This is a genomic window from Gordonia liuliyuniae, assembly GCF_021739025.1.
GTDB classification, from domain to species: domain Bacteria; phylum Actinomycetota; class Actinomycetes; order Mycobacteriales; family Mycobacteriaceae; genus Gordonia; species Gordonia liuliyuniae.
In genome coordinates this window covers 115344-173014 of the sequence record NZ_JAKKOT010000005.1, presented here as the reverse complement: position 1 = coordinate 173014, position 57671 = coordinate 115344, and the positions used below count along the sequence as shown (strand labels likewise).

General features: G+C 66.9%; 50 protein-coding genes, 7 tRNA genes and 1 pseudogene (2 of these 58 cut by a window edge). 25 read left to right on the top strand and 33 right to left on the bottom strand.

Translation table 11 applies throughout. From position 1 onward, the window contains the following. Positions 1–2017: the 3' portion of a bifunctional acetate--CoA ligase family protein/GNAT family N-acetyltransferase gene (locus tag L5G28_RS11630; RefSeq protein WP_237001687.1), read on the top strand. 752 nt of this gene lie to the left of the window's left edge; the window shows 2017 of its 2769 coding nt (coding positions 753–2769); its start codon lies beyond the left edge, outside the window; it ends in the stop codon at positions 2015–2017. 48 nt (positions 2018–2065) lie between these two features. Here the strand turns inward: L5G28_RS11630 and L5G28_RS11625 are convergent, their stop codons facing one another. Both L5G28_RS11625 and L5G28_RS11620 read right to left on the bottom strand, forming a co-directional pair. Further along, positions 2066–3064, bottom strand: a complete 999-nt coding sequence (locus tag L5G28_RS11625) for a sigma-70 family RNA polymerase sigma factor (RefSeq protein ID WP_237001686.1) — start codon at positions 3062–3064, stop codon at positions 2066–2068. 50 nt (positions 3065–3114) lie between these two features. Next, positions 3115–3702, bottom strand: a complete 588-nt coding sequence (locus L5G28_RS11620; protein ID WP_237001685.1) for a TetR/AcrR family transcriptional regulator — start codon at positions 3700–3702, stop codon at positions 3115–3117. Positions 3703–3770: 68 nt separating this feature from the next. On the opposite strand from L5G28_RS11620, the gene zapE (L5G28_RS11615) reads away from it, so the two are divergent. Beyond that, positions 3771–4925 (top strand): AFG1/ZapE family ATPase, encoded by a 1155-nt coding sequence (gene zapE, locus L5G28_RS11615; RefSeq protein ID WP_237001684.1) that lies wholly within the window; start codon positions 3771–3773, stop codon positions 4923–4925. Positions 4926–4971: 46 nt separating this feature from the next. Here the strand turns inward: zapE (L5G28_RS11615) and map are convergent, their stop codons facing one another. Next, positions 4972–5748 carry a type I methionyl aminopeptidase gene (gene map, locus L5G28_RS11610; RefSeq protein WP_237001683.1) on the bottom strand — a complete coding sequence of 259 codons (777 nt, stop codon included), beginning with the start codon at positions 5746–5748 and terminating at the stop codon, positions 4972–4974. 114 nt (positions 5749–5862) lie between these two features. Between map and L5G28_RS11605 the strand changes: the two genes are divergently transcribed. Beyond that, on the top strand, positions 5863–6132 hold the full coding sequence (locus L5G28_RS11605; RefSeq protein WP_237001682.1) for a helix-turn-helix domain-containing protein: 270 nt from the start codon (positions 5863–5865) through the stop codon (positions 6130–6132). 37 nt (positions 6133–6169) lie between these two features. On the opposite strand, the gene L5G28_RS11600 is transcribed toward L5G28_RS11605, so the two are convergent. Continuing rightward, positions 6170–6661 (bottom strand): DUF3099 domain-containing protein, encoded by a 492-nt coding sequence (locus tag L5G28_RS11600; RefSeq protein ID WP_237001681.1) that lies wholly within the window; start codon positions 6659–6661, stop codon positions 6170–6172. Positions 6662–6696: 35 nt separating this feature from the next. Here L5G28_RS11600 and L5G28_RS11595 point away from each other — a divergent pair, with 35 nt between their 5' ends. Beyond that, positions 6697–6930 (top strand): DUF3039 domain-containing protein, encoded by a 234-nt coding sequence (locus L5G28_RS11595; protein WP_236997326.1) that lies wholly within the window; start codon positions 6697–6699, stop codon positions 6928–6930. Here the strand turns inward: L5G28_RS11595 and L5G28_RS11590 are convergent, their stop codons facing one another. Next, positions 6931–7923, bottom strand: coding sequence for a YihY/virulence factor BrkB family protein (locus L5G28_RS11590; protein ID WP_237001932.1), 993 nt, complete (start codon positions 7921–7923; stop codon positions 6931–6933). 259 nt (positions 7924–8182) lie between these two features. Here L5G28_RS11590 and L5G28_RS11585 point away from each other — a divergent pair, with 259 nt between their 5' ends. Further along, entirely contained in the window at positions 8183–9925 is a 1743-nt protein-coding gene (locus L5G28_RS11585) for a DEAD/DEAH box helicase (protein WP_237001680.1), read from the top strand. 103 nt (positions 9926–10028) lie between these two features. On the opposite strand, the gene L5G28_RS11580 is transcribed toward L5G28_RS11585, so the two are convergent. From L5G28_RS11580 to ppgK, 3 genes are all read right to left on the bottom strand, one after another. Further along, the gene (locus L5G28_RS11580; RefSeq protein ID WP_236997324.1) at positions 10029–10226 is read right to left on the bottom strand and encodes a DUF7455 domain-containing protein; all 198 of its coding nucleotides are present in this window, start codon (positions 10224–10226) and stop codon (positions 10029–10031) included. Between the two features lie 152 nt (positions 10227–10378). Continuing rightward, the gene (locus tag L5G28_RS11575) at positions 10379–11746 is read right to left on the bottom strand and encodes an RNA polymerase sigma factor (RefSeq protein ID WP_237001679.1); all 1368 of its coding nucleotides are present in this window, start codon (positions 11744–11746) and stop codon (positions 10379–10381) included. Positions 11747–11882: 136 nt separating this feature from the next. Next, complete coding sequence (gene ppgK, locus L5G28_RS11570) at positions 11883–12710, bottom strand: polyphosphate--glucose phosphotransferase (protein WP_237001678.1); 828 nt, start codon at positions 12708–12710, stop codon at positions 11883–11885. Positions 12711–12877: 167 nt separating this feature from the next. On the opposite strand from ppgK, the gene L5G28_RS11565 reads away from it, so the two are divergent. Beyond that, complete coding sequence (locus L5G28_RS11565) at positions 12878–13765, top strand: inositol monophosphatase family protein (RefSeq protein ID WP_237001677.1); 888 nt, start codon at positions 12878–12880, stop codon at positions 13763–13765. A 50-nt stretch (positions 13766–13815) separates the two neighbouring features. Here L5G28_RS11565 and cei read toward each other — a convergent pair whose 3' ends face one another. After that, positions 13816–14463 (bottom strand): envelope integrity protein Cei, encoded by a 648-nt coding sequence (gene cei / locus L5G28_RS11560; RefSeq protein WP_237001931.1) that lies wholly within the window; start codon positions 14461–14463, stop codon positions 13816–13818. A 334-nt stretch (positions 14464–14797) separates the two neighbouring features. Here cei and L5G28_RS11555 point away from each other — a divergent pair, with 334 nt between their 5' ends. Next, positions 14798–15097, top strand: coding sequence for a DUF4193 domain-containing protein (locus L5G28_RS11555; protein ID WP_183371164.1), 300 nt, complete (start codon positions 14798–14800; stop codon positions 15095–15097). A gap of 92 nt (positions 15098–15189) precedes the next feature. Here the strand turns inward: L5G28_RS11555 and L5G28_RS11550 are convergent, their stop codons facing one another. Continuing rightward, entirely contained in the window at positions 15190–15684 is a 495-nt protein-coding gene (locus tag L5G28_RS11550; RefSeq protein WP_237001676.1) for a DUF3093 domain-containing protein, read from the bottom strand. Positions 15685–15771: 87 nt separating this feature from the next. Between L5G28_RS11550 and dut the strand changes: the two genes are divergently transcribed. Then, positions 15772–16251 carry a dUTP diphosphatase gene (gene dut / locus L5G28_RS11545; RefSeq protein WP_237001930.1) on the top strand — a complete coding sequence of 160 codons (480 nt, stop codon included), beginning with the start codon at positions 15772–15774 and terminating at the stop codon, positions 16249–16251. 3 nt (positions 16252–16254) lie between these two features. Then, the gene (locus L5G28_RS11540) at positions 16255–17127 is read left to right on the top strand and encodes a DUF3710 domain-containing protein (RefSeq protein ID WP_237001675.1); all 873 of its coding nucleotides are present in this window, start codon (positions 16255–16257) and stop codon (positions 17125–17127) included. 64 nt (positions 17128–17191) lie between these two features. Here the strand turns inward: L5G28_RS11540 and L5G28_RS11535 are convergent, their stop codons facing one another. Beyond that, positions 17192–17890, bottom strand: coding sequence for an alpha/beta fold hydrolase (locus L5G28_RS11535; RefSeq protein WP_237001674.1), 699 nt, complete (start codon positions 17888–17890; stop codon positions 17192–17194). A gap of 71 nt (positions 17891–17961) precedes the next feature. Here L5G28_RS11535 and L5G28_RS11530 point away from each other — a divergent pair, with 71 nt between their 5' ends. After that, a complete protein-coding gene (locus L5G28_RS11530; RefSeq protein WP_236997315.1) occupies positions 17962–18354 on the top strand; it encodes an OB-fold nucleic acid binding domain-containing protein in 393 nt (130 codons plus the stop codon). 189 nt (positions 18355–18543) lie between these two features. On the opposite strand, the gene L5G28_RS11525 is transcribed toward L5G28_RS11530, so the two are convergent. The 4 genes from L5G28_RS11525 to L5G28_RS11510 form a co-directional block, all read right to left on the bottom strand. After that, complete coding sequence (locus tag L5G28_RS11525) at positions 18544–18981, bottom strand: hypothetical protein (protein ID WP_237001929.1); 438 nt, start codon at positions 18979–18981, stop codon at positions 18544–18546. 8 nt (positions 18982–18989) lie between these two features. Continuing rightward, complete coding sequence (locus tag L5G28_RS11520; RefSeq protein ID WP_237001673.1) at positions 18990–20150, bottom strand: globin domain-containing protein; 1161 nt, start codon at positions 20148–20150, stop codon at positions 18990–18992. Positions 20151–20351: 201 nt separating this feature from the next. Next, complete coding sequence (locus L5G28_RS11515) at positions 20352–21014, bottom strand: potassium channel family protein (RefSeq protein WP_236997313.1); 663 nt, start codon at positions 21012–21014, stop codon at positions 20352–20354. 7 nt (positions 21015–21021) lie between these two features. Continuing rightward, the gene (locus tag L5G28_RS11510; RefSeq protein WP_237001672.1) at positions 21022–21681 is read right to left on the bottom strand and encodes a potassium channel family protein; all 660 of its coding nucleotides are present in this window, start codon (positions 21679–21681) and stop codon (positions 21022–21024) included. A gap of 155 nt (positions 21682–21836) precedes the next feature. Here L5G28_RS11510 and L5G28_RS11505 point away from each other — a divergent pair, with 155 nt between their 5' ends. The 3 genes from L5G28_RS11505 to dxs are packed head-to-tail and all read left to right on the top strand — an operon-like array spanning position 21837 to position 27081. Next, positions 21837–23858: an APC family permease gene (locus L5G28_RS11505; protein ID WP_237001671.1), complete on the top strand. Its 2022-nt coding sequence runs from the start codon at positions 21837–21839 to the stop codon at positions 23856–23858. 4 nt (positions 23859–23862) lie between these two features. Beyond that, positions 23863–25125, top strand: a complete 1263-nt coding sequence (locus tag L5G28_RS11500) for a class I SAM-dependent RNA methyltransferase (RefSeq protein WP_237001670.1) — start codon at positions 23863–23865, stop codon at positions 25123–25125. 57 nt (positions 25126–25182) lie between these two features. Further along, complete coding sequence (gene dxs, locus L5G28_RS11495; RefSeq protein ID WP_237001669.1) at positions 25183–27081, top strand: 1-deoxy-D-xylulose-5-phosphate synthase; 1899 nt, start codon at positions 25183–25185, stop codon at positions 27079–27081. A 26-nt stretch (positions 27082–27107) separates the two neighbouring features. Here the strand turns inward: dxs and L5G28_RS11490 are convergent, their stop codons facing one another. Both L5G28_RS11490 and L5G28_RS11485 read right to left on the bottom strand, forming a co-directional pair. Continuing rightward, positions 27108–28352 carry an HRDC domain-containing protein gene (locus L5G28_RS11490; protein WP_372477224.1) on the bottom strand — a complete coding sequence of 415 codons (1245 nt, stop codon included), beginning with the start codon at positions 28350–28352 and terminating at the stop codon, positions 27108–27110. Continuing rightward, the gene (locus L5G28_RS11485; RefSeq protein WP_237001667.1) at positions 28349–28981 is read right to left on the bottom strand and encodes a DUF3000 domain-containing protein; all 633 of its coding nucleotides are present in this window, start codon (positions 28979–28981) and stop codon (positions 28349–28351) included. Before L5G28_RS11485 ends, L5G28_RS11490 begins: the two co-directional genes overlap by 4 nt. Positions 28982–29117: 136 nt before the next feature. On the opposite strand from L5G28_RS11485, the gene hemE reads away from it, so the two are divergent. Genes hemE through hemQ form a run of 3 tightly spaced genes read left to right on the top strand, consistent with a single transcriptional unit; the run spans position 29118 to position 32321 of the window. Further along, positions 29118–30143, top strand: a complete 1026-nt coding sequence (gene hemE / locus L5G28_RS11480; protein ID WP_237001928.1) for a uroporphyrinogen decarboxylase — start codon at positions 29118–29120, stop codon at positions 30141–30143. Next, on the top strand, positions 30140–31588 hold the full coding sequence (locus L5G28_RS11475; protein ID WP_237001666.1) for an FAD-dependent oxidoreductase: 1449 nt from the start codon (positions 30140–30142) through the stop codon (positions 31586–31588). The genes hemE and L5G28_RS11475 overlap by 4 nt, the downstream gene beginning before the upstream one ends. 37 nt (positions 31589–31625) lie before the next feature. Beyond that, a complete protein-coding gene (gene hemQ, locus L5G28_RS11470) occupies positions 31626–32321 on the top strand; it encodes a hydrogen peroxide-dependent heme synthase (protein ID WP_237001665.1) in 696 nt (231 codons plus the stop codon). A gap of 128 nt (positions 32322–32449) precedes the next feature. On the opposite strand, the gene msrB is transcribed toward hemQ, so the two are convergent. The 4 genes from msrB to L5G28_RS11450 are packed head-to-tail and all read right to left on the bottom strand — an operon-like array spanning position 32450 to position 36551. Further along, on the bottom strand, positions 32450–32914 hold the full coding sequence (gene msrB / locus L5G28_RS11465; RefSeq protein WP_237001664.1) for a peptide-methionine (R)-S-oxide reductase MsrB: 465 nt from the start codon (positions 32912–32914) through the stop codon (positions 32450–32452). A 19-nt stretch (positions 32915–32933) separates the two neighbouring features. Continuing rightward, positions 32934–34166, bottom strand: coding sequence for a glycosyltransferase family 87 protein (locus L5G28_RS11460; RefSeq protein WP_237001663.1), 1233 nt, complete (start codon positions 34164–34166; stop codon positions 32934–32936). Between the two features lie 35 nt (positions 34167–34201). Continuing rightward, the gene (locus tag L5G28_RS11455) at positions 34202–35764 is read right to left on the bottom strand and encodes an alpha/beta fold hydrolase (RefSeq protein WP_237001662.1); all 1563 of its coding nucleotides are present in this window, start codon (positions 35762–35764) and stop codon (positions 34202–34204) included. A gap of 10 nt (positions 35765–35774) precedes the next feature. Further along, entirely contained in the window at positions 35775–36551 is a 777-nt protein-coding gene (locus L5G28_RS11450; protein WP_237001661.1) for a dihydrofolate reductase family protein, read from the bottom strand. 20 nt (positions 36552–36571) lie between these two features. Between L5G28_RS11450 and zapE (L5G28_RS11445) the strand changes: the two genes are divergently transcribed. Next, positions 36572–37591, top strand: a complete 1020-nt coding sequence (gene zapE / locus L5G28_RS11445) for a cell division protein ZapE (protein ID WP_236997294.1) — start codon at positions 36572–36574, stop codon at positions 37589–37591. A 66-nt stretch (positions 37592–37657) separates the two neighbouring features. On the opposite strand, the gene L5G28_RS11440 is transcribed toward zapE (L5G28_RS11445), so the two are convergent. The 3 genes from L5G28_RS11440 to L5G28_RS11430 form a co-directional block, all read right to left on the bottom strand. Then, complete coding sequence (locus tag L5G28_RS11440; protein WP_237001660.1) at positions 37658–38239, bottom strand: GNAT family N-acetyltransferase; 582 nt, start codon at positions 38237–38239, stop codon at positions 37658–37660. A gap of 44 nt (positions 38240–38283) precedes the next feature. Further along, positions 38284–41661 carry a DUF499 family protein gene (locus tag L5G28_RS11435; protein ID WP_237001659.1) on the bottom strand — a complete coding sequence of 1126 codons (3378 nt, stop codon included), beginning with the start codon at positions 41659–41661 and terminating at the stop codon, positions 38284–38286. A 120-nt stretch (positions 41662–41781) separates the two neighbouring features. Continuing rightward, positions 41782–44541 carry a DUF1156 domain-containing protein gene (locus L5G28_RS11430; protein WP_237001658.1) on the bottom strand — a complete coding sequence of 920 codons (2760 nt, stop codon included), beginning with the start codon at positions 44539–44541 and terminating at the stop codon, positions 41782–41784. 159 nt (positions 44542–44700) lie between these two features. On the opposite strand from L5G28_RS11430, the gene L5G28_RS11425 reads away from it, so the two are divergent. Continuing rightward, complete coding sequence (locus L5G28_RS11425; RefSeq protein WP_237001657.1) at positions 44701–46266, top strand: DUF222 domain-containing protein; 1566 nt, start codon at positions 44701–44703, stop codon at positions 46264–46266. 6 nt (positions 46267–46272) lie between these two features. Here the strand turns inward: L5G28_RS11425 and L5G28_RS11420 are convergent, their stop codons facing one another. The 8 genes from L5G28_RS11420 to L5G28_RS11385 all read right to left on the bottom strand — a co-directional run bounded on the left by L5G28_RS11420 (position 46273) and on the right by L5G28_RS11385 (position 51705). Continuing rightward, complete coding sequence (locus L5G28_RS11420) at positions 46273–49758, bottom strand: helicase-related protein (RefSeq protein ID WP_237001656.1); 3486 nt, start codon at positions 49756–49758, stop codon at positions 46273–46275. A 65-nt stretch (positions 49759–49823) separates the two neighbouring features. Further along, positions 49824–50684: a DUF4261 domain-containing protein gene (locus L5G28_RS11415; protein ID WP_237001655.1), complete on the bottom strand. Its 861-nt coding sequence runs from the start codon at positions 50682–50684 to the stop codon at positions 49824–49826. A gap of 289 nt (positions 50685–50973) precedes the next feature. Further along, a tRNA-Val gene (locus L5G28_RS11410) sits at positions 50974–51048 on the bottom strand. A gap of 27 nt (positions 51049–51075) precedes the next feature. Next, positions 51076–51149: transfer RNA gene (locus tag L5G28_RS11405), tRNA-Cys, on the bottom strand. Between the two features lie 31 nt (positions 51150–51180). Then, positions 51181–51253 (bottom strand) — tRNA-Gly (locus tag L5G28_RS11400). A gap of 187 nt (positions 51254–51440) precedes the next feature. Continuing rightward, positions 51441–51512: transfer RNA gene (locus L5G28_RS11395), tRNA-Val, on the bottom strand. 15 nt (positions 51513–51527) lie between these two features. After that, a tRNA-Cys gene (locus tag L5G28_RS11390) sits at positions 51528–51601 on the bottom strand. Between the two features lie 31 nt (positions 51602–51632). After that, positions 51633–51705, bottom strand: a tRNA-Gly gene (locus L5G28_RS11385). Between the two features lie 277 nt (positions 51706–51982). On the opposite strand from L5G28_RS11385, the gene L5G28_RS11380 reads away from it, so the two are divergent. Both L5G28_RS11380 and L5G28_RS11375 read left to right on the top strand, forming a co-directional pair. Next, positions 51983–52054, top strand: a tRNA-Val gene (locus L5G28_RS11380). A 264-nt stretch (positions 52055–52318) separates the two neighbouring features. Further along, positions 52319–52516, top strand: a complete 198-nt coding sequence (locus L5G28_RS11375; RefSeq protein WP_237001654.1) for a DNA-binding protein — start codon at positions 52319–52321, stop codon at positions 52514–52516. Between the two features lie 257 nt (positions 52517–52773). Here L5G28_RS11375 and L5G28_RS11370 read toward each other — a convergent pair. Next, a pseudogene (locus tag L5G28_RS11370) lies at positions 52774–52893 on the bottom strand (ATP-binding protein); the annotation flags it as partial. Between the two features lie 149 nt (positions 52894–53042). On the opposite strand from L5G28_RS11370, the gene L5G28_RS11365 reads away from it, so the two are divergent. From L5G28_RS11365 to L5G28_RS11345, 5 genes are all read left to right on the top strand, one after another. Next, positions 53043–53186, top strand: coding sequence for a hypothetical protein (locus L5G28_RS11365; RefSeq protein ID WP_237001653.1), 144 nt, complete (start codon positions 53043–53045; stop codon positions 53184–53186). 81 nt (positions 53187–53267) lie between these two features. Further along, complete coding sequence (locus L5G28_RS11360; protein WP_237001652.1) at positions 53268–54011, top strand: hypothetical protein; 744 nt, start codon at positions 53268–53270, stop codon at positions 54009–54011. A gap of 308 nt (positions 54012–54319) precedes the next feature. Continuing rightward, entirely contained in the window at positions 54320–54907 is a 588-nt protein-coding gene (locus tag L5G28_RS11355) for a hypothetical protein (RefSeq protein WP_237001651.1), read from the top strand. Positions 54908–55492: 585 nt separating this feature from the next. Beyond that, positions 55493–56821, top strand: a complete 1329-nt coding sequence (locus tag L5G28_RS11350; RefSeq protein WP_237001650.1) for a glycosyltransferase 87 family protein — start codon at positions 55493–55495, stop codon at positions 56819–56821. Positions 56822–56905: 84 nt separating this feature from the next. Next, positions 56906–57671: the 5' portion of an acyl-CoA dehydrogenase family protein gene (locus tag L5G28_RS11345; RefSeq protein WP_237001649.1), read on the top strand. 467 nt of this gene lie beyond the right edge of the window; only the first 766 of its 1233 coding nucleotides appear in the window; it begins with the start codon at positions 56906–56908; the stop codon falls past the right edge of the window.

Sequence of the window (57671 nt, the reverse complement as noted above, 5' to 3'; positions counted from 1 at the left end):
GGTCGTGCCGCCGACGTCGTCGCACTTCGGTGCGCCGGTCCGTCGACCGGCCCGTGAACCCCGACCCGCGCCGCCGTCGGTGCGCGGCATCCGTGCCTATCCGACGGTCCGGGACATTCCCGACCCGGTCGACCTCGCGGTCGTCGCAGTCCCCGCAGCGGGTATGGACGCCGTCCTCAGCGACTGTCTCGCCAAAGGCGTACGCACCCTCGTCGTCGTGTCGTCCGGGTTCGGGGAGAGCGGCGAAGCGGGTCTGGAGAGCGAACGTCGGCTCACTGAGCGGGTGCGTGCGCACGGCATGCGTCTGGTGGGACCGAACGCTCTGGGCGTGGCGAACAACAGTGCGGACATCGCATTGAACGCGACGCTCGCGCCCCGCGTCCCGGGCGCCGGGCGAGTCGGCTTCTTCTGCCAGTCGGGCGCACTGGGCATCGCGATCCTCGACACGGCTGCGCACCGGCAGCTCGGTCTGTCGACGTTCGTGTCGGCGGGTAACCGGGCCGACGTCTCCGGAAACGACGTCCTCCAGTACTGGGACAGCGACGAGAGCACCGACGTCGTCCTGCTGTATCTGGAGAGTTTCGGCAACCCGCGCAAGTTCGGGCGCATCGCCCGCCGCGTCGCGTCGTCCAAACCGATCGTCGCCATCAAATCGGGTCGGGGCGCGATGACCCAGACCCGGGCCTCGCGAACGCGCAAGGCCGGCGGCGACGACGCGATCGCCCAGATGATCCTCGGCCAGGCAGGCGTCATCCAGGTGGAGACGATCACCGAATTGTTCGACTGCGGAACGATTCTGGCGTATCAGCCGCTGCCGGCGGGGCCGCGGACCGCGATCATCGGGAACTCGTCGGTCATCGCCGCGCTCGCCGCCGCCACCGCACGGTCGTCGGGTCTCGACGTCGTCGCGACCGTCGACCTCGGCCCGGCGGTGTCGCGCCCGGACCTGTCGGAAGCGGTCGCCGTGGCGATGGCCGACGACACCGTCGACGCCGTCATCGTCGTCTTCGTTCCACCGGTCGCGGTCGACGCCGACGACTACGCGCACGGACTGATGGAGGCGGTCCGGCCCGCGGACGGCGGATCCGTGCCGGACAAGCCGGTCGTGACGACGTTCCTCGCCGTCGAGGGCGTACCCGAGGGGCTCTCACGGCCCGGCCCGGACCGGATGCCGGTGCGCGGCTCCATCCCCTCCTATTCGACGCCGGAACGGGCGGCGAAAGCGCTCGCCCACGCGTGGAAGTACGCGGCGTGGAAGGCCCGCCCGGCCGCCGAGATCCCGACGATCGAAGGCACCGTCGCCGAGGACGCCCGATCGTTCGTCCGCGAGGCGATGGCCGACGGCGCGCGGGATCTGACCGCGGTCGAGTCAGCGCACCTGCTGCGGCACTACGGAATCGACGTCGTCGCGTTTCGTGAGGTACGGACCATGCAGGAGGCGTCGGCCGCCGCCCGTGAACTCGGGTTCCCCGTCGCAGTGAAGGCGACGTCGGAGAGCTGGATCGGCCGATTGGATCGGGAGGGCGCGCGCTTGGACCTGCCGGATGTGACAGCGGTGCTGTCCGCGTTCACCGAACTGCGGTCGTTGACCGGCGATGACGTGCTGCACGTGCAGAAGATGGCGCCGAAGGGTCTGGGGACGTCGATCGCGGTGAGCGACAACGAGTCGTTCGGTCCGCTGCTCAGCTTCGGCCTCTCCGGGCGGTTGTTCGACGCGCTCGGCGACCGCGGCTATCGGGCGGTCCCGTTGACCGAGGTCGACGCCCGCGAACTGATCGCCGAACCGCAGGCCGCGATGCTGTTGTCGGGTGGTCCGGTTGACGACCCGGTGGACACCGACCAGATCATCGATCTGATCCTGCGGATCTCCGCGCTCGTCGACGAGGTGCCCGAGGTCCGGGAAGTCCGTTGCGATCCGGTGCTCGCCTCGGCGGACGGCGTCGCACTTCTCGGCGCCCGGATACACGTGGGCCCGGTGCCCACTCTCGCGGACACCGGGCCTAGACGCTTGGGATAACGGGGACGCTTGGGATAATAGCGGGGACGCTCGGGGTAACGGGCGGGCTCAGCTGGCGTAGGAGCGCAGCTTCTCTGCGCGGTCGCCCTGGCGGAGCTTGCCCATCACATCGCGCTCGATCTGGCGGACGCGTTCGCGGGAGAGTCCGAATGCGCGCCCGATCTGGTCGAGGGTTCGCGGCTGGCCGTCGTCGAGCCCGTACCGCATGGTGATGACCGCCTGCTCACGCTCGTCGAGCGTGCCGAGCACCGAACGGATGTCCGAGTGCAGGAGGTTGGCGATCACCGTGGTCTCGGCGGATGTGGCCTCGGAGTCTTCGATGAAGTCGCCGAGCGGGGCCTCTTCGTCGTTGCCGACCGGCATGTCCAGGCTCACCGGATCACGGCTGTGGTCCATCAGATCGGCGATCTTGGCTGCCGGGATACCGGATTCGGCGGCCAGTTCGTCGTCGGTCGCCTCACGGCCGAGCTGCTGGTGCAGTTCGCGGCGGATTCGGGCGAGCTTGTTGACCTGTTCGACGAGGTGGACGGGGAGTCGGATGGTGCGGCTCTGGTCGGCCATGCCGCGGCTGATCGCCTGTCGAATCCACCAGGTCGCGTAGGTCGAGAACTTGAAGCCCTTCGCGTAATCGAACTTCTCGGCGGCGCGGATCAGGCCCAGGTTGCCTTCCTGGATGAGGTCGAGCAGCGGCATGCCGCGGCCGGTGTAGCGCTTGGCCAGCGACACCACCAGACGCAGGTTCGCTTCCAGGAGGTGCGCGCGAGCCGCTTCGCCTTCGCGGGCGATGATCTTCAGATCGCGCTTCTTGGCGGCGGTGAGGCGCTTCTTGGTCGCCAGCAGATGCTTGGCGTAGAGGCCGGCTTCGATCGCCTTGGCGATCTCCACTTCCTGCTCGGCGTTCAGGAGGGCGGTACGGCCGATGCCGTTCAGGTAGACGCGGACCAGGTCGGCAGACGGTGACTGTGCGTCGAGATCCTGTTCGGTGAGGGCCGGGCGAGTGCGGGCGGCAGGTGCTTCGGACGGGCGTGCAATCGTCGTGTGAGACATACGACCTCCTGGAGTGCGCTGTTCGAGTGCGTTCACCTGGTCTAACGCCGTCAGTTCCGAAAAGGTTCCCGCGGCCCACTGAGAAGTTGCTGAGACGTGAGAACGAAGCGTCGACGCACCGCCGCCGTCAACGCTGCCGCGCTTGGCGACGTTCCGCTGAACAGGTGGGACGCCGCGACGCCTTCGCAGAAGACGAGGAGGTCGTCCGCGTCGGACTCGGGGTCGGCGGCGTCCAACGCGGTGAACAGTGCGACCGCACCCGACCGGGAGAAGAGGCTGTCGCGCAGGGAGTCGGCGAGAGCGTGGTCGTGCGCGGCGTCGGGCGCGAGCGCGAACCGCGCGTGGACGTCTCGCCGGCGCGATGTGGTCAGAGTGTGCAGATAGCGGCCGATGAGCGCTGCCGGATCCGTGTCCGCCGGGCCTGGCCCGGCCGACGCTTCGAACGACGCGCCGGACGTCGCCGTGAGATGCGCCAGTGCCGCGTCCAGGAGGGCTCGGCGGGTGCGGAAGTAGTACGAGGTCGACCCCTTCGGGAGGTCGAGGAGACGGTCGACGGCGCTGTGAGTCACCGCGCGGTTGCCACCCTGCGCGGCGAGGTCGAGGGCGGCGTCGGCGATCTGGGCACGGCGATCAGACACATCCGGATATTCGGTGAGATCGGCCACGACTCCATCCAACCAGACTCTATAAACGTAGAGTTCGTTCTATGGGGTTCGCACCGGGACGAGCGTTCACGCGTCGCGAGGCCGCGCGCGTGTCCGTCGGGGACATCGCCGCTCTGGCTCTCGCCGACGGCATGACACTGACCCCCGAGCAGGAGAGAACAGCGTCCGTGCTCTCCGGCACAGGGAAACTCTCCGGCACAGGGAAACTCTCCGGCATGGGGAAGCCGACCGGAACAGGAAATCTGTACATCGTCGGGCCGCCCGGGACTGGGAAGACCGCCGTCGTGGACTGGTGGGTGCGCGCCTGCGCGGCCGCGGGCCGCCCGCGAGTACTGCGCAGGCATCTGCACGGCTTCTTCGCCGACCTGCACCGCCAGATCGATCAGTGCGGCGGATGGGAGGCTGGTCTCGACGCCGCGACCAGTCGGTCGGGGCGGCGGTACGACGTGGTGTGCCTCGACGAGTTCACCGTGCACGACCCGGCCGACGGGGTGTTCGTGGACCGGCTGCTGCGCACACTGGCCGCGCGTGCGACCACGATCGTGGTTACCTCCAATCGGCAGCCCGCCGAATTGATGCCGAACCCGTTGTTTCACACCGGGTTCGAGCCGACGATCGAACTCATCAGTGCGATGTTCTCGGTCGTCGTGGTCGGCGGTGACGATCTCCGCCCTGCCGCTGGGCGCACGCGCGGGTTCGGCTCGGGCACATGGAATACGGGCACCTGGAGTATGGGGGTGCGCGCCGACGGTGGTCCCGCCCGCGCCGTGCGACCGGGGTCCCAGGAGTTCCTCGTGCGTGAAGGCATGGACGGCTCGGTGCGGATCGACTTCGCCGATCTGTGCGGGCGTCCGACCAACACGGCCGACTACCTGTGGCTGGCTCGGACGTACACGGCTGTCACGGTGACCGGGATCGGCACGCAGTCGGACCTCGGCGAGGCGGCGCTGGCCCGCTGGGCGGTGCTGCTCGACGTGATGCACGACGCCGACGTCCGCGTCGACGTGTGGGCGACGTGTCGACGTTCGGAGATGGCGGCGGCACTCGTGGCGACCCTGCCCGACGCCGCCCGCGCGGTGAGTCGGATGGGGGCGTGGCGGGACGTCGACCCTGCTGACGGCGATACTGCTGTGAGGGATCGCTACTGTGAGGGATCTCTACTGACGGGGATCTCTGCTGACGGGGATCTCTACTGACGGGGACCCTATTGACGGGGATCTCTGCTGACAGGGTTCCCGGCGGTCAGTGCCCCCGTGCGGTGAGGACGCGCGGGCCGTCGTCGGTGACCGCGACCGTGTGCTCGGAGTGAGCGGTCATCGATCCGTCCGCGGAGCGAAGCGTCCACCCGTCGGGGTCACGGGCCAGCCGCTCGGTGCCGGCCGACCACCACGGTTCCAGCGCCAACGTCATGCCGGGCCGCAACAGCGGGCCGCGGCCCGCACGGCCGAGGTTCGGCACATGCGGATCCTCGTGCATGGTCCGACCGATGCCGTGACCGCCGTACTCCGTGTTGACGCGGTAGCCGTCGGCGCGGGCGACCTCGAAGATCGCTGCCGAGACGTCGCCCAGCCGGCCGCCGGGAGTCATCGCGGCGATCGCCGCGTCGAGTGCGCGTTCGGTCGAGTCGATCAGCCGGGTATCCGGATGAGTAGGGTCGTCCTCCCCGATGCGGACAGTGAGCGCGGAATCGGCGGACCAACCGTCGATCGTCACCGCGAAATCGAGCGTCAGCACGTCTCCGTCGGCCAGGACGTGGTCGTGGGGGAGTCCGTGCAGCACCCCGTCGTTGACCGACAGGCAGATCACGTTCCTGAACGGGCCGTCGCCGAACGACGGCGCGTAGTCCCAGTAGCAGCTCACGGCGCCGCGCTCGGCGATCATCGTGCGGGCGCGCTGCTCCAGGTCGAGCAGATTGACCCCGGGGCGGGCGCGGCCCGACAGGTCGGTCAGGACGTCGGCGACGAAGCGGCCGGTGACCGCCATCGCGTCGATCTCGGCTGGCGTCTTCAACTCCATCATGAAATCTCCATTCGTGGGTTACCGGCTCGACGCGTCAGCGACAAGCCCAGGCATTTCAAGCCCGGTATTTCAATACCGGGTATTAGAATACCAGTGATCCTGTAGGCTTGACACATGGTCCGTATACCGCTGAGTCCTGCGCAGATCGAAGCCGGACGTCGCCTCGGGGCGCTCGTGCGCGACGCGCGCGGCGACACCGAACTGACCGAGATCGCCGCTCGAGCGGGCATCTCGCCGGAGACGCTGCGCAAGATCGAGGCCGGTCGCATCCCCAGCCCGGGATTCGGCACCGTGGTCGGTCTGTGCGACGCACTCGGCATCTCGCTCGACGAGGCCGTCGGCGCATGGCGCGGGAGCGCGGACACCGCCCGGGCAGTCGGCTGACGGGCAGTCGGTTGACGGGCGGTGGGCTGACGGGCGGCTAGGGGCGTGTGTCGCCGGATTCCCCTGCGCCGGATTCCCCTGCGCCGGATTCCCCTGCGCCGGATTCCCCTGCGTCTGATTCCCCTGCGTCTGATTCCGTTGCGTCTGATTCCCCGTCGGGCGTGGCGTCGATCACCCGGTGGTCGTCGTCGAATCGATCGCGGGGCGCGGGCCGGTCGGACAGCTCCGGCGGTCCGACCGTGCGGTGGGGGCCGTAGTGGTAAGCGGGGACTTCGCCGCGACGACGCGGTTCCGTATCGTTGGCGCGGAGCACGGCGATCCACGGGATCGGAATCGACACGACGATGATCGCCAACGCGATCCATCCGTTCTGCGTCGTCGCGTACACGATGGATGCGATGATCAGCGCAGGTACGCGAATGCTCATCATGATCAGGTATCGGCGTTTGCGAGCGCGGAAGACTTCGTCCTGATCCTGCTCGGCGCCGGTGATCAGAAAAGCATTCGGGTCGGATTCGTCGTGCGCCATACCCACATGGTTCCACAGTGCGTCACAATGGCTTCATGGCAACGCAGACGATCGAACGCCCCGACATTGATGAGCGGACTGAGCAAGACGACGACACACCCAAGGTCTTTCACTATGTGAAGAAGGACAAGATCGCCGAGAGCGCCGTGATGGGCAGCCATGTGGTCGCTCTCTGCGGCGAAGTCTTCCCGGTCACCAAGCAGGCCAAGCCCGGCTCACCGGTGTGCGAGAAGTGCAAGAAGATCTACGAGAAGATGAAGAAGAAGTAGTCACTCGCGCGGGCTGCGCCGGGTGATGGCGCGGTTCCGCAGAGTGTCCGTCAGCTCGGTGGTCTGCGTCGTCACCCAATGGCGCATCACCGGGCTGTCCTGGCGGCTCGGCCAGAACTCCTGACACGCCGAGTTGAACTCGGCGCCCATCACGATCGCGAAGCCGAGGAAGTACGTGAACAGCAGGAACGCGATCGGTGTCGCGAGCGCGCCGTAGGTGTACCCGGTCTTGGCCAGCGTCGTCAGATACCAGCGCAAGACGAAGCTCGCCAACCAGAATCCCACGCCCGCGAGCACGGCTCCGGGGATCAGTCGCCGTCGCGGCGGGGGATAGGGGAGCGCAAAACGATACAGGGCCGACAGTGCGCCGATCAGCAGCACGCCGACGAACGGGAAGTACGCCCAGTCGATGAGGTCGTTGACCGCAGGCCCCCAGGACTGGGGCAGCACGTTCTGCAGATAGGTCGGACCGAGTGCGACCAGTGGTAGCACGAGGATCGCCATGATCAGGAAGAACAAGTAGATGATCAGGGCGAAGATCCGCTGCCACACCGGGTTTCGTACCTGGTGCTGGTCGTGCGCGTGGACGATGGACGAGACGAAGCACGACATCGCCGACGAGCCTGCCCACAAAGACAGCACGAAGCTCACCGACATCACGGTGACCCGGCCGCGACTGAGCACGTTGTCGACCGTCGGCTCGATGAGATCGGTCACCACCTGGTCGCTGAACGTCCGCTCGGCGAACGACATGATGCGCTGGGAGATGACGTCGATCGTGTCCGGGCCGAACCAGCCCGCGATGTAGCCGATACTGCCGAGGACACCGAGGATCAGCGGAGGCAGCGACAGCGCCTGCCAGAACGCGGCCTGCGCCGCCCACCCGATGATCGAGTCCTCGTAGCACTTGACCGTCGTCCGCCACGCCAGTCGCGGCAGGCTCCGGAAGATCGGCCGGCGTGGTTCGGGGTCGTCCCCGCCCACCCCCGGGATCGGCGACGTCGACGCGGCAGAGCCTTCGACGGGTGGCTCGGCGGCGTCGTCGTTGTAGGGCGTGCCGTGTGTGCTGATGAGTCAAGCATGGCCGATGACGGGTGCGTGGTCGATCACCGACCCGCCGATGGCGTGGCGAAGTCGTCGGTGCCAGGCGCTAGAATCAAAGCCGCATCCGTCCCCGACGCGAGCCGTGAAATCCGGCTGTCGGTCACGCATGCCAGGGGGAGAATTCACCAGTCGATCTGTCAGGAGCAAGGTGACCAGTACCGATGTCGACACCGACCGCCGAATCGCATCGGGGGCGCCGCTGCGCGCGTGGCAGCGGCGGGCGCTCACCAAATATCTGACGGCGAATCCGACGGACTACCTAGCCGTCGCGACGCCGGGCGCAGGCAAGACCACGTTCGGCCTCCGCGTCGCAGCCGAACTGCTCGCCGACCGCTCCATCGAACGCATCACCGTCGTCGCGCCCACCGAGCATCTCAAGCACCAGTGGGCGGCGTCCGCCGCACGCAACGGCATCGCGCTCGACCCGAACTTCTCCAACTCCACGGGGTCGACCAGTTCGGACTTCGACGGCGTCGTCCTCACCTACGCGCAGGTCGCCGCCCACCCGTTCCGGCACCGCGTCCGCACCGAGCAGTACCGGACCCTGGTGATCCTCGACGAGATCCACCACGGCGGCGACGCCAAGTCGTGGGGAGACGGCATCCGCGAGGCCTTCGGCGACGCCACCCGACGTCTCGCGCTCACCGGAACCCCCTTCCGGTCGGACGATTCGCCGATCCCGTTCGTCACCTACGACCCCGAACCGGGGGGCGGGCAGCGGTCACGTGCCGACAGCTCCTACGGCTACTCGGAGGCGCTCCGTGACGGCGTCGTTCGCCCCGTGGTGTTCCTGGCGTACTCCGGCGAGGCGAGTTGGCGTACCAGTGCGGGCGAGGAGTTCACCGCGCGCCTGGGAGAGCCGCTGTCGGCCGAACAGACGGCACGAGCGTGGCGTACCGCGCTCGACCCGCACGGCGACTGGATCTACGCGGTGTTCACCGCCGCGCACCGGCGGCTGATCCGACTGCGTGAGTCCGGTGTGCCCGACGCGGGCGGGCTCGTGATCGCGACCGATCAGCAGAACGCCCGCGACTACGCCGACCTGCTGCACTCGATCACCGGAACCAAGCCGACCGTCGTGCTGTCCGACGACCCGAAGTCGTCGGCGCGGATCGAAGAGTTCGCGAACTCCACCGACGAGTGGATGGTCGCCGTCCGCATGGTGTCCGAAGGCGTCGACGTGCCCCGGCTGTCGGTCGGCGTCTACGCGACCAACGCGTCGACGCCGCTGTACTTCGCGCAGGCGATCGGACGCTTCGTGCGGTCGCGTCGCCCCGGCGAGACGGCGAGCGTCTTCCTGCCGTCGGTCCCGGTGCTCTTGCAGCTCGCTAGCGAACTCGAAGCGGAACGTGACCACGTGCTCGGCAAGCCGCACCGAGAGTCCGACGGACTCGACGACGCGCTGGTCACCGACGCGAACAAGCGTAAAGACGAGCCGGGCGAAGAGGAGAAGTCGTTCCAATCACTGCACGCCGACGCCGAACTCGACCAGGTCATCTACGACGGGTCGTCGTTCGGCACGACGACGCTCGTCGGCTCCGACGAGGAGTCGGACTACCTCGGTCTGCCAGGGCTCCTCGACGCAGACCAGGTGCGCACGCTGCTCCAGCAGCGTCAGGCGCAGCAGGTCACCAATCGCAGCACAGCGCGGGTCCGGGAAGCCGATCAGGCCAGCGCGGCGCCGAACGCCGCCGAACGCGGCACCGGCGAGAACCTGATGGCGTTGCGTAAAGAACTCAACACGCTCGTGGCCCTGCACAATCAGCGCACCGGCAAACCCCACTCGGCAGTCCACAGCGAGTTGCGGACACGGCTCGGCGGGCCGCCGACCGCGATGGCGACGGCCGACCAGCTCAAGGAACGGATCAGTGCCTTGCGAACCTGGAGGTAGCGGGACCCTGGGAACAGCAGCACGCAGAAAGGGAGGCGAGCCGATGATCGGCTCGCCTCCCTTTTCTGATGTCGTCTGCGTGTGTCGTCCGCGCGGGGCGGCGTCAGTCTGAAATCGACACCACTGCGCCGAGCTCGACGAGGCGCGCCTCGTGGTCGTTGTAGTGGTGACGGCAGAAGAGGAGCTCTCCGCCCGTCGGGAGCTCGGCACGCACCTTGGCCGCGGCGCTGCAACGATCACAGCGATCGGCGGCAGTCAGACCGGTGGAGACGACAGTGTCGGGCGTTGCGATGTCAGGCATGGCTTCCTCCGTCCCTTCAGATGACAGATCCTTGTCGATCCATCATGGCTACACCTTGTCAGACGTACGGGGCAGAGCATTTGTTCCCGAGAATCCCGGGTGTGTCGTACCGCACGTCTGACTTGAGCGTCGATTGTCGAGCGTTGGGCGCGCTAGTCCAGATAGTCGCGCAAGACTTGCGAACGGCTGGGGTGGCGCAACTTACTCATGGTCTTCGACTCGATCTGACGGATGCGTTCACGGGTGACCCCGTACACCTGCCCGATCTCGTCGAGGGTGCGCGGCTGTCCGTCGGTGAGTCCGAATCGGAGGCGAACGACGCCCGCCTCGCGTTCGGACAACGTGTCCAGGACGTCCTGCAGTTGATCCTGCAGCAGGGTGAAGCTGACCGCGTCGACCGCGACCACGGCCTCGGAGTCCTCGATGAAGTCACCGAGCTGGCTGTCGCCTTCGTCACCGATCGTCTGGTCGAGAGAGATCGGCTCACGCGCGTACTGCTGGATCTCCAGCACCTTCTCGGGCGTGATGTCCATCTCCTTGGCGAGCTCTTCCGGGGTGGGCTCGCGGCCCAGATCCTGAAGGAGTTCTCGCTGGATGCGGCCGAGCTTGTTGATGACCTCCACCATGTGCACCGGGATGCGGATGGTGCGAGCCTGGTCGGCCATCGCGCGGGTGATCGCCTGACGGATCCACCAGGTGGCATACGTGGAGAACTTGTAGCCCTTGGTGTAATCGAACTTCTCGACGGCGCGGATCAGTCCGAGGTTGCCCTCCTGGATGAGATCCAGGAACGCCATGCCGCGCCCGGTGTAGCGCTTGGCGAGCGAGACCACCAGGCGGAGGTTCGCTTCGAGGAGATGGTTCTTGGCGCGGTTGCCGTCACGCGCGATCCACGAGAGGTCGCGACGCTGGGCGACGGTCAGCTTCTCGCCCGACTCCATGATGCGGCGCATGCGCTCGGTGGAGAACAGGCCGGCTTCGATGCGCTTGGCGAGTTCGACCTCCTCCTCGGCGTTGAGGAGGGCGACCTTGCCGATCTGCTTGAGGTAGGCGCGGACCGAGTCGGCCGACGCGGTGAGCTCGGCGTCCTTGCGGGCCTGGCGGAGGGCTTCGGACTCTTCCTCGTCCCAGACGAAGTCGCCGGACTTGGGCTCCTCGTCGGCCTTGGCCTTTCCTTTGGCTTTGGCTTTGGCCTTCGCGGGCTTCGCCTCGTCGACTACCAGGTCTTCGTCGGCCAGATCGATATCGGCGTCGTCGACCTCGTCGAGACCTGCGGGATCATCGTCGACGACGACGTTGTCGTCGGCGGGCGACGTGGCCTTCTTGCCTGCGGTCTTCTTGGCTGCCGCCTTCTTCGCGGGAGCCTTCTTGGCTGCCGCCTTCTTGGCGGGAGCCTTCTTTGCCGCGGCCTTCTTGGCGGGGGCCCGCTTGGCCGGAGCCTTCTTGGCGGGGGTCTTCGTAGCTGGGGCGGACTCGCCTACGGCTTCGACGGACGCGTCGGGTGACTGTGTGGTTGCCACGTACAACCTTTCGACTGTTCTCACGGGCGGCACGGCTGTTCGCGTCCAGAAACCGGACGTGACGCCGTGGGCGAAGGGGCTAGAGGCTTCGGTGCGGGACCGATGTGTTCCATTGTAACTCTCGTCGCCGCGAAGCTCACATGCGCAGACCCTCGTCAACGGCCATCGCAGCGCCTACTATGCCCGCGGTGTTGCGCAGGTTCGCGGCCACCACCGGCGTGTCGATGGTCAACATCGGGATCCACACGTCGGCCTTTCGGCTGATCCCGCCGCCGACGATGAACAGCGTCGGCGAGAAGATCCGCTCGTAGTGGGCGAGGACTCGCGACACCTTTCCTGACCACTTGCGATATGACCACCCGTGGTCTTTGCGGACCTTCGCCGACGCCCGCGCCTCGGCGATCTTCCCGCCGACTTCGAGGTGCCCGAACTCGGTGTTCGGGACGAGGTCGCCATTGTGGAAGAGCGCGGAACCGATGCCGGTGCCGAATGTCAGAAGTATCACCGTGCCGGTGTCGAGTCCGGGTTCGTGGCGGAACCGAACTTCGGCGAGTCCTGCCGCGTCGGCGTCGTTGAGGGCTGCGACGGTACGCCCGCCGAGGTGCCTGCCGAACAGTTCGTGGACGTCCGCGCCGTCCCACGACGCGTCGATGTTGGCCGCCGATCGGACGACGCCGTCGCGCACCACGCCGGGCACGGTGAGTCCGACGGGGCCCGTCCATCCAGAGCTGTCGGTGATGTCGCGGCACGTCCGCGCCACCGCGTCCGGGGTCGCGGGCTGCGGCGTGTCCACCCGGTGTCGGTCGCCGACGAATGAGCCGGTGCGCAGATCGACGATCGCACCCTTCACTCCCGAACCGCCGATGTCGATGCCGAAACCCAGATGTGGAGCGGGCGACGGGGTGCTGTCGGCGCCGAGGTAACGTACGCGCCCGAGCGCTGCGCCTTCCGGTGCGTCGGTCATCGGTGGACTCGCTTTCGTGTGAGCGGGAGCCGGGAGCGAACCGACACCGGCGTGTCCCGGCGATACCTGACGGTTCGCCCAGAGCAGTTCGGCGGCAGACGGTTCGCAGAACAGTCTGTCTGATCGCCCACACTAAGGCACTGACGGCCCGCCGTAGACTCCACTGTGTGACCAGTTCCTCCGACCATGCCGCAGAACTCGCCGCCGTCGCCCGCTCCGTGGCCGAGGCGGCCGCCCACCACGTCCGCACCCGACGGGCAGAGCTGTTCCCTCCCACCGGGACACGCACGGGCGAGACGGCGGTGAGCGCCAAATCGACCCCGACCGATCCGGTGACCCTCGCCGACACCGAGACCGAGACGCTCATCCGTGAGCTCCTGCGGACCCAGCGCCCAGACGAGACGATTCTCGGGGAAGAAGAAGGCGGAAGCGTCGACGTTCCGGACGGAGTCCGCTGGGTGGTCGATCCGATCGACGGCACCGTCAACTTCATGTACGGCGTGCCTGCGTACGCGGTGTCGGTCGCCGCGCAGGTCGACGGGCGCTCGGTGGCGGGCGCAGTGGTCGACGTCGCGCGGCAGGTGACGTACTGGGCATGGAGCGGCGGCGGTGCGTACGCGTGCGCAGGTACCGCGCAGGAGCCGATCGGCGAACCGGTCCGGTTGCGTGCCAACCCCATCGACGATGTCGCATTCGCTCTCGTCGCTACCGGGTTCGCCTACAACGCGGAGCGGCGAGCTCAGCAGGGTGCGCTCATGGCACAGCTGTTGCCGCGGGTGCGGGACCTTCGTCGGATCGGGGCAGGCGCCCTCGACCTCTGCATGGTGGCGTCCGGTGCGGTCGACGCCCACATCGAGCACGGGCTGAGCCCGTGGGACTGGGCGGCGGGCGGTCTGGTCGCGGCCGAGGCCGGTGCGCGCGTCGTGCTGCCGCCTGCCGACTCGCGCTCGAGCGACGGGGACGCCACGATCGCGGCGGCTCCGGGGATCGCCGACGCCTTCTTCGCCGTCCTCGACGAGATCGGCGCGACAGGCCCCCTGCCCGGCGAGTCCTGATGCCCGGCGAGTCCTGGTGTGTGGGGAGTCCTGGTGTGTGGGGACGCCGGTCAGCAGGTCTGGTTGTGGACCGCGTCGAGCAGGGACGAGTCGACCGGTGACTGTTTGAGGGCGGGAGCGGCGACGCGGAGCGCCTCGATTGCGGCCTGTGCGTCCTGGGTCGGTTGCGTCGACGTGTAGTACTCGCCGAGCGCGATGTCGACGTCGGTGCCCTTACGTCCGTCGTTGACCAGTTGGGCGCACGGCGCGGCCAACCAGACCGCGGCGGCCGCGGCCTGGCCGTCCTGCCCGAAACGGATCTGTGCGACGCAGTGCAGATCGCGATTGGTGTACACGGTGTCGTCGGCGTACGGAGGATCGGCGGCGCGGTAGCCCAATGACGTCAGGTCGTCGCTCACCGACTGCGCCGAACCGCGGTCGGCCGCAGCGTTGAGGACCCGCACGCCGAACGTCGACAACGGAGCGGGGCCGATGCTCAACATGTCGGAACTGCTGACTGGGGCGAGTTTCGCCGAATCGGCGATGTTGCAGTCGGTCGGGTATGACTCGTCGTCGTCATTCGAGACGACGAACACCCATCCCGCGACGGCGACGATCGCGAGGATCGTGACGACGATCAGTCCGGGCCGCAAGTTGCGACGGAGAAACGGTCGCCCCTTCGCGTCGGTCGTGTAACCGGTGGCGATTCTCGAGACCACGTCGCTGAGCACCTTCTTCCGTGAGGGGCGGGTCGGCACCACTCTAATCGTGCGACACGCATGCGGTGGCGGTGGCGCGCCGGGACGCGGCTCCGGCGTGTATCTTCGAGTCGATCTGTCGGTCGTTCAGACTAATGAGGCGAGGGTGTTGACATCACATGCCGAGTCACCTAAAGTACGGGCGCCCAAGGTCATAACAAATGGGACTTGAGATGGTGTGGCGGGCCATAAGCGCGTCGCCCCAGCGAGATTGGCCTACCGGGAATAAACCAGGTCAGTTCAGCGATGAACGACCGGACACCAGCAATACGACAAAGACTCAGGCAGGCAGATAATGGCAACTGACTACGACGCGCCGCGACGGACCAACGACGACGATCTCGCCGAGGATTCGCTCGAAGAATTGAAGGCGCGCCGGAACGAGGCGCAGTCGGGCGATGTCGATGTCGACGAAGGCGACACCGCGGAGTCGTTCGAACTGCCCGGTGCGGACCTCTCGGGCGAAGAGCTCTCGGTGCGCGTCGTCCCCAAACAGGACGACGAGTTCACGTGCACGAGCTGCTTCCTCGTGTACCACCGCAACCGTCTGGCAGAACAGAACGGCAACGAATTGATCTGTGTCGACTGCGCTTAACGGTCGACTGGGCTTAAGAGTCGACTGGGCATAGAAGGTCGACCGGGTATAGAAGGTCGATTGGGCGCACCGCGATGAACGCCGTACGGGACTCAGTCCTGTGCGGCGTCCGTCATTTTCAGGGCCGCGAGGATCCGGTCGGGATGGCGTGTGGAGATGAGCCAGTACGGCGTCGGGTCGTCCGGGTCCTCAAGGACCAGCAGGACCATGGACTTGATCCAGGACCGATGCATCAAGTACGCGGCCGGGTCGAGCTGGCGGCCCATCGCCGCGCTCTTGGCGGACGGCGCGATGGCGGTGCCGCGGGCGATCACCTCGCGAGGAAGCATCGCCTTGTGCGCCTGCAGGGAACCGTCGGCGTCCACCACCACCTGGGTGCGGCCCATGGACCACAGGCCCCACCCGAACAGCACGACGAGGATCGGATACACCGCCCACGTCCACGCCTGGTAGTAGCCGGCCATCTGAACTTCGACGCCGATCACCACCGCCAGCACGGCTCCGGCGATCCACCACCACCAGGGGGTAGTGAGTCGCTCGGTGTATCTATGTCCGTGTGCGGAGCCGGTCGTGGCAGATTCGGTCACGCAGCCCAGGTTAGTCGGACGGTCGGCTAGTACTGTGCGGGGGTGACCATGCAGACCCCAGAGCAGACGCCAGGGCAGACCCCAGGAATGAACCCGCCAGAGGCGTACCCGCCGCTGCGCATCAAACGACTCGACTCAGGTCTTCCGCTCCCGGTCCGAGCCCACGCAGACGACGCGGGCATCGACCTGTACGCGGCGACCGACCTCGAGTTGGCGCCCGGTCGACGTCAACTCGTCGGCACCGGCGTCGCGATTGCGCTGCCGGTCGGCACCGTGGGGCTGATCCACCCGCGTTCGGGCCTCGCCGCCCGCGCGGGGCTGTCGATCGTGAACACTCCTGGAACCATCGACGCGGGGTATCGCGGCGAGATCAAAGTCTGTCTGATCAATCACGACCTCGACACGCCGATCACCATCGCGCGCGGCGATCGGATCGCTCAACTGCTCGTCCAGCGTGTCGAGTTGCCTGCGGTCGTCGAAGTCGATGAACTCGATGACACCGTGCGCGGCGCAGGCGGATACGGATCCAGCGGCGGCCACGCGATCCTTTCGGACGGGAAGGCGTGAGGGATGAGTGACAAGAAGCAGATCGGTGAGGCTGACGGCCCGTACGACATCGACGACCTGGCGAACTCGCCGGATGAGCTGGCGAACTCACACCTGGACCTCGGGTCGGTGCTGATGCCGGTCGTCGAAGGCGGCCAGGTGACCGTCGAGATGTCGGCCGACCACGATCCGGAGGCTGTCTACCTCGTGACGCCCGTCGGTCGGATCGGGATCCACGCGTTCGCGGCTCCGCGTAGCGGCGGCCTCTGGCGCGAAGTGGTCCGTGAACTCGCCGAATCGCTGCGGTCCGACGGCGCGACGACGTCCATCGAGGACGGCCACTGGGGCCGAGAGATCGTCGCCCGGGTGCCCGGTGGGATGCATCGGTTCATCGGCGTCGACGGCCCGCGCTGGATGGTCCGTTGCATGGCCAGCGGCCCGGAGGAGGCCGGGGAACAACTCGGTCAGTTGGCGCGCGCAGTCCTCGCCGAAACGGTCGTCCGACGAGGCGACCAGCCGTACCCGCCGCGTGAGGTGTTGCCGATCGTGCTGCCGCCGGTTCTCTCCGAGCAGGTCGCTGCCGCGCAGCGTCAACGGGCGACGGAAGAGGAGGCCGCGGCACCGACGTCCCAGCTGTTGACCGACGCACCGTCGGCGTCGGCCGGGGGCTCGGGCACCGAGAGCGCCCAGGACGTGCATCCCGGCGGCGCGGTGGCACAGAGTGCGAGCGCGACGGTCTTCAGCGAAGCACCAGACGTTCTCGACGAGGCACTCGACCCGGACGCGGCAGGGCCGGAGCCGATCGTCGACGAGCCGGTCGTCGACGAGCAGGAGCCCCCGCAGGCCCCGTCGCAAGGGTCCGCGCTGTCCCGGCTGCGTCGCAGGCGCAGCCGCTGAGTGTTCCGCCGCTGAGTGTTCCGCCGCTGAACCCAGTGGCGGACGCTCAGAGCGACACGCGACACTAGCGCCGTCCGGCCGAGGCGAGCGCCGCCCAGCAGGCGTCGCCGAGGAGCCGCTCGTCCGGGCCGAACTCGGTGAGCGGGGTGTCGGCGACAGCTGATCGCGGCGCCGCATCGGCCCACGAGCGGCCGACGACGGCCGGATGCAGCGGATCGTCGGGGGCGACGGCTACGCCGAGTGGCACCGGAAGGCGCGCGATGTCGTCGAGTGTGGGCGCGACATAGGTCGCGGCTGCCCGCAACTGTGTGACGAGCCCCCGCGGGTACAGCGCCCGCCACGACCGAGCGAGTTCGGTTCCAAGCCACGCCGGGCTCGACGCGGCCATCGCCGCCACTGTCGCGTCGAGCCCGTCCCGGTCGATACTGTCGGCGGTGATCTGAGCCGATTGCGCGGCCACCGATCCGTCGGGCCGCCCGGTCCACGGCGGGAGGGCGGCGAGGACGCCGTCGCATAGCGCCGACCGAGCCGGATCGCACGCCCACGCCAGGGCTATCGCGGCACCGATCGACACGCCGCCGACGATCACCCGATCGCCACGGTCGGCGATGGCATCGATCCTGGTCAGGTAGCTGCCGACGAGGTTTGGTTCGGGTTCCAGGCATTCCAGCGACGCGCCTGCGTCGCGCACGGAGGACCCGAACACCCGGGCGGCGAAGTCGGCGTCTGAGCCGGTGCCCGGCATCACGATCACGGTGGTCATACGACCATGGTGCACGGAGAGTAGGGTGAGGCTCGGAAGCGAGTCACTACAGCGATGCCCGGAGGATGGGGATGGCGAACACAGGTCTGCTCAAGCGGTTGGGCAAGATGCTCACCGAGGATCTCGAGAACGTCGAGGACGAGCGAGTACAGCGTGAGTCCGAAGCGGCGAACGTCGAGCGGGCGACGGGCGCGCAACGCGCGAGCGACTGCAGCCGAGGAGACGAAGCCGTGATGATCGGCGAGCTCCGATCGGTCGAGACGTGCTCACGCAACACCCACTCGGGTGTCCGCGCCGAGTTCTTCGACGGGACCGACACGGTCCTGCTCAAGTGGATGGGTCGCAACCGGATCCCCGGTATCGAACCGGGCCGTCGTCTGACGGTGCGTGGTCGAGTCGCCCACGCCGACGGTATGAAGGTCGTCTACAACCCCGAATACGAGCTGCACGCCGTCGACGAGTGACGCCGTTGACCTGGCTGGCCCTGCCGACTGTCAACCCTGCAGATTGTTGACCCTGCAGACTGTCGACCCTGCCGACTGTTAACCCTCCCGATTGTTGACCCTCCCGACTGTTGATGCTGCCGACCGACGCCCCGCCGACCACCCGAGCGGGTTCGGGTGGCAGGCGGTCGTGGCTGAATCGGGCGCGGATCAGGCGAGGATGAGGCTGGTTCCCAGCGTGATCAGTGACGCGACCTTGATCAGGTCGAACGCCACGTACCAGAGATGAGCGTGGCTCCGGTGCTCGGGCAGATCGTCCGGAGCGGCGAGTACCGCGTCGGTGCGACGCGACAGGACCGGCCGGATTGCGACGATCTGCACCACCAGGGCGGCCACCGCCACGCCGACCGCGACGAGCGCCGTCGTCGGCCAACAGCTGCCGACGACCAGCGCCACAACGATCGCGACGGCCCACACGGCTTCGACGGTGTTCAACGCGCGGAACACGAGCCTGCCGATGCCTAGGCCGAGCGGGATCGTGATGCCGGGGGCCTGGAACTTCAGCGGGGCCTCGATGAACGAGATCGCCGCGACCATGCCGAGCCAGATGAATGTGAGTGCGAGTGCGAGGGCGTGGCTCGCGGCCAGGCTTGCTGTCACCGGGTACCTCCGAAGGCTTCGAACTGGATGCGCTCGGCCGACAGCGACCGGTCCACCAGAGCGTCACGGACCGACGACATGAATCCGGTCGGCCCGCAGACGAGCGCGGTCGAGGACGGGTCGACCGGGACGTCGGCGAGATCGATCAGGCCAATGCGCGTGGTGGGCTCGGCGCTGACGCCGTGCTCATACCACTGGTACAGGGTAGCCCCCGGCAGTTGCGCCACCAGCCTGCCGAGCTCGCCGCGGTGCGGCTGACGGGCGCGGGAACGGTCAGCGTGCATCACCTGGACCGGCCGAGTGTCTCCGGTCGCGACGAGGTGGTGGAGCAAGCCGATCATCGGGGTGCACCCGATGCCCGCGGACGCCAACAGCAGTGGGCCGCCGTCGTCGGGGAGCGTCAGATCGCCGAACGGCGTGCTGACCGACAGGTCGTCTCCGTCGAACGCGTGCTCGTGCAGCCAGGTCGAGACCTCGCCGTCGAGTTTCACGCTGAAGCGCCACGTCGGGTCGCCGACACGACCGGTGAGGCTGTACTGGCGGATCTGGTTGGCGCCGTCCTCGAGCGGCACCTGCACCGAGACGTACTGGCCGGGGACGAAGCCGGGGAGCGGATCACCGTCGACCGAGGCGAGGGTGAACGAGACGGCGTCCGGCGACACCTGGTCGCGTTCGACGATCCGCACCGTCCGCCACACCTGTCCGGCGGCGACACCGGCCTGCGCGTACAGCTCGTTCTCGCGGCCGATGAGGACATTCGCCATCTCCCAGTAGAGCTCGTCCCATGCGGCCGCGACCTCCGGCGTCACCGCATCGCCGAGAACCTCGACGATAGCCGCGAACAGATGCTTGTGGACGATCGGGTACTGGTCGGCGATGATGCCGAGAGACGCGTGCTTATGTGAGATCCGTTCGATGATCCCGCGTTGCGCCGCGGCATCGTAATCGAGCTGAAGGGTGGCGAACGCGGCGATCGACCCGGCGAGCACCGTCGACTGCGATCCGGATTTCTGGTTGGTTCGGTTGAACAGATCCGACAGCAGTTCGGGATGTTCGGCGAACATCCGCGGGTAGAAGTTCGCGGTGATCTCTTCGATGTGTGCGGCGACGACGGGCAGGGTCGCCTCGATCATGGTGCGTGCGTCGGTCGAGATCATGTCGGAGTGCTCCTCACAGGTGCTGAACGGGGTCAGGCGGCGCGCGAACGCCACCTGTCACCGATCTGACCACTCTCCGACAGCATCTACTACGCATCGTGGTAGACGTCTCGTCTCGCGGAACGAGGTCGGGACGTAGGACGGCGCAGGCAGGGACGAAAGTCCCGTGTCCCGGTGGGTCGAGCCGCCCCGGGGCGCGACCTACACGGGGACCTTCATGGCGGAGTGCAGTTCCCGCTCGGCTTCCTCCGGTGCGATGAACACGAGTTCGTCGCCGCCCTCGAGGGGATCGTCGGGCTCGGGGACGATGACGCGTTTGCCGCGGATGATCGCGACCAACGCCACATCGCGCGGCAACTGCAGTCTGCGTACGGCCTTACCCGCCAGCGGTGTGTCGTCGGGGAGCGTGAGCTCGACGAGGTTCGCCTGTCCCTGACGGAACGTCATGAGGCGCACCAGATCTCCGACGGAGACGGCCTCCTCGACGAGTGAGGCGAGCATTCGGGGAGTCGAGACGGCGACGTCGACGCCCCAGTCGTCGTTGAACAGCCATTCGTTGCGTGGATCGTTCACTCGGGCGACGACACGGTTGACCGCGAACTCGGTTGTTGCGAGGAGGCTGACGACCAGATTGGCCTTGTCGTCGCCGGTGGCGGCGACCATCACGTCGAACGTCTGCAGTTCGGCGCGTTCGAGGTCGTCGAGCTCGCAGGCGTCCGCGTGGAGCCAGGTGGCCCCACTGACGGCCTCGACGTCGATGTGGGTCCGGTCCCGCTCGATCAGCGTCACATCGTGCTCGTTCTGCAACAGTTCGCGAGCGATGGCGCGTCCGACGGCTCCTGCTCCGGCGATGGCGACTTTCACGGCAGGCTCACTCCTGGAATTCGGCGGCTGCGACGGCTCGCGCGTGGTCGACGTTCGCGGACAGGGCGGCGACGTACAGTTCGTCGTCCTGCTGGATCACGGTGCGCTGCTCCGGGAGGATCGGCCTGCCGAGTCGGTGGATGAACGCGATCCGGGCGCCGGTGTGCTCCTGGAATCGCTGCGCGTCGACACCGATCCACGACTCGTGCACCTCGGTGACCGCCATCACCAGCGAGCCCGACGGATCGTGCCAGACGGGCGTGGTGAACGTCTCACCGAGAGCGGCCACGAAACGCTCGGTGGCCCACGGCACGGTCGCGACCGTCGGGATGCCCAGACGTTCGAACACGGCCGCGCGCTTCGCGTCGTAGATTCGGGCGACGACACGTTCGACGCCGAACGTCTCGCGCGCGACGCGCGCGGAGATGATGTTCGAGTTGTCACCCGAGGACACCGCTGCGAACGAGTCGCACGAGTCGATGCCGGCCTCAGTCAGGACGTCCTGGTCGAATCCGACGCCGGTGACCCTCCGCCCGGTGAACCGTTCACCCAGACGCCGGAAGGCATCGGGATTCCGGTCGATGACGACGACGTCGTGCCCCCGGTCGGACATGGCCAAGGCCAGGGATGATCCGACTCGGCCGCAGCCCATGATGATCACTCGCACGCTGGGAGACGATACTTCCCGGCGGGCGTAAACGCACCATCCTCGGCGTGCGGCGCAGCCGGTTCGGTCGGCTGGGAGAAGGGCGTCCCCGACAAGTGCCACAGAAAGCGTCTGGGAAATGGCCCACCTTTCAGGAAATGACCTAGTGTTGCTCCGTGTCCACGATGACGAAGGTGTCGGTGGCAGCGAAGCGACTGCTGCTCGGCCGACCGTTCCGCAGCGATCGCCTCGGCCATACGTTGCTGCCCAAGCGGATCGCGCTGCCGGTGTTCGCGTCAGACGCGGTGTCGTCGGTCGCCTATGCGCCGCAGGAGATCTTCCTGGTGCTGTCGGTGGCCGGGATCAGCGCGTTCACGTTCGCGCCGTGGGTGGCGCTGGCGGTGGCGGTCGTCATGGTGGTGGTCGTCGCCAGCTATCGGCAGAACGTTCACGCGTACCCGTCCGGCGGTGGCGACTACGAGGTCGCGACGGTCAATCTGGGGCCGAACGCCGGGCTGACTGTCGCCGCGGCGCTGCTCGTCGACTACGTGCTCACGGTCGCGGTGTCGATCACCTCGGCGGCGGAGAACATCGGTTCGGCCCTCCCGTTCGTCCACGAGCACAAGGTGTGGTTCTGTGTGGCGGCGATCGCGGTGATCGCCGCCGTCAATCTGCGTGGAGTCAAGGAGTCGGGCTCGATCCTGGCGATCCCGACCTACGGGTTCATCATCGGCGTTGCCGCCATGCTCATCTGGGGCTTCGTCCAGATCTTCGTGCTCGGCGACACGGTCGAGGCGGAGACCAGCGGCTTCGGCATCATCGCCGAGAACAACGGTCTCGTCGGATTCGCCATGGTGTTCCTGATCGCTCGCTCGTTCTCGTCCGGTTGCGCAGCGCTCACCGGCGTCGAAGCCATCAGCAACGGTGTCCCGGCGTTCCGTAAACCGAAGTCGCGCAACGCCGCGTCGACTCTCCTGATGCTCGGCGGGTTCTCGATCTTCTTGCTGCTTGGCATCGTGATGCTGGCGCAGGAGGTCGGGGCCAAGTACGTGCTCGACCCGGCGAAAGACCTGTCGGGGGTTCCCGACGGTTACCACCAGAAGTCGATCATCGCGCAGATCGCCGAAGCGGTGTTCCACGGATTCCCGCCGGGCTTCTACGCGATCGCCGTCGTCACCGCGCTCATCTTGATATTGGCCGCGAACACCGCGTTCAACGGTTTCCCGGTGCTCAGTTCGGTCCTCGCGCAGGACCGCTACCTGCCGCGCCAGCTGCACACACGCGGCGACCGTCTCGCGTTCTCCAACGGCATCGTCTTCCTCGCGCTGGTCGCCGTCGGATTCGTCGTCGCGTTCGGCGCCGAAGTGACTTCGCTGATCCAGCTGTACATCGTCGGCGTGTTCGTCTCGTTCACGATCAGCCAGACGGGCATGGTGCGGCACTGGACGCGGCACCTCAAGACCGAGAGCGATCCGGACGCGCGCATGCGGATGATCCGGGCGCGGATCATCAACGCGATCGGAATGCTGATGACCGGCACCGTCCTGGTGATCGTTCTCGTCACGAAGTTCACCGCGGGAGCGTGGATGGCGGTGCTCGCGATGATGGTGCTCTTCGTGCTGATGAAGCTCATCCACCGGCACTACTCGTCCGTCGAGCGGGAGATCGAGTACGCCGACGACGGCGACGGCGACGATGCGGTCCTGCCGAGTCGAACGCATTCGATCGTCTTGGTCTCGTCGCTGCACCTGCCGACGCGCCGTGCACTGCGCTACGCCCGCGCCACCCGGCCCGACGTCTTGGAGGCCGTCACCGTCAACGTCGACGACCGCAACACACGCAAGCTCGTCGCCGAATGGGAGGCCAGCGACATCACCATGCCGTTGAAGGTGGTCGCGTCGCCGTACCGCGAGATCACCCGGCCGATCATCACGTATGTGCGCCGACTGCGACGGGAATCGCCGCGCGACGTCGTCACCGTATTCATCCCGGAGTACGTTGTCGGTCACTGGTGGGAGCAGATCCTGCACAACCAGTCGGCGCTGCGACTCAAGACGCGGCTGCTGTTCGAACCCGGCGTCATGGTCACGTCCGTGCCGTGGCAGTTGACGTCCTCGGAGAGCCGAGGCAGGCGGATGCAGACCCAGTACGTGGCGCCCGGCGACGTGCGACGCGGTTTCACTTCGGAGGATCAGTAGTCCTATGGCCGATCTCGATCTCGATCTCGACGTCACCGGATACGCGAACGGCGGGGCCGGCGTCGCCCGGCACGACGGACGCGTCGTCTTCGTCACTGGAGCGTTGCCCGGCGAACGGGTACGCGCCCGCATCGTCGACGACAGCAAGGCGTCGTTCGCGCGGGCTGCAGTCGTCGAGGTCCTCGACGCCAGTGAGCACCGGGTGGACGAGCAGTGCCGTGCGGCCGCCGCAGGCGCTGGCTGCTGCGACCTGTCGTTCGTCGACGCCGACTACGCGCGCGAACTCGGAGCCGTCGCATTGGGCGACGTGCTGACACGCATCGGCAGATTCTCCTCGGACGGTTTGGAAGCGCCGACGGTCGCCGCGCTCGGCGATGAGGTCACCGGGTGGCGGGTGCGGACGCGCCTCGCAGTCGCGGCCGACGGGACGGTCGGCCTGCGCGGGCGCAAGTCCGCCGAACTGGTGACGGTGCCGTGCGCGGCACCCGTGGCGGGGCTGCTCGACGGCGTCGCCGAGTTGGGCGGTGCGGCGGGGACCGAACTGGTGCTGGCGGTCGGCAGCGACGGTCGGCGCCACATCGCCGAACTCGCGGCGCCCACGCAGGCAGGCGGTCGAGGCAAGGATCGGCGAGGACGCGCCCAGCGCGCTCGATCGGCGCGCAGCGCGCCGCGGACGGTCCGCACCGTCGAAGGCCGTCCGCACGTCGAGTACACGGTGGGGAAGCGGACCTGGTCGATTCCGGTGACCGGCTTCTGGCAGGCGCACCGCAACGCGCCCGACGTCTACTCGGCGACGGCCGTCGACTTGCTCGAGACGGTCGGCGTCACCGGCGACGTGCACCTCTGGGATCTGTACGGCGGCGCGGGCGTGTTCACCGCGGCGCTGTGCGACGCCGACGGCGGATTCACGGTGACGGGCAGCGACATCGTGGACACCGATCCGGGTGCGCTCGCGGCAGCCGACCGCGTCCTCGCCGACGAGCCGGCCGTCACCCACCGCGGACAGGTCGCGGCGACGATCGCCGACCTCGCCCACCCCGACGTCGTCGTATCCGATCCGCCGCGGTCGGGCGCCGGAGCCGACGTCGTCGACGCCATCGTCGCGGCATCGCCGTCGGCCGTGGTGCACGTCGGATGCGATGCTGCGGCGTTCGCCCGCGACCTCGGCAGATTCGCGGCGCAGGGCTATCGGGTGCGCGCCTGGCAGGGGTTCGCCGCGTTCCCGATGACCCATCATGTCGAGGGCATGGCGGTGCTGACTCAGTAGTGTGGCGTCGAATCCGTAGACTGGTCCAGATCACCGTTTCTTGAGGAGGGACCGCACATGGGAGTGCTGGATCGAGTGGATTCACCGGCTGATGTGCGGGCGTGCTCGTCGGCGGAACTCGAGCAGCTGGCGTCCGAGATCCGCGGCTTCCTGATCGAGAAGGTCGCGGCGACCGGAGGTCACCTCGGACCGAACCTCGGCGTCGTCGAGTTGACGCTCGCGATCCACCGCGTGTTCGAGTCCCCGATCGACCCGATCCTGTTCGACACCGGGCACCAGTGCTATGTGCACAAGATCGTCACCGGACGCAAGGGCGGGTTCGACACGCTGCGTCAGCGCGGTGGCCTCACCGGCTACCAGGATCGCACCGAGAGTCCGCACGACTGGATCGAGTCGTCGCACGCGTCTGCGGCATTGTCGAACGCCGACGGACTGGCGAAGGCGTTCGAGCTGGCGGCGAAGACGCCAGGGCATCTGTCGGCCGTCGAACGCGAGCGGACCGTCGTCGCAGTCGTCGGCGACGGTGCGCTGACCGGCGGCATGTGTTGGGAGGCGCTCAACAACATCGCCGACGGCGACCGTCCCGTTGTGATCGTCGTCAACGACAACGGGCGGTCGTATGCGCCGACCATCGGCGGGCTCGCGAAGAACCTGTCCGCGCTCCGACTCCAACCCGGCTACGAACGAGTCCTCGCCGCGGGTCGACGCAAGCTCCGCGGGCTCCCCGTCGTCGGCGACGCCGCGTACGCCGTCCTGCACGGCATGAAGAGCGGTGTGAAGGATCTGGTGTCGCCGCAGGCGATGTTCGCCGACCTCGGACTCAAGTACGTCGGCCCCGTCGACGGGCACGATCTGGAGGCGCTGGAAGCGGCGCTGCGTCGCGCGAAGGCGTTCGGCGGCCCGGTGATCGTGCACGCGGTGACCCGCAAGGGCATGGGGTACGCGCCCGCCGAAGCCGACGAGGCCGAGCAGATGCATTCGACCAGCAAGATGGATCCGGCCACCGGCAAAGCCACGTCGGTCGCCGTGAAGGACTGGACGTCGGTGTTCTCCGACGCGCTCGTCGAGGAAGGGGAGCGTCGCCCGGAAGTCGTGGCGATCACCGCCGCGATGCCCGGGCCCACCGGACTCGTTCCGTTCGGCGAACGGTTTCCGGACCGCATGTTCGACGTCGGGATCGCCGAGCAGCACGGCATGACGTCGGCGGCCGGTCTCGCGCTGGGCGGCATGCACCCGGTCCTCGCGATCTATGCGACGTTCCTCAATCGCGCGTTCGACCAGTTGCTGATGGACGTCGCGCTGTTGAAGCTGCCGGTGACCCTGGTCCTCGACCGGTCCGGCGTCACCGGTCCGGACGGTCCGAGCCACCACGGGATGTGGGATCTGTCGCTGATGTCGTTGGTGCCGGGCATGCGGGTGGCAGCGCCGCGCGACGAGATCCGCGTGCGTGAAGAGCTCGCCGAGGCCCTCGACGTCGCCGACGGCCCGACCGCGGTCCGATACTCCAAAGGCGGAGTGCCCGACGACATTCCGGCGCTACGTCGGACGTCGGACGGCGTCGACGTCCTCGCGGACGGCGGCGACAACGGGGCCGACGTCCTCATCGTCGGTGTCGGCGCGTTCGCGCAGTTGGCCCTCGACGTCGCCGACAACCTGTCGTCGCACTCGGTGACAGCGACCGTCGTCGACCCGCGGTGGGTGCTTCCGGTGCCCGGATCGATCGCGGTCCTCGCGCGCGACCATCGACTGGTGGTGACGCTCGAGGACGGCGGCGTGCAAGGCGGCGTCGGCGGAGCCGTCGCCCGAGCGCTGGCCGACGCAGGCGTGTCGACGCCGGTCCGTCAGCGGGGCGTCCCACAGGAGTTCATCGCGCACTCGACGCGCGATCAGATCCTAAACGACGTCGGGCTGACCGCGACCGATCTCGCCGAGTCGATCGTCAAAGATCTGACGTGAGGCACGCGGCGGGCTGATGAGGCGGGTTAGCTCGCCGTGCTCGCCAGCGCCTGCTCGATCGCCTCGGCGGCCAACCCCACCTGCCAGGGGCGGGCGCCGAGTTCGGTGAGTCGCGTTGCGACGTCGACGCCGTCGGTGAGCCCGAACCAGCAGAAGTCGCGGACCACCGACGGTGCGAGCAGATTCTCGGCAGGCACACCGATCGACTCGGCGAGCTCTTTGACCGCCGGGCGCACCGCGTGCGCGCGAGCCGCCGCCACCGGGTGCTTCGGTTCCCACCGATTGATCGGCGGCACACCTGTCTGCGGTGACTTCTTCGGCGGCAGTTCGGCCTCCGGCAGAGTCCGCGCGCGATCGATCGCGGCCATCCAGGTGCTCGCCTGTCGGCGTTGGCGCGGGCCGCCGAACACCGGCAGTGCGGTGAGGTCGGCCACGCTCTTCGGGCTGGTCGTCGCCGCGTGCACGATCGCCGAGTCCGGGAGGATCCGGCCGGGGGCGATGTCGCGTCGTCGAGCGATCTCCTCGCGGGCCGACCAGAGTTCGCGGACGGTCGCCAACTGGCGGGCAGCCTTGAGGCCGTGGATGCCGGATGTGCGCCGCCACCGGTCGGTCTTGGGTTCGGCAGGCGGGCGGGCGAGCACGGCGGCGAACTCTTCGAGCGCCCACTGGTCGCGACCGGTCTCACGCAGGGACGCGCTGACCGCGTCGCGCAGTTCGACGAGGACTTCCACGTCGAGCGCCGCGTAGTTCAACCAGTCGTCGGGCAGCGGGCGCCGCGACCAGTCGGCGGCTCCGTGCCCTTTGGCGAGCCCGAGATGCAGGAACTCGGCGACCATCGCCGCCAGATTGACCTTCGGGACGTTCAGGAGACGGCCGGCCAGCTCGGTGTCGAACAGGTTCTCGCACACGAATCCGAGTTCGCGGAGACACGGCAGGTCTTGATCGGCCGCGTGCAGGATCCACTGCGGCCCCGTCATCACGTCGATGATCGGTGTCAACGCCTCAGGGTGGGGGATCGGGTCGAGTAGGAAGCTGCCCGACCCGGTCCGGCGCAGTTGGACGAGGTAGGCCCGTTGGGAGTATTTGAATCCGCTCGCGCGCTCGGTGTCGACGGAGATCGGTCCGGTGCCCGCGGCCAGACGTGCGGCGACCGACGCGAACTCGTCGGGTGTCGACACGACCGAGGGGACACCTTCGCGCGGCGCGGTCAACGGAACGACCGGCGTCTCCGGCTCCTGGTCGGTGTCGGTATCGCTCACCGAACGCCTCAGACCGCGCCGAGCGACGAGACGCCCGCGGGCGGCAACCCGGCGACCGAGGCCAGCACCTCGCAGAACGCTTCCAGGTGCACCGAGAGGTCAGCGCCGGTCGCGGTCCACGACGCACGCAACTCCAGCTGATGCGACTGCGGCGGGCCTGCGATGTCGCCGTACCGCACCGAGGTCGTCGCGGTCACGGTTCCGCCGAGTGCCCGGACCACCGGCTCGTCGCTGCCGAACGGCGGCGTCGACTCGGTGTCGTCCGCGGGGACGCCGAGGGCTTCGGCCAGCCAACTCCACGCGACCTGTGGCAGCAGCGGATCGGCGGCCAGTGCGGCCTCGACCTCGGCCTGAATGAACGCGACGAGGCGGAACGTGCCGTTCCACGCATCCTGTCCATCCGGGTCATAGAGGAGGACGAGACGACCGAAAGAGCTGCCTGCCGAATCGGTCGGCACCTGGTTGGGATCAGTGTCGTCCGGCGGACGGACTTCGACACCGAGCGCGTAGCTGTAGGGCGCGAGACGCTGCGGGGGACGGATCGAACCGACTTCGATCTCCGACCGCACCGTCGCAGCGTGCAGCGACTGCACGGCGTCGCGGAACTCGGTCGGTTCCGTCGGGGCTCCAGAAGTGGTCACGGCCGTCAGGGTAGGCCGCGTGTCGACCCGGGTGGCGGAGGCGCGCCGGAATTATGGGGTGTGAGCGGGCGTACCGGGCATCAGATGGCACAGTGAAGACATGACTACGGTGCGTGCCCGTCGAATCTCGACCGAAATGCCGCTGATCGCCGCCGCCACAGGCAAGACCCCGTCCCGTCGACCCGTGTGGTTCATGCGGCAGGCGGGCCGTTCCCTCCCCGAATACCGGGCGATCCGCGTCGATCGCGGAATGCTCGAATCGTGCTTCGACGCCGAACTCGTCTGCGAGATCACCATGCAGCCGGTCCGCAGGCACGACACCGATGCGGCGATCTTGTTCTCCGACATCGTGGTGCCGTTGAAGGCTGCGGGCGTCGACCTGGACATCGTTCCCGGCACCGGCCCGGTCATCGCGTCGCCGATCCGCACGGCCGCTGACGTCGCAGCCCTGCCGCGACTGGAGCCGGAAGCGGTCGGCGCGGTGACCGCGGCGATCGGCCTCCTCCTGAAGGAACTGCCGCCGACGGTCTCACTCATCGGTTTCGCGGGCGCGCCGTTCACTCTCGCGTCGTACCTCATTGAGGGCGGCCCGAGCCGCACCTACGAGAACACGAAGCGGATCATGCTCGGCGATCCCGACCTGTGGCACACGCTGATGGGTCGGCTCGCCGATCTCACGATCGCGTTCCTGCAGGCACAGATCGATGCGGGCGTCGATGCCGTCCAACTGTTCGACTCGTGGGCGGGCACCCTGTCGGAGGCCGCATACGAAGCGTTCGTGGCGCCGCACTCGTCGCGGGTGATGGCCGAGATCGAGAAGTACGGGGTGCCGCGCATCCACTTCGGCGTCGGCACCGGGGAGATCTTGAACGCGATGACACGCGTCGGCACCGACGTGATCGGCGTCGACTGGCGGACCCCGTTGGACCTCGCCGCGCAGCGTGTGGGTCGCGACGTCGCGATCCAGGGCAACCTGGACCCGACGGCGCTGCTCGCCGGGCGTGAGGTGGTCCGCGGCGAGCTGTCCCGCATCGTCGCCGAAGGCGAACGCGCGATCGCCGCGGGCACGCCGGGACACATCGTGAACCTCGGGCACGGCGTCCTGCCGAACACCGAGGCGGACGCCGTCACGCACGCCGTCGAGCTCGTCCACTCGCTGTGACCGTGCGGGTCGCGGTCGTCGGCGCCGGTGTCTCCGGACTGACCGGCGCCTACGACCTGCGTCGCCTGCTCGGCGACGAGACCCGAATCGACGTCTTCTGCGCCGATGAGGCGCCCGGCGGCATCCTCGCGTCGGCGACGGTCGGCGGGCGGTCCCTGGACGTCGGGGCGGAAGCGTTCATCGTCCGACGTCCCGAAGCCCGCGACCTGGTGATCGAACTCGGGCTCGGCGGCGACATCGTCGCACCGGGCGCGCTACGCCCCGCCGTGTGGTCGGGGGGAGCCCTCCACCACCTTCCGTCGCCCGCGTTGATGGGGATCCCCGCGACTCCCGCCGCGCTCGGTGGTCTCGTCGACGACGCGCAGCGACGCATCGTCGCATCCGAGGAGGATCGACCGCTGGAGTGGACGCCCGGAGCGGACGTCGCGGTCGGCGATCTCGTCGCGGATCGGTTCGGCGAGGTCGTCGTGGCCCGAGCCGTCGACCCGATGCTGGGCGGCGTGTACTCGGCGCGGGCTCGTGACCTCGGCCTGCGGGAGGCGATTCCGGCGCTCGCTGCCGCCCTCGACGCGGGCGCCCCGTCGTTGACCGCTGCCGTCGGCGATGTGCTGTCCCGACCGACCGGGACCGGCCCGGTGTTCGGCGCATTGCGCGGCGGATACCGCATGCTGGTGGATGCTCTCGTCGACGCGGCCCGAGCCGACCTGCACGTCGGTGCGGTCGTGCGCGGTGTGCACCGCGTCGGTGCACGCTACGACCTGGACGTCGCAGGCCACGATGGTGCGGACGGGCTAACAGGGAGCGGCGCGACAGGATACGGCGCGACAGGATATGACGCGACGGGATATGACGCGACGGGATATGACGCGGTGCTCGTCGCGGTCCCCGTGTGGACGGCGGGATCGCTGCTCGGCTCGGCGGCTCCCGACGCGGGCGCCGCATTCTCCGGCGTCGACGCGGCGGGTTCGGCTGTCGTCGCATTCGCGGTGGACGGCGAGACCCCGCAGCATTCCGGTGTGCTCGTCGCATCGGACGCCGCAGACCTCTCGATCAAGGCGATCACGTTCAGCAGCCGTAAATGGCCGCACCTCGCCGGTGCGGGCGGACGTTCGGTGCTCCGCGCGTCGTTCGGCCGGCTCGGCAAGCCCGTCGTCGACACCGACGACGACCTGGTGGCCGCGGCCACCGCCGATCTCCGGACCGTGTTCGGCGCGGCGGGCCTCGCTGCGCCCGACGTCGTCGAAGCCGCAGTACAACGGTGGCCGACGGGGCTCCCGCACTACCGCCCGGGACATCTGGCGGCGATGGCGGCCGGCGTGGCCTCGCTCCCTGCCGGGATCGCGGTCGCAGGCTCCGGCTACCGGGGGGTCGGGGTGCCGGCCTGTATCGGGACTGCGCGCGACGCCGCGGCGACGCTGGCCGCACACGTGAACGCCCTCACCTGACGGCGATGCGGTATCCGAGCGGTGGCACGATGGGAGTATGAGCCGCTTGGATTACGCAGAAATCAACTCCACTCTCCGCTATCTGATGTTCTCGGTGTTCACCGTGCGCGCCGGGGAACTGCCGGAGGACCGCGCCGAGGCCGTCGCCGACTTCGAGCGTTTCATCACCGAAGTCGAGGACACCGGAGTCGTCGTGCGCGGCGTCTACGATGTGGCCGGCATGCGCGGCGACGCCGACTTCATGTTCTGGTGGCACGCGGAGACCATCGAAGCCTTGCAGGCCGCCTACTCGTCGTTCCGCCGCACCACGATCCTCGGGCGGGCCAGCGACCCGTTCTGGAGCGGTGCGGCGCTGCACCGTCCCGCCGAGTTCAACAAGAGCCACATCCCGGCGTTCATGGCGGGGGAGGAAGCAGGCGCGTACGTGTGCGTCTACCCGTTCGTCCGGTCGTACGAATGGTATTTGCTGCCCGACGAGGACCGACGCAAGATGCTCGCCGACCACGGCATGGCCGCCCGCGGCTACAAGGACGTGCGCGCCAACACAGTGCCGGCGTTCGCGCTCGGCGACTACGAGTGGATCCTCGCGTTCGAGGCTCCCGAACTGGACCGCATCGTCGACCTCATGCGTGACCTGCGTGCCACCGAGGCCCGCAATCACGTCCGCGTCGAGATCCCCTTCTTCACCGGCCCTCGCGTCGAGCCCGGCAAGCTCGTCGCCGCGCTGCCCTGACGAGTGCTGCCCTGACGAGTGCTGCCCTGACGCGTGCTGCCCGCGTGCCGGTCAGGCTCGTGCTACTGAAGGACTCGTCGTACTGATCGGGCGGAGTCGAGGTCTCGACTCCGCCCGACCAACGAGGATCAGCTCTTCGGCGCGAGCCGCAGGCTGATCGAGTTGATGCAGTACCGCAGGTCGGTGGGCGTGTCGTAGCCTTCGCCCGCGAAGACGTGACCGAGGTGGCTGTGACAGTTGGCGCACAGCACTTCGGTTCGGCGTGCGCCGAGTGAGTCGTCGTGCCGTTCGATGACGGTGTCGCCCGCTAGCGGGGTGAAGAACGACGGCCATCCGCAGTGCGATTCGAACTTGGTCTCGCTGCGGAACAGTTCGGCGCCGCATGCGCGGCACTCGTACACGCCGACGTCCTTGGTGTCGGTGTACTCCCCGGTGAAGGGGCGTTCGGTGCCTGCCTGCCGCAATACCTGGAATTCGGCTGGCGACAGACGTTCACGCCACTCGGCGTCGGTGAGCCCGGTGAAGTCAGTCGGCCCTGTTGAGTCAGTCGGCCGGGCGGAGTCTCGGCTTCCGTTCGATGCGTCGTTCGTCATATGTCCCAGGGTAGACGCGTCACGCGACGGCTGTCGGCTCCCGGGAGTCGAGTTCGTCGGCGTCGGCGTCGAGCACTCCGTCGCGTCGCATGTCGAGATACCGGAACAGCAGCGAGCAGAAGACGGCGATCATCAGCAGCGACCAGCCCCACGTGACCTTGCCGTACTCGAGATAGCGGCCGAAAGGTTCCCATTCCTTGGAATAGAAGACGTCGAACGACAGGCACCCGTAGGCGCCGAGCCAGGCGGGCCAGTTGCGGACCGCCGATCCGGCGCGGACGACAGTCATCATCAGCGGGAACAACATCATCGAGTAGTAGCCCTGGCCGAGGGCGCCGACGAGGAAGAACGTGCCGAGCAGCACGCCCGACGACGTCGCGAGCCACATCAACTCGTCGGTGCGCCGGTAGTAGCGGTACAGGAACCACAGGCTGAATACGGCCATCAGAGCGAACGCGATCCGCATCAGGAGCACCAGCCAGCCGTCGATGCCGAAGTAGGCTCCGTTGCCGGTGATGGAACTGTTGTAGTAGTCGCGCGACTCGAAGAGGTACGGGGAGGTGCGTTTGACGAAGTCCATCGGGTCGTTCGACAACGGCCACGCGAGGACGTTGAGAACCAGCGGCACGCCGACGGCGGTGATCAGGATCTTCCACTGACGGTTCAGCAGGACGAGCAGCAGGAGCGGCGCGAGGATCGGTTTGACGGCGAGTGTCAGACCGATCGCGACACCGGCCCACAGATCCTGTCTGCGCAGCATCAGCATCATGAACGCGAGCATGCCGAGGAGAACGAACGCGTTGAAGTTCGTGAAGATCAGGGTGTGCGCCACGGTCTCGGTGCTGAAGAATGCGAAGATCAGCGCGGGGAAAATCCACGAGCGGTGGTCGAAGCCGAACAGTCGGGTCAACAGGTACGCGCACACGATCAGCACGACGACGCTGATCGCGATGAACAGCCACCGCGAGTTCTGCGGGTCGATGATGGCCATCGGCGACATCAACAGGGTTCCCGACGGCGGATACAGGTAGTGCGGGTCGACCGTCTCGTAGTTCTCGTTGTAAACCGCACGCTGGTTGAGGAACGCCAACGCCGCGTTGTAGACCGGGGTGAAGTCGTCGGTGCGGGCACCGTTCACCGCCAGGATCAGTGACCGGTGGATCACCATCATGATGCTGATGGGCCAGAGGATCAGATGTCCGATACGGGTCGGATCAACGCGCGGGCGCAGGTAACGGTCTACTACGGTCACCCGCGAACCGTACTACATGCTGCCGACGAGACCGCTCACGCCGGACACGACCGCGCGGTGGGCGCCTTCATCGGCTCGGCTCCGAGATACTCGCCGAGGACGCCTGCGGCGCAGTCGCTGTGCGCGAGCACCGAGAATCCGAGGCCGTCCCAGGTGACGGCGGTCGGCGACGCTTTCGCCGCGGACAGCGTCTGGGTGAGTTGGTCGACCACCGCGCTCCCGTTGAACGGGTCGTTCGCTCCGACGAGGACCAGCGGGTTCACCGCGAGTGATTCGGGTGCGGCAGGCGCGTCGGTGCTGCCCCACCCGTCGCAGTCGGCAAGGTCGAGAGCGGTGGTGACCGCAGTCATCGCAGCGTCGTCGGACCAGTCGTCGACGAGGCCGGGCAACTCCTGCAGACCGGGTCTGCCTCGAAGGTCGTTGCACCGTCCGACGAGCCGTCCGTCGGTGCCGCGGAGGGCTTCGGCGTCGGACACGTAGGAACGCAGGGGTGCGGTGTCGCCGCGGCCTGCGTCGGCGATCGCTGCGCCGAGCTTCTTGAGGCCGGCGGGGGACATGTCGTCCAGTGCGATCGCGGTCGTGACGGCGGCGAGTACCTGTTTGTCGGACAGTCCGTCGAGGTCGTCGGCCGCCCCCGCGGTGATGACGCGGTTCAACGTTCCGGCGGCGTTGCTGCCGAGCGCGCACCCGGTGTTGGCGCAGCGCTGCGCGAAGGCGGTCAGTGACTTCTGGACGCCGCGGGCGCGCGCGGCCGCGCTCTCGCGCGCGGGGATGTTGTAGCCGACGGGGGAGTCGAGGACGAGGCGCCCCACTTGGTCGGGATGGGCTGCGGCGTACCGCAACGCGATCGACGAGCCGTCGCCGACGCCGATGAGGCCGAGCCGGTCGACACCCCAGCGGTCGCGGAGAGCTTCGAGGTCGTTGGCTGCCGCGTCGATGGAGTAGGCGAGCTGATTCGGGGAGAGCGTCTCGGTGCAGAGATCGGCCCCCGCGCGGGCTGCTGTCCCGACCTCGGTGGCGCGGGCCTTCACGTCTCGTCCGCGGCCTGCGGCGTTCGATGCGATCACGGTGCGCTGCGCGGCCGTCAGGCAGTCGACGGTCGCGCCGATCCCGGTGCCGCGGAAGTCGACGGCCACGACGGGGTTGCGGTCGAGAACGGCCTTTCCGTCGCCGTCGGCCAGCGCGAGCAGGGTGCGGGAGCTCGGTAGGTCGGTTCCGCTGGTGAGGACGAGTGGAGGAGCTTGCTTCGGTGTCGACGCGGTGCTCGCGCGCATCGCGCCGATGCGGATGGTCTCGTCGGAGTCGGAGTCGGAGTCCAGGGGGACGTCGTAGGTCGCGCATTGGACAGTGATCCCGTCGGGGACGCCGACGTCGTAGGCCCTGTCTGTCTTGTCACCGCAGGAACGCCAGTTGAGGTCGTGCTCGGGAACCGTCAGGTCGGGGAGTTTCGGCGCTTCCGTCGTGTCGCCGCCGGGGTTGTCGCCGCGGACGATGTCCGGTCCGGTGTCCGGCCCCACCGCGCAGCCCGCCGCGAGGACGGTGACAGTGGTCGCCGCCAGCAGAGCGGCGGACAGTCGTGCGCGGAGCGTGGACGGCATAGCCGCGAGCCTACCGACCGGGGTTGGCGTCGGAGTCGGGCACGGCCTCCCACAGTTGGTACAGGAAGCCTTCGTGGTCGCCGAGGACAGTGGTGGCGCGCATCGGGTAGGGGAGGCGGAAGGGGAGGGCGAGGTCCTGGTCTCTGATCGGCGTGGCTGCGCCGTGGGCGATCCGAGGTGCGTCACCGAGGGCCAGCGTCGGGCTGACGGTGAGGACCAGCTGGTCGAGGACTCCGGCAGCGGCGAACGCGGCGAGCAGCCGGGGGCCGCCTTCGAGGTCGATGCGCGTGAGTCCTCGGGAGGCCAGTTCGGCGACGAGGACCACCGGGTCGACATCGTCGGTGCCGCAGTCGACGACCGTCGCCCCCGCGGCGGTCAGCCGCCTCCGAGCGTCGGCGGGCGCCGCAGTGCAGGTGGCGATGAGCACGTTCGGCGCGGCGACGGTCGTGAAGTCGTCCGGCAGCGCGAGTGTGCGCGAGGTGAGCACCAGAGGTGTGGGCGGGGTGTCGCCGTCCGGCACTGCTGGGCCGTATCCCTCGTCGACCGCGGTTTGGGCGCCGACGACGATCACGTCCGCGAGACGGCGCACCGTGTGGAAGACGAGGTGATCGCCGTCGCCGCCCAACATGCCGGATCGACGGCCGATCGTCGCCGAACCGTCGACGCTGGCGATCATCATCGCGCGGACCGTCGGGGCGATGCGATCAGGAAACGCGAGCACACGGGGCAGGTCGTCCGCTGTGACGTCTGTCGCTTTCTGCATGAGGAACATGAAGCCATCATCCATGTGGTCGATATCCTTACCGGATGCTGGCACGACTGAGCGACCGGAACCCTGTTCTGGCCCCCGACCAACTCATCGGTGAAATGGTTCCGCCGAGGATGTTCGACGAGGTGAGCTTCGACTCGTACATCCCCGACCCGAACGAGCCGAGTCAGGCGGCGGCGGTCGCTGCCGCCCGCGATTTCGTCGCACGGGCGTCCACTGTCCGGTCCGGTGCCAAGAAGAAGGGCCTGTTCCGGAAGGCGTCGACGCCGGAAGGTATCGGCCTCTACCTGGACGGCGGCTTCGGCGTCGGAAAGACCCACCTGCTGGCGTCGGTCTACCACTCGATGCCCGGCCCCAAGGCATTCGCGACGTTCGGTGAAGTGACGAACGTCGTCGGCGCCCTCGGTTATCTCGACGCGCTGGATCGTCTCGCCGACCACAGCGTGCTGTGCATCGACGAGTTCGAACTCGACGATCCGGGCGACACGATGGTCGTCTCGCGTCTGCTGACCGAACTCGTCGCGCGTGGCGTGTCGATCGTCGCGACGTCGAACACCCTGCCGGGTCAGCTCGGTGAAGGCCGCTTCGCCGCGCAGGACTTTCTCCGCGAGATCCAGAAGCTGTCGGCGATCTTCGAGACGATCCGAGTGGACGGCCCCGACTACCGTCACCGTGACCTTCCGCCCGCGCCGGAGCCGTCGAGCGACACCGCGCTCGAGGAGTTGGCCGCCGCCACCGAGGGCGCCACTCTCGACCGGTACGACGATCTCGTCGCGCACCTGGCCAAGCTGCATCCGTCGAAGTACAAGTCGCTGGTCGACGGTGTCACCCTGGTCTGCATCGAGGATCTGCGGCCGGCAGCCGACCAGGCTGTTGCTCTGCGTCTCGTCGCGCTCGCCGACCGCCTGTACGACGCGGAGATCCCGGTCAGCGTGTCGGGTGTGAAGCTCGACGAGATCTTCCCCCCGGAGATGGTTGCGGGCGGTTACCGCAAGAAGTATCTGCGGGCCACGTCGCGTCTGCTCGCGCTGTCCCGTTTCGCGGAGGCCGACGCGTAGGGGGCTGTTCTGCTGGGTGAGTGCCCTGTTGGTCGAGTGCCCTGTTGGTTGAGCAGAGCCTCGACCTTAGAGTTGCCGCCCCATCACGTGGTCGTGTTCCACCATTCCGTTCATGTCGAACGTTCTGGTCCCGATCTGGGTGAAGCCCATTTTGCGGTAGTACTTCTGGGCGCGTTCGTTGAGCTCGTTGACGCCCAGCCAGATGTAGTCGGCTCCGTGTTCGTGGGCGGCGCTGAGGGACGCCTGCATGAGCGCGTGCGCCGGCTTGGCGTCGTTGCGTGCGGCGTGATGGTCGGGGAGCACGTACATCTTGGACACTTCGGCGACGGCGTCGGCAGCGAGTGCGGTCGCTCCGTCGTCTGCCGATTCGAGAGCGGCGAGAACCTGCGGATCGTCCGGCCGCCCGTAGACGAGCAGCGCATAGCCGATCATCGCTCCGGTGCCGTCGTGCGCGGCGAGCACCTGTTTTCCCAGGTCGGCGATGTACTCGGCGAACTTGTCGGCCGACAGGTGCGCGTCGATGTGGGCCGCGATGTTCTCGGGCTTCGAGTGCGGCGGGCACGCGAGCGGGAACGTCGCCGCGGCGACGGCGGCGACGGCTTCGGCGCGGGTCGATTCGGTGACGGTGCCGACGATCAGAGACTTCACCCGGTACACGATAGCGAGATTGCGGTCGTGGCCGAGCGGGTGAGTCAGCGCTCTTCGAACTCGGCTTGATCGAACCCGAGCACGCGAGAGTTCTCGGAGACGGTGCGTCTGGTGCGGTCGCTGAATCCACTCGGGTTCTCCGCGGTCACTTCGAGGCGGATCTCCAGGCGTCCGTCGCCTGCGAGATGACTGAGCACTTCGGTGTACAGCTCGTTGAAGTTCTTGGCGGGGAACGTGCTGTCGAGCGCGATCGAACCGAAGAAGCGGCGTCGCGTGTCGTCGGCGCGGCGGGTGTCGTCGCCGGAGGATGCGCCGGCTCCGCCCGCCCCGCCTGCGCGGTCGCCGGTGTCGTCCTGTTCGGTATCGGACGCACTGTCGGCGTTTCCGGCCTGCCGTACCTCGTCCTCGCGCTGGCGGACGGCGATGTGCGGTTGGACGATCAGCGTCGAGTCCGAGATGTGGAGCGTGGCGTCGTCGGTCGGCAGGTGGAGGCCGACGTAACTGCTCGTCGTCTCGTCGTACTCGTCGGCGAACGCGAACCCGTACTGCTGCCAGGTGATCGGATCATCGGCGACCGAGTAGAGGCCGTTGATCAGGACTTCGCGGTGTCGGAGACGGGCGAGGTAAGGGTAGGTGGCGTAGTAGCGGAGGAGCTGGCCGACGTGGAGATGGCCGGACGTCCAGGCGGACGCGAGCTTTCCGGTCAGATCGAGCGCGATCGTCGCGGACGCTCGAGTAGAGGCGATGACGTCGCCGAGCTTCGTACTCGTCCGCAGGTAGAGGTCGTCTGAACTGCCGGTCACGCTGCTCGTCTCGATCCGGTACGTGCTCTCTCCGTCGGCTTGCTCCGGATAGAGAGCCCACGTGTAGGTCTCCAGGAGTCGTGAGTCGACGATGTCGTCGCTCGCTCCGCGTCGTTCGATCGCCTGCTTGGTCTGCTGACCGCCGAGACCGAGATCGTCGGCGCTGTCGGCGACGTGTTTCCACGCGAGGTGGGTGCGGACGGCGTCATCGAGTTCGTCGACCCGCTTCTCTTCGGCGGCGAGGAAGACGATCGAGTTCTTGTACGTGCGGATCGCGTTTCCGCGTTGGGCGATTAGATCGGTCGCCCACGGGACCGCGGTCAGTTGGCCGCTGCGAGCAGTGTGCGTGTACTTCATCGGGACCACGACGAGTCGGGCGTCGGTCTCGTCTGGCACGTCACTGGAATCTGGGAACACGTGGATCCCGGCGAAGACTTGGTCTTTGGTGGACTTGCGTTGTGCGGTGAGGCGCCGTTCCACCTCGGCCCAGACGTCGGCGGGAGAGAGACCGGCAGCATGGTCGCGGGCGGCGCGCGTGATGTTGGCCTGGGTGTCGTACCAGTAGCGCGACGACTCGGTGTACAGGTAGGTCGACGCCCCGGTCAGCGCGTCGAGGGCGGAATGGAAGCTGCCGGGGACGTCGCCGGGCAGCGCGGCGCCCAGGAAGATCCGTGACTTCTCAGCACCCTTGTGGGCGGTGTGCAGTCCGGGGGTGGCGGCGATGAACACCGAACGCGCCAGACGTTGCGACACTCCGCGCTTGCCGAAATACTCGTTGTCTTTGTCAGTGCGATACGGGACCGATTCGGTTCCTGCGACGTCGGTCGTGATGATCGCTTTGAACTCATCACCGAGGTATTTGGTGATTTCGGAGACCACGTCGGCGTCGCCCAGCGGCACTGTTCCGGGCATGATGAGCGCGCTCGAGTCCTGGGTGCGCCAGAGCGTGCCGACCACCTTGTTCATCAACTGCAGGACGCCGCGCGTTCGTTGGAATCGGTCGAGCGTCGACCAGTCCTGGTAGAGCCGGTCGAACAGTTCGGGATGGATCGGATAGCACTGCTTGATCCGGTCGATGTACTGGGAGTCGCGGACCTCCGCCGGGAAGTCGGTGTGGTGTTTGCGATAGAAGTCGACGGTCAACTTGGCGACGTTGTTGATTGTCGCGGAGGCGTCCGCGTCGGGAGCGGAGAAGATGCGTCTGCGGACGATCTCGAAACTCTCGTGCGCATTGGCGGGCTGCCACTGGTCGGCGGTGCGGCCCACGACATTCTTGAGTCGGTAGAGGGCTTCCCGTCCGTACTCGCCGCCGACTTCTTCGTCGTTGACGTCGTCGCCGTCGTCGGCATTGGCCGAGGCGGGGATCGAGATGACGACTTGGATGCCGGGCGTCGCACGCGCGGCTTCGGTGAGAGTCTGGGCGAATGTGAACTGTGTGTCGAAGTCGCCTGCGGGCAGCCCGGTGGCATGAACCAGTTGGCGCGCGTAGGCCACCCATTCGTCGATCAGGATGACGGCGGGGGAGTACGCCTCGAACAGTTCGCGCAGGGAGGAGCCGGGATTGGTCGACGACCGGTCCGCTGCGGAGACGATCTCGTATGCGTCCTGGCCGCCGAGCTGCCAGGCGAGTTCGCCCCACATGGTGCGGATGTTCGGCCGGCCAGCCTCGTCGTTCTCGCGGCCCGGAACCATCTGGTTTCCGACCAGAGCGACGCGACGGACACCGTGCGGCAGCGAATCGAGCGGTTGGGCGAGCGGTGCGACGTCGTCGCCGAAGGTCGAGCTCGATTCACCGGAGGCGAGGTGCCAGAGTGCGAGCATCGAGTGTGTCTTGCCGCCGCCGAAGTTGGTCTGCAGGTTGACGACCGGGGACGCATTGGCATCGCCGGTGAGACGGGCGACGTTGCGTGTGATCAGGTCGCGCAGACCTTCGGTGAGGTAGGTGCGCCCGAAGAACTCTGCGGGATCGGTGTACTCCGACTTGTGACGACCGCTCTTGTTGGCGACCGTGTAGAGGTCTGCGGCGAATTCGGCGGCGTTGAACTGGTCGCTCTGGATGTCGGGGTGCGGGCTGATCACCTCGCGCCAGGCGGGAAGATTATCGGACCCGGCCTGCAGGCTCGGCTGCTTGCGGGCCGCGCGGTCGTCTGCCTGCCGAGCGCCGATGGCGCGCACGTCGTCGCGGAGCTTCGCTACCTCCGCGGCTTCCTTCGGCGCGCCGATTGCCAGTAGGAAGCGGTGGCAGGTGTCGAGGTCGTAGGTCGCGTCGTCGTTCGAGAACGGTTCGTGATGTGCGTAGCGGTTCCGAACGTCGAGCAGTTGCGTGGCGCGGCCCGTGTCGGCCCGTGAGAGCCGCTTGCCGATCGGGTCCCAGCCTCGCTTGAACTTGTACGGCACGCTGTCGGTGACCATGCGGAGGCTGTCGTATGGGTCGAGGGGACTGAACTTCTTGTCGGAATGTGCGTTCGGCGCCTTCACTGCACGGAGGATCTCGATCCACCCGCCGTCGAATCCTTGCGCAGTGAGTTCGGCGCCCACGGCCTCGTCGAGGAAGGTGTTCAACGCCGGCCCGAGGAGCTCGAACGCGGTATGAATCCGATCCCGATTGCTGACAGCCACAGTTCCTCCGTTCTTGAATGCAGCATGTGTTGTGCATTCAAGACGGAGGTTATCGGAAGACTCGGACAGTTCTGTGGGTGCGGTAGGGCTACTGGTTGGTAGCGCGGGATCGGTCGCCGATTATGTGAGTGTTCCCTGGATGCCGACGGCTGTGCGTGCCTGCCGCGCGACGTCGTGCCAGGCTGCGCCGAGGCCGTTGAAGCTGTTCGCGAGAGCTGTCGACTTGCGGTCTTCCGCGAGCTTGAACAGCAGCGACGCGAGTTCGCGGCAGAGGTCCGAGTCGATCGACTCCGGTATGCGTGCGAGCAGACTCGCTGCGGCCGGTATGCCTTCCGAGTCGAGGGCGCGGACGAGATGCATCACGACCTCCCACTCGCTGATCGACGTGTCGGTCGACGGATCGTAATCGGCGGGCAGCTCGCCTGGCCCGATCAGTGCGAACTTCCCGCCGCCCTTCGTGACGATGCCTGACCGCTCGAGTGCGTCGAGTGAGATTCCGCGGGCGTTGGCGAGCGATTCAGCGTCACCGAACCGGCCTGCGGTGAACCCGGACTGCCGGAACCACGTCAGGGCGAACCGGGTCGGCGCATCGAAGTCGTTCTCCAACTCGCCGAGTACCTCGTCGAGGATGACGTTGATGCGTTCGAGCGCGGTGCGGACGGTCATCTTGGATCCAGAGTCTTCCAGGACCGCGCTGTACTCGGAGAAGATCGCCATGCCCGGGCCGATCGCGGCCTGCGGGAGGTCGACCGGCGCGATGGCGCCTTGCTGGAGTTCGCGGAGCTTGTCTGGGAGCTCGCTGCGGAGACGTGACAGGAAACCGCGGCGGTCGATCCGAGGCGCGTCCTCTGGTCGCGGGCGGAGTGCGAGCACGATGGATGAGGCGAGAGCGTTGGTGCCCTGACTCAGCATCCGGTTACCGAGTTCGGACCGCATCGGCCAGGTGGCGGTGATCTGCCAGCCGGAGCGGATCATCCCTTCCAGTAGTGTCTCCCAACCGGTCGACGCCTGCCCGGATTTCTCGGCGTCCTGCTGTTTGAACGCGTAGTAGACGGTGATGGGGAAGTCGTCGTACGCGTTCTCTCGCGCTCGACGGAACACCTCACGAAATCCGTCTTCGAAGAAGGTGTGAGCGCCTTCCTTGCCGTTGTGGCGGTACGGGTTCGCGACGAGTTCCTCTGCTTTGGGCACCAGCATCGTGGAGAGGATCGACGGGTGGACGTCCTGCAGGGATCGGCGCAGCCAGACGTAGAAGAAGTCCGAGAGGTCGGAGTATCCGATGTTGTCGTAGTAGGGCGGATCGGTGGAGATGAGATGATCAGAGACAGCATCGATGGCGTTGGCTTGAACCGCACGGCCTACTTGGTTTGGATGCAATGCTTCGATGGCGCCGACGGCCAGGTTGAGGTGAGCAGTCCAGGACCCCAGAGACTGACTCAAGAAGTTGGGTTCGAGGTAGTCCCAGGTCATTGGGATCGCCTGGCGTGCGAACGTCGACCGGATCTGCTCGTTGCGGTTGTGCCACGTGGTGATTGAGGACCCTTGATCGGCGCAGCGCGTTATCGTCAACCCCAGGTACGTTGCCACGGCGTCTCCGTAAGCTTCCGCACCGCTGCCGCCGTTCTCGAGGCGACGTCCGCTATCCATATCAGCCGCGCGTGCGTCCCGGACCACGAGCTCTCGCGCTTCGCTGACGAGGTCGCTGAACGTGGTGAGCGCGGTGAGCTGCCGTGGAGTGAAGAGGGAGGCGAACGTGGTCATCCCGTAGTTCGGAGTCTTGAAATCGCGAGGGTTCTTCGGAAGATTACCGCTTGGCGTGTTCAACGGTGTGGGCACAGCTGCGGCAGCCGCGTGAGCCGAGGTCGGCGCCAGGTAGACGCGCCGTCGCTGTCCTTCGGCAACTGTCGCCATCAGCTGCTCGCCCATCCGTCCAGATTGTCCCTCGGCGCGAATGTACTTCAGTTCCACCGCTGTGCCGCAACGTACGCAGTGAGCACCATTGCGTCCGACGGTGCCGTCCGTCTCTTTCGTCGGCGCGTGAGCCACGTTGTGCCCGATCTCGTATCGAACCGTCTTGCCTTCGACAACGGGTACGACGTACGCCTCTTTGCCCTTCTTCTTGCCGAGCCACCAGGAGCGTACGAGTGGCATCGCGATCTGGCATTCCGGGTTCGGGCAGGTCACCGTCCGTGCCCAAATCCATGCGATCACGGTCGCTTCGCAGCCGTCCGGCAGCGTCGCCTTTGGATAGAGGTGGCCGATTCGCTTCTCGGCTTCGTCGCGCATCCACTGGCCGTAGCGCCGAACGTCCTCGGCGAGACCGGTTGCCCGCGGCCAGTCCTGGATGGTCTCGTCTGCGGCGCCAGGAAACACGGGTCGACGACCCGCGAACTTGGGTGCGATCTCGATCAGCGCCTTGTTAATGAGCACCGCGACCGGGTTCAGATCAGCGGCGTGGGCTTCCAGTCCGAGCCGCTGCGCCTCGAGCGGGATTGAGCCGCCACCTGCGAACATGTCGAGTACGGGCGGCGGTGACCCGTTCGTTGATTCCAGGATCTTCGCGCGTGCTGCCGAGATTACGGACTCATCGCCGGTTCGGTCGTATGAGGCAAGCCGGTCGATAATGCGAAACAGGTTTGCACGCTCTATCTGCTGAAGCTCTGCAGTCGGATAAATGTCTGGGCGAGAACTTGGATCATCGACAACCTGGGCGAACAAGATCGAGCGAGTTGTCGGCAGAGGCCGCCGCGCCCACCAGTAGGCCATGCTCCACGGATGCTTTGTATGCCGTTTCCGAGCCGACTCCTCGTTGATCTTCTGTAGTGGGATGCTGACCTCAATCAGCTTGCGGCGACCAACATATTGTGCAGAAGTGGGCACGTTTCCTCAGTTCGGGATTTGAAGATGGAGGTGAACTGTACAGAATCGCACACCGAGGTATGCGATTGCCATCGTGGGTGTGCCGGGCCGGAAATAGGGGTATTGACCAACTTGGTGTAACCAAGTATTATCGAACGTAAGTTCGATCAAGGGGGAGTAATGCAAACCACGCTGAGGAGCCAAGCGGCATCGACCGTCGAGGTCGACGGGGACTCGATCGTTATCCGGATCGCTAAGCCGCAGACGGCGGACGGGGTGGATGCCGATCAAGCTGCGCTCCTGCAATTTGCTGCTCGTGCGGACTCGTTCCAGGGGTTCATTCTCTGGCAGCGGTACGCCGCCGCGTATCAGGTGTGGCAGGCGAAGGTCGACGTCGCCGACGCTGCGGGCGCCGATGGCTTCTCCCGGGTCTACGACCCGCTGTGCCAGACAGCTGCGTCGTACGCCGTGCTGACGGGCTCGAAGCAGTTCACTGCCGAGCGGTTCGTCGACCGTGCCATCGCTTGCATGGAACGCGTACCGGAACTCGGCAAGCTGATGCGCGACGGCGTGCTCACTCCGCTTTGGTTCCACGCCGCACTCGCCCAGACCGAAGCCGTTCTCGACGACGATCTGCTCGCGGTGATCGATAACGAAGCCGCCGGTCGGCTCCGCGGGATGGGCGGGCTCTCCAAAGACCGTGTGGCCAAGACGGTCAACGGCATCGTCGCCGAGCACGACGCCGACGCCGCTCGCGCAGCGACCGAAGCAGCGAAGGCGCGCAAGAAGGTCATCGCCACACCGGTCGACGCCGAACTCAGCGACGTCACCATCACGGCGGCCTCCGAAGACGCGGCGCTCATCATGAAATCACTCGATGCGGTCGCCGCTGGCGTGTGCGACGACGACCCGCGCAACAAGCAGAGTCGTCGCTCCGACGCCGCCGTCGCGCGACTCACCGGCACACCGTTCGCGTGCCGATGCGGCAACGACGGCTGCCCTGCCCGCCTCTCCGAGGACGAGATCGCAGAACGCTGCGCGAAGATCGTCCTGCACGTCGTCGCCCGTCGCGACACCCTCACTGGCGACTCCGAGACTCCGGCGTTTCTCGACGGGTTCGGGCCGATCTCCGCCGAGCACGCTCGTGAAGTCTCGGGTCGCACCGACACGGTCCACCGCGAACTCGACCTCGGCGACCTGATGGACGGCACCGCGCAAGCAGGCAACAACTACCGGCCCACCGCGGCCTGCGACACCGCGGTCCGCGCACTCCACGGACAGTGCTCAATGATCGGGTGCGACGAACCCGCTTGGCAGTGCGACCTGGACCACGTCCAGGAGTATGACCATTCCGACCCGGAGGCGGGCGGCCCGACCTGTCCGTGCAACCTCAACCCCAAATGCCGGTTCCACCACGGGCTGAAGACGCACGTCCCGGGATGGGTCGACGACCAGATCGTCGACGCCAACGGCATCGTGTGGACCGAAGTCACCACACCCGAAGGAATTACCGTTCGCGCCCAAGCGCTCAACTCGTGGCTCCTGCCCGAACTCGGCCTCCTGCCGTGCACGCACCCGGCGCCCGCCGGGGCGGCGACAGTGCGCGACGCCGGACCCGGACCACAGCGGGAGGTCACCCGCACCCAGGCCAAGCATCGTTATCGGATGCAGATCCGGGCGGCGAACCGTCGCGCGCGAGGCGCGGCCGCGGCCGAGTTCGCGTGCTGGGGCGAACCGCCGTTCTGACCCCGCTCAATGCGGCGCCGACGCCCTTCGCCACGCCTTGCGCCACTCGATCTCGACGCTGCTCACGTCGACATCGCCCAACGAGAAGTCGTGAAAATAGTTCGTCAGATATCTGACCTCGTCGCGCTCCGGGCCTTCCGGGCTCACCGAGACCAACGCCAACCGGTGATTCTCCCCGGCGTTCCGCCCATGCATCACCTGGTTGTACGAGACCGTCACACTGTCCGCACCCGCTATACGCCCCTTCACCTCGATGAAGATCGACGGCGGCCGTGAACCGTCCGACGATCTCGCCGGGGTCGACAGCACGTCATAGCCCTTGTTGTTGTGCGGCATCTCCTCTGCTGAACGTCCCAGCCGATGCTCGGCCGCCAGCACTGCGGCAACCGCGCGGGCATCGGTCACCATTGTGTCCGCCGCGTATCGGCCGACGTCACCTCCGACGAAACCTGCCGGCACCACCATGAACGCGGTCTCGACCCGCGGTGGGCGCGCGGCAAGAGCCCGCTCGTCAGCCAACTCCGCCAACCGATGCGACAACCGAGCCTCCAGATCACGGGCCTGGCGTGTCAGCCGTTCCGGGCTGATCCTCCGCCGACGCCTCGACCCGTGACCCGACTCAACTTCCTCGCGGCGACGCGCGGCTTCGGCATCCAGATAGTTCACCTGATCGACGAGTCGCGTGCGCACCGCGGCCTCGACCCGATCGACTTCAGGAACGATTCGCTCGCGCACCTGCGCCAAGTGCGCTGGAGCCGCGTTGTTCGTCAGCCATCTCACCGCGTCGTCGGCGAACGACGACGAGAGCGAATCGAAAGCGGCTGCAGCGACCGACAGATCGTGCAGTGGCTCCAGATCGAGTTGTGGCGCTGTCCCGGCATCGGTCACCGAACCGTCCGCCGCGACCGACACGAACGAGAACTGACGGCTGACCACAGTGCCGGCGCCATCGACGACCTCCGATGTCACCGCGACGATCACACGCGGCGACGTACTTGCATCAGCCGGATCGAACAGGGTCGCGCCGGCCACGAGCAGACTGCGATCGCGCTCGACGACCGAATCGAGCAGTGCGTCGAGTAGCGGATGTCCGGGCGCAAGCAAGTCGGCTCGGGTCGCCGCCGACGAGACTGCTGTCGGCTCGAACGTGACCCGCTCGTACGAACGCGTGACCGGCCGCCACGCGTGCTCGCGGCGGATCGGCCGACTCCGCAGGGACGCAGGGACATTGGAGATCTGGAAGCGATTCTTCTCCCGTTTGATGAGGCGACCGCCGAACGTCCCGAACGCACTGATGAAAAACTGCTCGATGTAGTGCGGTTGGAGCCGACGAGCCGTGGCCTCATCCATCTGTCGCCGCAGACGATCCATTTCGACGGGGGCCAACGTCTCGCGAGCCAGTGCCCGCTCGGACACCAGTGCTTCACAGCCCGCCGCGACCTCGGCGTCGACGACGCGCTCGATCTCGTCGAGTCGCGCCGGATCGTCGCCGTAGAGCACGGCGTCCCACAGCAGGTCGCGGAGGGGCTTGCCGCCGAATGCCTCCTCGCCCAGGACGTCGAACAGCTTGCCGCCGTACGCTGCGCGTTGCTGGTCCATCTTGGCCAGGAGCCGTGTGTACACCTGGCCTTCGCGAGTGTCCGACGCGACGATGTTCCACAGTCGACAGACATTTCGCTGTCCGATGCGGTGGATGCGACCGAAACGCTGTTCCAGACGATTCGGGTTCCACGGCAGGTCGTAGTTCACCATCAAGTGGGCGGCCTGTAGGTTGAGGCCTTCGCCGGCGGCGTCTGTCGCGACCAGAACCAGACGGTCCGGTTCGTTGGTGAACTGCTCGCGCACCGCGACCCGGTCGGCTCGACGGGTTCCGCCGTGGATGGTCACGACAGCGTCGTCGGAGCCCAGGACGTTGCGGATCTGCGCGACAAGGTAGTCGAGCGTGTCCTTGTGCTCAGTGAAGACGATCAGCTTTCGTGGAGCGCCGGCCGCATCGCGGAGCAGACTTCGATCGGTCAGCATGCTTCTGAGCTCTGCCCACTTGCGATCGTCCCCACGGTCTCGGACACGCGTTGCAAGGGCGACGAGATCCGAAAGGATCGCGATCTCCGTGTCGAGTTCGGCGACGGTCCGTGCCGCCGTCGCAGCGTCCACCACTTCCTCTTCGAGCTGCTCGAACTCTTCAGCACTGAACTCGTCAGGATCGTCAAACAGGTCGGGGGAGGGAAGCGAGACTCGGTCGTCGATCGGGATGCGTCCGGCGATCAGATCGGCGCGCCGCGACGCCAGGCGGTCCCTTCGTCTGATCAGGCTGCGGAGAACCGCATGTGTACTCGACGCGAGACGGCGCTGCAGCACGGTCAGCGCGAAGCCGACGGTGCGGCGTTTCGGGGAGTCCGGTGAGGCTTGCGCCCGGTTCATCTCCACTCGCACATACTGGGTGACCGCCTCGTACAGTTCACTCTCTCCGCCCGAGAGCGCATAGGGGACCGTTTCCGCGATGCGTTCGGGGAACAGCGGTCGCCCCTCGAAGGTCAGCAGTGCCTCCTTCACCATCCGACGCATCAGACCGGAGGTGTCGACGGTTCCGCTCCGGCGCCGCCGACCGGCGAAGCGGTCCTCGTCGAGCAACGAGAGGAACAGCTCGAAGTTGTCGTCGTTCCCGGCATGTGGTGTCGCGGTCATGAGGAGGAAGTTGCGGGTCACCGACCCCAACACTCGCCCGAGTTTGAATCGCTCGGTCTCGCGAACCTCCAGATCTGAGCCCTGCCAGCTCGCCGACATGCGGTGTGCTTCGTCGACGACGACGAGATCCCATTCGCTGTTCTCGAGGTGGCCGACCAACTCGGGGTCGCGAGCCAGCTGATCCATGCGCGCGATCATCAGCGGATGCTCGGGGAACGGGTCCCCGCCTGGACTGACGTTGATCAGTTCGCGGGTGAGGAGGGTGGTGACGATCCCGAATTTCGTGAGTAATTCCTCCTTCCACTGTTCGACGAGCCCGCCCGGCGCGACGATCAGCATCCGCGACATGTCGCCGCGGAGTTGAAGCTCTTTCGCATACAGCCCCGCCATGACCGTCTTTCCCGCACCGGGGTCGTCGGCGAGCAGAAAGCGCAACGGCGTCCGGGGGAGTAACTCCCCATAGACTGCTCGGATCTGGTGGGGGAGCGGCGAGATGTCGCTGGTGCCGACCGCGGCCATCGGGTCGTGTGCCGCGGTCTTCGAGATGCGGAGGGCTTCGGTGGCGATTCGGAATGCTGCAGGGTCGGCGTCGAACGTCCACGAGGCGACGGATGTGGTCTCGATGACGATACGAGGCAGGTCGTCGGCGAAGACGAGCTCTTCACGGACTCCGAGGCGGAGGTCTCGGACGACGAGGGTTGCCGCGTTGTCGCCGGACGCTGTCACGGCGATCAGGTCGACGGTGTCCCGCCAGCGGCCCGAGAGTCGTTGGCCGGCGTGTAGTTCGGAGAAGGACGCGATCGCCATTCTGCACACCATAGTGTGCAGTGCGGACAATCTTCTCGACTGTGCGCTATCGAGCGGTGGACGCCCTACTTCCGGCGGAACCAGCCGCGCTTCTTGCTTTGCGGTTCGACGGCGGTCGCCGCGACCGGCTGCTCGTCGCCCGCGGCGAAGGTCAATTGAAGAACCGTCTTGTCCGGATCCAACGCGGACGGTGCGTGCAGGGCGAACAGTTCGGCGTCGTCGGTGGTGCCGAGAGAGTGTCCGTCACCGATCACCGGGCCGCTCTGCAGTTGGTAGATCGAGATGTTGGCCAGACGCGCGAATGTCTCTTCGGCGGTTTCGGGAGATTCGACGATCTCGATGTCCATCAACCCGAGCATGTCCAAGCCTCGGGTGTGTCCGGTCATCACGCCGTCGGTGCGGGGAGCGACGTTCAATGCCACCCACGCCGGGAGGATCGGGTCGGGGAGTGTCTCGATCGTGAGGTCGCGGAACAGTTCTGGGACGATCACGTGGTTCGCGCTGCCGAAGTAGACGGCGACGATCGAGTCGCTCACCGCGATGGCGGACGCGATCACCTTCGACAGCAATACTGCGTCCGCGATTGCATCCTGGTACGAGGTCGAGGAGTTTCGCGGACGGAGCACGGTGACGATCGTGTGGGCGTCGTACGACGCTGGGACGGGTGTCGACTCCGGCCACAGGCGGCTGTGCTCGGCGATTTCCTGGAGGTCGTCGCCGACGGCTGCTGGAACGCTCATCAACGCGATCATCGTGTCGCCGTACGAGAGGGTGAGTGGACGGTCCTCGTCGGCGTTCTCCGCAGCGTCCACGGTCAACGACGCGGGCGTCAAGTCGGGGAAGTCGGCGAGCATCTGCTGGCGCAGTCGGTCGCCGGTGAGTCCCGAATCGAGGTGACTCTGGAACAGCATCGCGAGGCTTGGCACGGCTACGGAATTCCTAACACTTGGGCGATAGGGGCGGCGAAGGCTCCATCGAGTCAGCGGTTGCGACGTCGGCTGACCTGCACGCGTAATTCGGTGCGGTCGATCACGTGCGACCCGCGTCCTTCGCCCCGACAGAATACGTGAGCCTCCGGAACATCCGTCCTCGGCCCGCGAGGCGTACAGCGGCGATGGCGACGGGCAGACATTACGACGAGCAAGGGGAGTCCGAAGCAGGGTCGCCTCACGGCAGGTACGACGCAGGCCCGTCGAGTGATCGACGGGCCTGCGGTGGTGCGCGATACAAGGATTGAACTTGTGACCTCTTCCGTGTCAGGGAAGCGCTCTCCCACTGAGCTAATCGCGCAAGTCATGTGAAATTGTAGTTCTCCAGTGGAGGTGGCGACGGGAATCGAACCCGTGTGCACGGCTTTGCAGGCCGTTGCCTCACCACTCGGCCACGCCACCGTGACGAGATTTAAGATCGAACTCGTTTCCGAGCGGATGACGGGATTCGAACCCGCGACCCTCACCTTGGCAAGGTGATGCGCTACCAGCTGCGCCACATCCGCATCGCTATCCGAACTGTTGTCGGCCAGCGAGAAGAAACTCTAGCGGGTCGTCGACGCCGATGCCAAATCGGGTGGCCGACAGTCGTCGGCGAGGAGGCCCGACCGGTAGTCCGGTGATCGATCCGTCGGTGGTGGCGGCGCCGCAGACGCGAAGAGACCCGCTCGAATGAGCGGGTCTCTTCGTCGGTGCGCGATACAAGGATTGAACTTGTGACCTCTTCCGTGTCAGGGAAGCGCTCTCCCACTGAGCTAATCGCGCATGTTCAGATTGCGGTGGAGGTGGCGACGGGAATCGAACCCGTGTGCACGGCTTTGCAGGCCGTTGCCTCACCACTCGGCCACGCCACCACGAGGCGAGAAAGATCGAAACCTCGCTCCGAGCGGATGACGGGATTCGAACCCGCGACCCTCACCTTGGCAAGGTGATGCGCTACCAGCTGCGCCACATCCGCATTACTGGGGAGCATGCCTTGTGGGCCGCTGCTCGCCAGCGGAATGAACAATAGCCGTACACGCGGTGCGATGACAAATCGGCTGGTTGACGAGTTACATCTATGTGTTTTCGCACGTGGCGCGTCGTGGTGACGCCAAACGGCGACCGCTCGACCGCGTCCCAAAGCTGCCGGCTCGTGCTCCGGAGGGGGATTTGCCGACCCTGTGCGACGGTGTGTAGTCTCATTCCTCGTGCGAAGTGCTGCGCTGCAGACGCTGCGCGCACAAACTCAACACGGTCCCGTGGCTCAGTGGAAGAGCGTCCCGTTCACACCGGGAAGGTCGCTGGTTCGATCCCAGCCGGGACCACAACAAGAAACCCCCTGATCACAGGGGTTCTTTCGGTTTTGAGACCCCCTGTGATCCGACCGGTTGCGGTACTTGTGCGGTACTCGAGGGCGCCGATCCCTGCGGTTGCTTGCCCTTACGTGCCAAGCCTCAGTAGCCTGGAATCGTCCTTAGGGACAGCACCCACTCTCATTGAGCGGTGATCCGGCCACGACTGGGAATCGCCTCCGGCACAAGAGGCAGCCGGGCCCACGTGGCAGTCCGCCCCAGAAGAAACTTCTTCTTATGAGGATTGCCGTGCCCGCACGAGTCTCCAATCCCCACGACGACTTTCGTGTCTTCCGCAAGAGCGAGGTCGCCGAGGACGCCGTCGATCGACTGATCGCTGCCGGCGAGTTGCGGACATTGCGGCCGCGCAAGAGGGGAGTGGTGGTCCAGATCCCGGCTCCGTCCCTCCGTGAGTGCGTCTACGGCGAGAGCTGAGCAATGGCCGCACAGCGGCCACCACGAGAAGACCCGCAGCACACCAGTGCCGCGGGTCTTCGTCGTCATTGGGGTGATCGACAGGGTCGGCACCCGATGCTTGCGCATTGTCGGATGATCCGTAATGCATCCGGTGTAGCCGCGCGGCTACATGCTTGTAGGAGGAGGCATCGGCAGCACCGGTCTGACCCAGTGTCAACGGCGGGTGAAATCTGACCCCTTTCCGGCGTCTGAAGATTGACCCCCTGTGTTGGTTGTTAGTGGTTTTCGCCCGGTTCGGGCGAAGTCGTGAGGAGCTCTCGTCGGGAGCGTGTGCGGTAGGAGTCGCCGCTGAGTGCGAGGACTTCGGCGTGGTGGACCAGGCGGTCGATCATGGCGCCTGGCCGAAGCCGTCGTCGGAGTGGCGGACTCGCTGAACGCCGTGCTGCTCTGCCCGGGCTAACCGACCCCGCCGGCCAATGGCTGGCGGGTCTTGTTCTTCCGGTCCGACCACCCACCGCAGCCCGGCTGCGCTGTACTGGTGGGAGTGGACGACGACGAGACGATGACCGAAGCCGAGATCGATGCGGACTTCGAGCGCACGCGGCCGATGGCCAACGCGATCAACGCGCTCGCGCAGGCTGAGCTGGTCGTCACCACCGCCGAGATAAAGAGAACCCCCACGACCTAGCTGTCGCGGGGGTGTCCCTATACGGTTAACAAGGGATCTTGTCCTTGTATCTGTTCATCAGAGTAGACCAATATACGGTCTATGGCAAAGCACGCGACGATCCTGGCTATCGCCGAGCATGTACACCCCGCAAGGTTCGCCCCGTACATCTCCCACTGCGCCAACGACCCGCTGAAGGCTCTCGAACTATACAAATGGAACCTGCAGCTCAGCGCGGAGTTCCAGAAGGTGCTCGCCGTGACCGAGGTCGTCCTCCGCAACGCGATCGATCGCGAGCTACGAGCGTGGAACCAAACGTGCACGAGAGTCGTCCCTGGACAAGCGCCGCACCACCACGGTCCTGCTTGGACCAGCGACGCAGCCACACCGCTCAATGCGCTGACGCGAGAATCAAGGAAAACCGCCAAGAAGCACGCCTATGAGGCGGTCGGGGCCAGAGAGTCCGGCCACCCGCGCGCTACCGCGGCTGTCAATCACGACGACATGGTCGCTCAGCTCACCTTTGGCGTCTGGGCGAAAATCCTACCGACCCCCGACACCACTGACTCGAACTACAAACAGCGCAAGATCCTCTGGGATCAAGCGGTAGAACGCGCTTTTCCCCATCGCAAGAACGACCCGCACGGTCACGGCGCGGCGGGCCGCGTGGCCAACCTTCACGCCCTGCGCAACCGCGTCTCCCATATGGAGCCACTCATGCAGGTCAACGTCGTCTCGCGCCACAACGACGCCCTGCGCCTCATCGGATCGATCAGCCCCGAGACTCGTGACTGGTGCTCGGGCCTCAGCCGTGTCATGGAGGTCAACAAGCTCCGCCCCGTCTAGTCCCGCAGTTCGGATTGCTCGCCGGCCAACAGCGTGTCCGCAAGCCGGTCGGACACCGGACGGCTGCGAATGGACGCGCGACCTGGGCAGCCCCGTGTTCGCAAGAGGCGTGCGGAGACCAACAGCGCCGAGCGGGCCCCTACGGACGTTTCCGGGCACGCTTCCGCACGGGCGCGCCGTGGCTCCTCCGACCACGACGTCGGGCACCGGCATCCGGCCTCGCGCGACCGGCGAACACCATCACTGAGCTGGCCGACGATTCGGGGTCATCCGCGCCACTGTCCGCCGCGCAGTGCAGCGAGCAGGGGGTGGTCAAGGTTCCCACCGTCGCGAAATCTCTCGCGATGGGCGAGGCGACATTCCGCAAGTCCATCGACGCCGGATTCAATCCGCCGGACATCGACACCCTCCGGCACGCCGACCTCCTGGAGCTGGACTCAGTCTCGCGCATCGAGATCGAGCGTCCGACCGACGGCGGCGGCACGGTCACCTTCATCGCTCCGGTTCTGCGGCCCTGTGTGGCCGAGCTGGCCAGCGATCAGTCGGGCCGCAAGTATGTAGGCGTCAAGGAGGACATGACGGTCGACGAGTTCGAGGACGCCACCCTCAAGTACTGGCCGCCGGCGTGCAGCCAGCTGGCAGTGGACTCGGGCTACCTGTTCGTGGTTCTCGGTGGTTTCATCGTCGGCGTGCTTCGAATCGACAAGTGGAATTTCAACCCCGGCGCCGAGAAGGGCTACTTCGAGGGCCAGTTGATCGCCCGCTGGCGCGGCCACATCACGACCGGACACGCCGTGCTCGAGAACCCTGACCCGCTCGCCGATGATCTGCTGTCCTTCATGGGGCTGCGCGCACCTGGCGGCGGCGGCGGTTCCATCACCCCCTGGAACGCTTAAGTTCCGGTGACGTGATCGCCACCCGGCAAACGACCCCCGCATTTCAGTGCGGGGGTCGTTCGCTTCTCTGCCTTGCGCGCCCATCCCGATGAGCACGCCCACCTACTCGAACAATCATTCGATCATCTGGGGCACACTCTTGGACTCGATACTCGCCACAAGGGATTCAAGCTCACCAGTCGTCATGGCGGCGATTGTCGCATAACGGCCTCGCGTGCGCGGATCGTTCTGCGTCGCGGATTGTTCACGGATGCAACCCCGGTATTGCGATCGTGAGAACAGCGGCGGCGGTCATCGTCCACATGAGCACCGCGGCCTCACCCGGTCCACGTCAACCAAAGTCAGAGTCTACGAACACGGCGCACCCGCCGAATGCGAGCACAAGGATCACCCATGCGTAGCGGACGAGGGGGGTGCTCGTGATTCTGCGTTTCTGAAAATCCTGGTCTGGACCGACCCTCGTGGCAGGGCTCGATCGGCGGTGAGGCACCGCCCGATGACATGGACGAACATCCCAGACGGGATGGTTCAGTCACTGTTGTGTCGACGCGTGTCCGGGGCGGGTGACGGACGTACAATCCTCGGGTGGAAGACCGTTCGTCGAAGAGGACGACGACTTGGACGATGATCGCCGTCGCCGCGTGCGCGGCGGCCCTGGTGATCTGCTGGCACATCTGGGCAGTTCCGTTCACGGACCCGGTGTACGGACTCTTCCACAACGGTATCGACACGCGGGTGTACCGCGGGGGAGCGATCGCCGTCTGGGAGGGGACGCCCCTGTACGACCTGCCCGTCTACCGGGTGTGGCGGTTCACGTACACGCCGTTCGCTGGACTGGTGATGGTCCCGCTCGCCGGGTTCGTCCCGCACACCGCGCTCCTGCTGTGGAACATCGGCAACGTGATCAGTCTGCTGCTAGTGGTCGGCGTGTCGATGCATGCACTGCGGTTCCGGTTCGATGCACGCCTCGTCCTGTTCACGGTGTGCGGGGCCATCGCGTCGACCGCTCTGGAACCGGTCCACACGACTCTCTGGAACGGGCAGATCAACCTCGTCCTCGCGCTCGTGGTGATCCTCGACCTCACCGTCCGCAGCGAACGCCTGCGCGGCGTCGGGGTCGGGCTCGCCGCAGGCATCAAACTCACCCCGCTGTTCTTCGTCGTGGACCTCCTGGTCACCAAGAGGTTCCGCGCCGCAGCGGTCGCGACGGGCACGTTCGCGGCGACCGTCGTCGTCGGCATCCTCGTGCTCGGCGACGAAGCGCGACGATTCTGGACCACGGAGGTGTCCGAGACCTCGCGTATCGGTCGTCTCGACGCGCCGGCCAACCAGACGTTTCACGGCTACTTCGCGCGGCTCGCCACTTATGGGGTCGCGAACCCGCCGTCGTGGCTGTGGCTGCCCGTCGGGCTGGTCGTCGGCGTACTCGGACTGTGGGCCGCGCGCGCCGCGTACCGCGCAGGCGCGAACCTCCTGGCGATCTCGATCACGGGCATGACGTCGTGCGCCATCGGCCCGTTTTCGTGGGGGCACCACTGGGTCTGGGTGCTGCCGCTCCTACTGGTCGCGACCGTGCACGCCGCCGATCATGCGCGAGCCGCGCGGCCGGCGAGTTGGGTGTGGTGGCTGGCGCCCGCTGCGATCGTGGCGTTGACGTTCGCGTACACACAGCCGTCCATCGTGCCGATCGCCGGTTCGGCGGGCAAAGTGTTCCACGGGATGGTGTTCGGTCCGTTCCGCGGATTCGTCGGCTCGGCGACGGTGGGCTGGCATCTTCCGTTGCAACTCGTCGCCAGCGGCGCATACCTGATCGTCCTGCTCGGGACCATCGCGGTCACGCTGTGGTGGGCGAAACGCGCGCAGAAGGACGGACACGTCGGACACGATGGCGCACCGGCGATCTCGTCGTCTTGACAAACGTTCAGGCCGTGCGTTTCATATCCGAGAACACTTGTTGTCAGATAATCCCGGTGAGTTGTGCCGGACGAAGGGAAACACATGGATGTGGAGTGGTCCCCGGCGGACATCGCGTTTCGCGACGAGATCCGGGCCTTTCTCGACGAGAAGCTGACGCCAGACCTGGCTCGCGCCGGTCGGCTGATGACCAGCGTCTACTCCGACCACGAGGCGTCGATGGCGTGGCAAGCCATCCTCCACGAACGCGGATGGGCTGCGCCGGCGTGGCCGGTCAAGTACGGCGGTTGCGACTGGAGTCTCACCCAGCACTACATCTTCAGCCGCGAGATGACGCTCGCCGGCGCGCCCGCGCTATCGCCGATGGGGATCCGCATGGTCTCGCACGCGATCATGAAGTTCGGCACCGACGAACAGAAGAATCACTTTCTGCCCGGCATCCTGACCGGCGAGGTCTTCTTCTGCCAGGGCTACTCCGAACCCGAAGCGGGGTCGGATCTCGCGGCGCTCACCATGGCCGCGGCCGACGACGGCGACCACCTGGCCCTGACGGGCAGCAAGATCTGGACGACGCACGCCACGGAAGCGAACTGGATGTTCGCGCTCGTCCGCACCTCGCGGCTCGAACGCAAACAGCAGGGCATCACGTTCATCCTCATCGACATGACGACGCCGGGCATCGAGATCCGCCCGCTCGTCATGACGTCCGGTGAAGAAGTGCAGAACCAGGTCTTCTTCGACCAGGTCCGAGTGCCGAAGTCGAACGTGCTCGGCCAGATCGACGACGGCTGGTCGGTCGCCAAGTACCTCCTCGAGTTCGAGCGAGGCGGCGGCGCCGCGGCACCGGCGT

Coding starts and splice junctions, on each gene's coding strand:
- L5G28_RS11625 (WP_237001686.1), bottom strand. CDS start 3,064: ATGTCTCACACGACGATTGCACGCCCGTCCGAAGCACCTGCCGCCCGC.
- zapE (WP_237001684.1), top strand. CDS start 3,771: ATGGGGTTCGCACCGGGACGAGCGTTCACGCGTCGCGAGGCCGCGCGC.
- map (WP_237001683.1), bottom strand. CDS start 5,748: ATGATGGAGTTGAAGACGCCAGCCGAGATCGACGCGATGGCGGTCACC.
- L5G28_RS11605 (WP_237001682.1), top strand. CDS start 5,863: ATGGTCCGTATACCGCTGAGTCCTGCGCAGATCGAAGCCGGACGTCGC.
- L5G28_RS11600 (WP_237001681.1), bottom strand. CDS start 6,661: ATGGCGCACGACGAATCCGACCCGAATGCTTTTCTGATCACCGGCGCC.
- L5G28_RS11595 (WP_236997326.1), top strand. CDS start 6,697: ATGGCAACGCAGACGATCGAACGCCCCGACATTGATGAGCGGACTGAG.
- L5G28_RS11580 (WP_236997324.1), bottom strand. CDS start 10,226: ATGCCTGACATCGCAACGCCCGACACTGTCGTCTCCACCGGTCTGACT.
- ppgK (WP_237001678.1), bottom strand. CDS start 12,710: ATGACCGACGCACCGGAAGGCGCAGCGCTCGGGCGCGTACGTTACCTC.
- L5G28_RS11555 (WP_183371164.1), top strand. CDS start 14,798: ATGGCAACTGACTACGACGCGCCGCGACGGACCAACGACGACGATCTC.
- dut (WP_237001930.1), top strand. CDS start 15,772: ATGAACCCGCCAGAGGCGTACCCGCCGCTGCGCATCAAACGACTCGAC.
- L5G28_RS11540 (WP_237001675.1), top strand. CDS start 16,255: ATGAGTGACAAGAAGCAGATCGGTGAGGCTGACGGCCCGTACGACATC.
- L5G28_RS11535 (WP_237001674.1), bottom strand. CDS start 17,890: ATGACCACCGTGATCGTGATGCCGGGCACCGGCTCAGACGCCGACTTC.
- L5G28_RS11530 (WP_236997315.1), top strand. CDS start 17,962: ATGGCGAACACAGGTCTGCTCAAGCGGTTGGGCAAGATGCTCACCGAG.
- L5G28_RS11520 (WP_237001673.1), bottom strand. CDS start 20,150: ATGATCTCGACCGACGCACGCACCATGATCGAGGCGACCCTGCCCGTC.
- L5G28_RS11500 (WP_237001670.1), top strand. CDS start 23,863: ATGGCCGATCTCGATCTCGATCTCGACGTCACCGGATACGCGAACGGC.
- dxs (WP_237001669.1), top strand. CDS start 25,183: ATGGGAGTGCTGGATCGAGTGGATTCACCGGCTGATGTGCGGGCGTGC.
- hemE (WP_237001928.1), top strand. CDS start 29,118: ATGCCGCTGATCGCCGCCGCCACAGGCAAGACCCCGTCCCGTCGACCC.
- hemQ (WP_237001665.1), top strand. CDS start 31,626: ATGAGCCGCTTGGATTACGCAGAAATCAACTCCACTCTCCGCTATCTG.
- msrB (WP_237001664.1), bottom strand. CDS start 32,914: ATGACGAACGACGCATCGAACGGAAGCCGAGACTCCGCCCGGCCGACT.
- L5G28_RS11455 (WP_237001662.1), bottom strand. CDS start 35,764: ATGCCGTCCACGCTCCGCGCACGACTGTCCGCCGCTCTGCTGGCGGCG.
- L5G28_RS11450 (WP_237001661.1), bottom strand. CDS start 36,551: ATGGATGATGGCTTCATGTTCCTCATGCAGAAAGCGACAGACGTCACA.
- zapE (WP_236997294.1), top strand. CDS start 36,572: ATGCTGGCACGACTGAGCGACCGGAACCCTGTTCTGGCCCCCGACCAA.
- L5G28_RS11425 (WP_237001657.1), top strand. CDS start 44,701: ATGCAAACCACGCTGAGGAGCCAAGCGGCATCGACCGTCGAGGTCGAC.
- L5G28_RS11420 (WP_237001656.1), bottom strand. CDS start 49,758: ATGGCGATCGCGTCCTTCTCCGAACTACACGCCGGCCAACGACTCTCG.
- L5G28_RS11375 (WP_237001654.1), top strand. CDS start 52,319: ATGAGGATTGCCGTGCCCGCACGAGTCTCCAATCCCCACGACGACTTT.
- L5G28_RS11360 (WP_237001652.1), top strand. CDS start 53,268: ATGGCAAAGCACGCGACGATCCTGGCTATCGCCGAGCATGTACACCCC.